Consider the following 55,300-nt stretch of genomic DNA (forward strand, 5'->3'; position numbering starts at 1 on the left):
GAACGACTACCACTGGCGACCTCGGTTGAAGATTACGAAGCGCTGTTGCCGTGGAACTGCTCGCCGGCATCGCCTAGCTAGGCGCGTTACCGATCTTGAAGTCGGTGGGGTTTATGGAGCGCTTACGTTTGTTCTTGTCCGGTAACGGATTTCGTCCAGATCCAGGATTGCATCTCTTTGAAGCGACGACCACCATCTCCCAAAACGCGAGGTAATGCAGTGCGTGTGATTGCAAAAGGGACATTGCGGGAGTTCTGGGAAAGTAGTCCGGCTTATGCTGACCCCGAAACACCACTGGTTGAAGGGTATCGGCACATGGAAAAAACCGAGGTCAAAGCGGAGCTTAGAACGACCAGCATCTTCAAGGGTGGCAGGGTTGTATTCAACATCGGTGGCAACTAGTACCGAGTGTTCATGGCAATTGATTACCAACGCCAACTTGGTTTCATACGATTCGTTAGCACTCACGCTCAGTACGATCAGATCAACACGGAGACCGTGTGATGAATATTAAACCTATTCGCAGCCAAGAAGACCTGACCGCTGCATTTGCTCGTGTTGAGCAATTGTGGGGCTCGGAAGGCGATGAGTTGGAAGTTCTTGCGCTGCTCATCGAAAAGTACGAAGACGAACATTACCCGATGCCCCCCTCGGATCCGATTGAGGCAATTAAATTTCGCATGGATCAACAAGGCCTGACGCCTCGTGATCTGGAACCCTTCATCGGCACCAGCGATTTCGTGTGAGCGTACCTGACGAAAAACCTCGAAATACACAAAACACGTAAACCAAGACTTGCACAAAGCCATTCCCGCAGCGCCCTCCTAGACTCGATTCCTATCGCTGCACCGCCGAACCCGTGAGATTCGGTGGTTATAGTGTTGATTACAAAAAATCAGTAGGTATAGTAACCACAAGCACACCACAGGGAGGTGATGTGAATAGCCGTTTTTTGATAAGCCAACTCATTGCGGACGGCTGGTATCTGGTACGAGTCAGAGGCAGCCATCATCACTTCAAGCACCCGACCAAGCCGGGGTTGGTGACAGTCCCTCACCCGAAGAAAGATCTGCTCAAGAAAACGGCCATCAGTATTTTGCAACAGGCGCTGCTCTGACGAGTGCTAGGCGCCAAGTCCTCGGAGGACAATGAACATGCTTTATCCAATTGCGATTTCGATGGGCGACGACGAGCACGCCTGGGGCGTTGAAGTCCCCGACATTCCGGGCTGCTTTTCCGCCGGGGAAGATCTGGATGACGCGATGGCGATGGCCCGGGAAGCCATCGAAGGCCATTTCGAGATTCTGGCCGAAGACGGCTCGCCCATTCCACCAGCCAACAAAGTGACCTTGCACGCAGCTGACCCGAAATATGCCGGGTGTGCGTGGGCGCTGGTGGACATCGACGTTACCAAGTATCTGGGTAAGGCCCAGAAGCTGAACATCACGCTTCCGGGTTACCTGCTCAACCGTATTGATGAGTACGTGCTGCACCATCCGGAAGAGAAAAGCCGTTCGGGCTTTTTGGCCTCGGCGGCACTCAAGGTGTTGCAGCAGGGCTGATGACAGTGCTTCAGCGAGAAATCAACCGGCCCCTGTGGCCGGTTTTATGCCTCGAGTTCACGAACACCCTAAAGTCCGCTGCTGATCGAAAAATATGAAAACGATCATTCCCGGATGCGGCCCTGTGAGCCGATGGGTTGAAACACCCGCCTAACTTTTCTCAGCCGAACCAGTTCAGTTCTTAAATCGAAGATCGTCTGTACCGGGAGACGATCACTCACGTTTTTTTAATGCGATGAAGGCCGGATTAGGGCTAAGGGACTATCAGTTCTGCTAGTACAGCGACTGGATCGTTTGCTGTAAAACAGCGTGATCACATCCTTGAACGCAAAGACACAATCCCATGGCCCAACCCACCAGCCGCACAGTTCTACTTGCAACCAGCCAGAACCAATCCGTGCTGGCCGAAGTGAACCGGTACGAAACAAGCCACATGACATATACCGTCTATGGCCACCTCTCAGGCACGTACCTGCCATCAACTGGCTTAGGATTCAATGGCCAATGTCGAGAGCGTCATACGGGTTGGTACATGCTGGGTAATGGCTATAGAGCCTATAACCCGATATTGATGCGCTTCCATAGCCCAGACAAACTGAGCCCGTTTGGTGCGGGTGGATTGAACTCATACACGTATTGCCTCGCAGACCCAATCAATCATCGAGATCCAACAGGACGCGTCGCTCTACCGATCATTTTGAGCAAACTTGCTGGATTCATGGGAGGGTCGTCTTCTATAGGCGGAATGGCTCTTGCGTTATCCAGCAGTGCTCGCTTCAGCGGACAAGGGGTTTTGGCGTTAGGTACCGGCGCGACTGGCATATTGCTTGGGGCAGTAGCATTCGCAAATCCTGCCTCCGTTATTGCACCGGTTTTGGCAAGCGCAGGGATGACCGCGGGTGTCGCCAGCGTAACGCTGGCTTACAGGGCGGCACGAGCAGCAACTGCTAGAGGCACTCAATGGTTTCAGTCGGCAGCCCGAGCCTTCGATAATCCCCCTCGGTATTCAACACTGTCGTTGCAAGAGGTTTCGCCTCCTTCATTCTCCAGCTTGAACCTGGATCCGCCACCACCGTACACCCCAGCGAGAGCGCAAAACCCTATTGCTCCCACACACTCAACCGCTCGCTCTGTACCATCTACTTCTGGCCGCTCGCTACAAAATACGCGTTTTTCGGCAGATCAAAGGGCACAACTAAATCGACCTGAACGAGTCGTCGCTCGAATGAGCGAATTACCTCAGGTGCAATTCGTTGATGAACTGAATTCCGCAGCCAGAAATGTTAGAGCCCCCAGACACTAAGCAACGAAGTTCTTTCGAAACAGCCAATCAAATAAACCAATTTCTTGGTTATTAATCATAAAAAGCAATGTCCTACACGACACTGGGAATTGTCCGTAGACTTGCGCATTGCTGCACCTTTGTCATGAGTCCTATAGTCCGAGCGCGCCCCAATGGCGTGTCGGGTTTGGCGACTCGACGATACGGTGCAGAAGCTTCCGAGCAGTTATCGGTGCGCTTTTGAACGCACTGTGCTGCCTGTTTTTTGGTAGCTGTGCGTGGGAGATCTTAGGATCTGCCGGTTTTGCCGTGTCCCGGTTCGCCAACCCGCGTACAGCTGCCACCCTTTGTTTGGCGACGATGGAGTGGTTAATTCAAAAAATTACACGGAAATCACTCATGCAGGAATTCATGGCTTTAACCAGCAACGCCGACGACCTCCCCTCCCTCTACGTCAACACGACCCAACCTCTGCACTCCCTCCTCAGCACCGCCAGCTACAGAATCCGAGCCGTTACTCAACTTCTGGAAAACCTCGCCATGCGCGGTGACCTGACCTCTGACACCGTCGTTTTGAGTGATTTTGCATTGCTGTGCTGCGTGCCATTGCGCGATGGTTGCGATGTGCTGGATGTGATCGCTCGACGGCTGGATGCAGAGCCGTCCTGATGCAATCCTGTGGCGAGGGAGCATGCTCCCTCGCCACAATGTCGGGGTGCTTTGCAGTCTCAGCGGGTCGCGACAATGAACAACCGTGGAAACGGCAACAGCACCGAACCATCAGCCAGCGCCGGATAAACCTGTTCAATCGCTGACAGATATTGTTTGAGGTACTGCACCCGCTCCGCCTCATCCAGCGGTTCAATAAACGGCCGCAACCCACTGCCCTTGAACCACTCGACGACACCGGCCGCACCCTCCGCGAGTGGATGATGGTAGGTGGTGCGCCACACATCGACGCGCGTGCAGCAGGCTTTGAGCATCGAATAATAAACGCCGGCATCGGCCATCTCGGTCCGCTGCCCGGCGACTTTCGAAAGCTTGCTGGCCCATGGTCCGTCAGCCGCGACTTCGCGCATCAAGCGATGCGAAGGTTGCTGGAGGTTGTCGGGCATCTGAATCGCCAGGCTGCCGCCGGGCGCAAGTTTGTTCACCAGTGCAGGCAACAACGTGGCGTGATCGGGCACCCACTGCAACACCGCGTTGGCGAAAATCACATCGAACGGACCTGCTTCGCTCCAGGTATCGATGTCCGCGATATCGAATTGCACTTGTGGCAGGCGCTGGCGTGCAGCCTCGATCATGTCGCTCGAACTGTCCAACCCGCGCACCGCAGCGCCGGCAAAACGTTCCACCAGCAACTCCGTCGAGTTACCGGGACCACAACCGATATCGACGGCCGAGCGCACATCACCGGCGGGGATCGCCGCCAGCAGGTCTCGGGCTGGGCGGGTGCGTTCATCTTCAAAAGCGACGTATTGTTTGGCGGACCAAGTCATTGCGTTCTCCTGTCGGTGCGTTGTCGGGACGTGGGCCGACAACCGGTTCGCCAAGATACCGCGTTGGTCACTGTGAATGGTTTCAGAGCTCCGCTTTTTCAGTTACACCTCAACCCCAGCCGAATTTTCCTCTCCCCTCTGATGTCTGAATTTCAGGTTCATCCCCAACAAGGAATACGGCCATGAAATTCGCAAAAGTCGCGCAGAAACTCGCCCTGTGGGCCGGCAGCCCCATGACGTTCATGGGAGCGATCATTCTGATTTTTTTGTGGGCGGTGAGCGGGCCGTTTTTCGGTTACAACGACACGTGGCAACTGGTCATCAATACCTCGACCACCATCATCACCTTCCTGATGGTGTTCCTGATCCAGAACACGCAGAACCGCGACACGGACATTTTGCATTTGAAGGTCGATGAGTTGCTGCGGGTGACCAAGGATGCGCAGAACGCGATGCTTGGGCTCGAAGCGCTGGACCTCAAGGAGTTGGAGGCGCTGAGAAAGAAGTATCGGACCCTCGGCGAAGGCCAGACCATTTCCCTGGACGGTACCGTTATCGAAGAAAAGGCTCAGTCCGGATTGAAAGACTGCTGATAAAACAGCCATTGCGCAGGCGTCTGTCATCGCCTGCGCAATTCAAAAATCAGCGACTGGCTTGCAGCGCCCTGGCCATTTCCAGATGGTTCTGTAGCTTCGGCAGAGTCTCCTCGGCAAACGCTTTGATTTGCGGCACGTCAGTGGTCTGCGCCGTCTGCTGCAATTGTTCGATGGCTTCCTGAGTGGTTTTCACCTGACTGGCGGTATAGGCCTCATCAAACGTCGCGCCTTCCATCACCTGCGGCATCAATGCCTTGGCTTTTTCCATCACCTCCTCGCGCGGTGCCACCGGCAGATCCAGTTGTTTGGCGATTTTTGCCAGGTGCTGGTTGGCGGTGGTGCGGTCGTTGATCACGACGATGGTGTAGTCCTTGACCTCTTTGGATTCGGACTTCTGGTGCGCCAGTCGGCTGGCTTCGATATCCGCCATGCCTTTGGCGGAGGCATCGTTGATGAATTCCGCAGGCGACTGGGCGAAGGCGCTGCTGGCGCACAGGCCCAACAACGTTACAAAACTGGCATTACGCAATCGGGTGGCCATCCGGTTCATGGTCGCGCCCTCCTCTTAAAATTCAAACGGGAGCTTTCGCTCCCGCTTCTCAATTAAAACGACCGTTATCCACTAGCGGGACTTTTGCCCGCCTTGTCCGCCTTTTCGACCCATGTCGGGCTTCTCTTTATCGACAGTCGTGGTGGTCGTTTTCCCACCTTTGCGACCGGCTTCAGATGCCTTCGTTCGATCGTTGGCGAAATTTCCCGAGTTCGAGTTTCTTGAGTTAGGCATGATTCTCTTCCTCTTGGTATTGATCGCGGCGAGCTGTAGCCCGCATAGAATCTGAATTTTCGCGTGCCAAAAGGTTTAGAAAACCTGAAATCGTCTCGACGAACGGTGATGACACTTTCAGACGAAGCGCAGGTGATGTGCGCGCTTGGCGGTGTACATCGCCTCGTCGGCATGGCGCAGCAACTGCTTATCTTCAGTGCCATGTTCAGGGTACTGGGCGACGCCGATACTGGGCTGGATGTTCAGACTGTGGCCGTCCAGGCGCAGGGGCTGGTCCAGCACCTGACGGATTTTTCCGACCACGATGTCGGTGTCTTCCGAAGCCTGAATGCTGTGCAGTAACACCACGAATTCATCGCCGCCAATGCGCGCCACCGTGTCGGTGTCCCGCACGCAGCCCCTGAGCCGGTTGGCCACCGCTTGCAGCAGCATGTCGCCGACCGCGTGGCCGTGGGTGTCGTTGACTTGTTTGAAGCGGTCGAGATCGACGTACAACAACGCCATTCGTCCGTTCGCCTCCCGGGCCACCTCCATTGACGCCTTGAGCCGGTCCCGCAGCAGCTCGCGATTGGGCAGTTGCGTCAGTTGGTCGTACTGAGCCATGTGTTGCAGACGGGCGTGCAATTGCTTGCGCTCGATGGCGGTAGCGACCTGAGCGCAGACATATTGCAGCAGCTCCTTGTCTTGCTCGGTATAGCGCTCCCCGCCGGGGATGCTCTTGACGATCAGCGCTCCGATGGTGCCCTTTTGCGAGTTCAGCGGTACGCCCAGCCAGCAAGGGGCGTCGTGCCCGGTCATCAGCGTCTCAAAACCCGGCGCAATCTGGTCCGGCGTCAGCAGTATCGGCTGCCCCGAGCGGATGACTTCGACGCACAAACGCCCGGTAATCGTCCCCGGCTGCCCGGGTTGCGGCTCGTGGTCATCGACGTGATAAGGGAAATTCAGTTGTGCGCAGTGCTCGTCATACAGCGCCACGGAGAAATTCAGCGCCGGCAGCCATTCGCCAATGATCATGTGGATGCGTTTGAACAACGCCAGCAAATCTTCTGCCGCATGGGCAGCTTCAGAGATGGCGTACAGCGCCGCTTGCCGGGATTCGGCCTGTTTGCGCTCAGTGATGTCACGCGCCACGGCGATACGCAGTTGGTCGACCTCGGACCAACGCGCCGACCACAGAATGTGCACGACCTGGCCATCCTTGCGCACGTAGCGGTTTTCGAAGTTGAGCTTGGGCTCGCCGCCCATGATCTCCCGTGCAGCGTCGAGGGTGCGCTGACGGTCGGCCGGGTGCACCAGATCAATCATCGGCAGGCCGATCATCTCATCGGGGCTGTAACCGAAAATACGCTCGCAGGCTGCACTGACAAAGACGAAGCGGCCCTGCTTATCCACCGCGCAAACGGCGTCCAGCAAGAGATCGATGTAGCTCGCCAGCGGCGCAGAATTTCTGGTTGCCATGGTACAGAGAGCGCTTCCGGACAATGCAGCAATCAAATCCATCCCTGACCGATCAAGCGCCCCTGCGCTGCCGGTGTGACTGATGCATCCCTGCGATCAACGTCAAGCCTTGTTCGCAACCAACCCCGGCAAGGCATGCGCCAGCGCGTTGATGGCGAAACCGATGAACATTACCCCGCACAGCCGGGTGATCGCCAGTTCATGGCGTTGGTACAGGGTGCGTACCCGCCGTGCCCCGACAATCCCGATGAGGATAGCGTAGGCGATAAGTCCGCCGACGAAGCTGAGGACGATCAACCACGGCAACATCGACCAGGTCAGCAACTCCGCGCGGCTCGACAACAATGCGGTAAACGTGGCCACTGCCACCGGATATGCCTTCGGGTTGGTCAGGCCAAACAGAATGCCATGCCAGAACGGCTGCCGCGCCGGCCCCTGCGGAGCTTCGGTGCCACTGCGACGGGCCCGCACGGCACGCCAGCCTAACCAGAACAGATAGAGCCCACTGAGGACGCCGAGTACATCAAACGCGGTACTGCCGATTTCCCGCGCGCCGACGATCGCCACCAGCGCGGTGCTGCACCAGACCACATCGCCCAGCAAATGCCCGCACAAAAAACCTGCACCGGCCCGCCGTCCATGCGCCGCGCCAATGCCGAAAACGGCCAGCACGCCAGGGCCCGGCGTAATGCCGTAGATAAATCCCGAGGCAAGCACGGCCATGAGTAGCGAGGGGGTCATTGGGGCTCCTTTTTATGCGCAGTGTTGAATGTTCGGCAGTCTATCTCAGGTCTGTAGCACTCGACTGAAACATCTCGATAGACGAACGGGCTGGCCGCGCCCTACTGATCGCGGTGTAGTATGTTGTATTACAAATCACTACATCGAGACCATCATGTCAGTTATGTCACTGCGCATACCGGACGAAATCGCCAATACCCTCGCCAGTCTTTCCAAAGCTACGGGCCGCAGCAAATCTTTTCTCGCCGTGAATGCCTTGCGCGAATACCTGGCACGTGAAGCGTGGCAAATCGAGGAAATTCAGAAAGCCTTGAAAGAAGCCGAGGATGGGGACTTCGCGACGCAGGAGGAAGTGAACGCAATCACAGAAAAGTGGACTGTCAATGCAGGTTGAGTGGTTGCGTACGGCGTTAAAGAATCTTGATGACGAAGCCACGTACATCGCCATCGAGAATCCAAAAGCTGCAGCCGAGTTCGTCCAGGCAATTCTCGCCAGTGTTGATCACCTCGCCCGGTTTCCAGCGACAGGCCGCGAGGGACGCCTACCCGGTACGCGGGAATGGGTCATGCCTGATCGTCCCTATTTGATTCCCTATCGGGTTCGCCAGGATCGGCTTCAAGTACTGCGAGTTTTTCATACGCGTCGACTTCCACCCTCCAGTTGGTAACGGTCATTCAGAAAAAGCCTTTAGCGTTTGATCACCTCCCCAATCCGCTGATTCAACCAATTCAATGCCTGATCCCCGCCTCGCCGCTTGTGCCACACCAACACAAAGGTGAACGACGGAATCTGAAACGGTGGCGGCACCACGATCAGCGTCTGCTCATCGATGTCGCGCAAGGCCCGTGAAGCGACGGTGAGGATCAGGTCGGTGCCGCTGATGAACTCCGGGGCGACGCGCCAGTGCGGCAGGCTGATGGCGACGCGGCGGCGCTCGCGCAGACAGGTCAGGGCGCGCTCGATTTCCGGCGTGCCGCTGCCGCGCATTTCCAGCAAGACATGGGGACGACTCAGGTAGGTGGGCAGGTCGAGCACGCCCTCGGCGGGCAGGCTGTTGCGGTCCACCAGGCAGGCGTAGTGCTCTTCGAACAGCGGCAGGCTGCGCAATTCGTTGGGTAACTCTGGAAAGACAGCGGCGGCGATATCGATATCACCGTTGACCACGCCTTCGAGCATGCCTTCGCGGCTGGCGTGGCTGATTTGCAGGTCGATGCCCGGCGCTTCTCGACGCAAGGTACGGATCAATCCCGGCAGGACGATGGCAGCGCCGTAGTCGGACATGGCCAGGCGAAAAGTGCGCTTGGCCGTCGCCGGATCGAAGGCATTGGGTGCCAACAAGGATTGCACCTGGGCCAACGTTTCGGACAGCGGCACCACCAATTCCAGTGCTCGCGGAGTGGGCACAAGACCCGCCCCCGCACGGACCAACAGCGGATCCCCCAGTAAATCGCGCAAGCGGGCCAAGGCATGGCTGACCGCCGGTTGGCTCAAATGCAGGCGCTCGGCGGCGCGGGTGACGTGTTGCTCGCTGAGCAAGGCATCGAGGATCACCAGCAAGTTGAGATCGATGCGGCGCAGATCATTCATCTGATGCATGTTCTGAATAGCAAAATGGAATTTAAATCTGCACGACGAATACCCTACAGTCCAGCAAAACTTGTTGGAGTAAGAACATGAGTACGTTGCATTGGGCTGGCCTGTTACTGCTTGCCGCGTTTGCCGGGGCGGTGGTGCCTTTCCAGAGCGCGATCAACGTCAATCTTGGGCGCGGCCTGGGTCATCCGTTGTGGGCAACGCTTGCCTCATTGATGGTGAGCATTCTGGTGCTGCTGCCGATCATCCTGGCATTGCGCTTGCCGTTGCCTTCACTCACGTTTATCAGCAAGGCGCCGCTGTGGATGTGGGCAGGTGGCGCGTTCGGGGTGTGCTTCATTTCGTTGGCGTTGGTGCTGCTGCCCAAGCTTGGGGCTTCGGGCTTTATGGCCCTGGCGCTCGCGGGGCAAGTGGTGGCGTCGATGTTGCTCGACCACTTTGGGTGGTTTGGGTTGGTGGAGCGGCACCTGACATTGCCCAAGGTGTTGGGGGCGCTGTTGTTGATTGCGGGGGTGGTGTTGATTCAGTTTGGCGATGCGGCGGGGAAAGCACTGACCGTGACGTCTTGAAGATCAAAAGATCGCAGGCTGCGCCAGCGCCTACAGGAATGCGTGGTCTTTGTAGGCGCTGGCGCACCTGCGATCTTTTAAAACTTGTCGAGGGTACGCAACTTCTGCGGCAGCCCCCACATCAGTAGCGCCACGGCGATCAGCGCACACACCCCAATCACATACAGCGCTGGCGTGGTGCTACCGGTCAGGTCTTTGATCCGCCCGACCATGACCGGGCTGACGATGCCGCCGAACTGGCCCAGGGTGTTGATCACCGCGATCCCGCCCGCCGCACCTGCGCCGGCACCGGCCAGCAGTTTTGGCGGCAAGGTCCAGAAGCTCGGGATGGACGCGATGATGCCGGCACCGAGCAAGCCCAGGGCGACGATCAGGAAGGTCGTGTGATTGGCAAAGATCCCGGCGCTGAAGAAACCGACTGCGCCCACCGCCACCAGACCTGCGACGAACTTGCGCCGTTCACCCGTCGCATCGGACAACCGCCCGATGACCACCATGCAGATCGCGCCACAGATGTACGGAATAGCCGTCAGCAGACCGATCATCACCGGGCTCTCGGTACCGGCGCTGCGGATCAATTGCGGTGCCCAGAAATTCAGGCCGTAGGACGCCACCTGGATCAGAAAGTAGATCAGCCCCAGTGTCAGGAATCCCGGAATCCGCAGCGCCGCGAGCAGCGAGCCGCCGCTCTTGTGCGGTTCGTGGTGAGCGATACGACTGGCCAGCATCGTCTTCTCCGACGGCGTCAGCCAATGGGCGTCTTCGATGCGATCCTTGAGCAGCGTCAGCACGAGCAAACCGAGGCCGATACACGGCACACCACCGAGCAGGAACAGCCAGTGCCAGCCGCGCATTTGCAACACGCCGTCGAGGTGCTGCAACACCAAACCGGAAAACGGCGCGCCCACCAGACCGGCAAACGCAGAGGACAGGAACAGCATCGACGTGATGCGACCGCGGTAGTGCTGCGGAAACCAGAGCGTCAGGTAATACAGCACGCCCGGCGCAAAACCCGCCTCCATCGCGCCAATCACGAAGCGCAGCGCGTAGAACTGCCATTCGCTGTTGACGAACACCATCAGTGCCGTGGCCAGGCCCCAAGACATCATGATCCGGGCGATCCAGCGGCGGGCGCCGACCTTGTACAACATCATGTTGCTCGGCACTTCGAAAATCACGTAGCCAACGACGAACAACCCGGCGCCGAGGCCATAAGCGGTGTCGCTCAGGCTCAGGTCGGTTTGCAATTGAAACTTGGCGAAGCTGATGTTGATGCGGTCGAAAAACGCGAACAGGTAGCAAACCATGATCAATGGCATCAGGCGCCAGGCGACTTTGCTGACCAGGGCTTTTTCTTCGTCGTGGCTAACGGACGGGCTCGCGCTCGCCTCCAGTGCATTCAGGCTCATAGTGGTTCTCCAGGCGGACTTCCCATGGGTGTCCGATTGTTTTTGTTGTCTGGTTGAGGTGCGTTTTCTGTAGGAGCCGGCTTGCTGGCGAAGCGGTGTACCCGTCGACATTAATGTTGAACGGGATGACCTCATCGCTGGCAAGCCAGCGCCTACAAGGGGTTGATGTCAGGTAGGGATCGGATGCAAATCGCAGTTGCGTCCGGCCTTGGCCAATTGACCGGGCACCTCGTGGCCCAGCAGCGCTGGCAACCCTCGGGACAGCTCGAGCAACAACGGCAAATCGATACCGGTTTGAATGCCGATTTCATCGCACAGGTTGACCAGGTCTTCCGTGCAGATATTGCCCGAGGCGCCCGGTGCGAACGGACAACCGCCAAGTCCGCCAAGTGCCGCATCAAAGCGCCGAGCACCGGCCTCGTAGGCGGCGAGAACGTTACACAAGCCAAGGCCCCGGGTATTGTGAAAATGCAGGGTCAGATCCGCAGGCGAAACCCGCTGCAACACCCGGCGCACGAGGCGATCGACCTGACGCGGATTGGCCATGCCGGTGGTGTCGGCCAGGGTGATGCCCTGAATGCCGAGCTCCTGATAGGCATCGACGATTTGCAGTACGCGGTCCTCGTCGATCTTGCCTTCGAACGGGCAACCGAAGGTGGTGGCGATGCTGCCGTTGAGTCGCACCGGACTGTCGCCAACGAACTGCACAATCTCGCCGAACGCGGCCAACGAGTTTTCACAACCCATGCGCATGTTCGCCCGGTTATGGGTCTGGCTGGCGGACATCACCAGGTTCAACTCATCGGCACTGCAGGCCAGCGCCCGTTGTGCACCTTTGAGGTTGGGGATCAGAGCGACATAGATCACTCCCGGTTTGCGGACAATGCCCCTGAACACCGACTCACCATCGCGCAATGCAGGAATCGCCTTGGGCGAGACAAATGAACCCCCTTCGATACGACTGAAACCGGCTTGCGACAGTTGATCGATCAAGGCGATCTTATCGACGGTTTTGACCCAGGTCGGCTCGATCTGCAAGCCGTCGCGCGGGGACACTTCCTGAACGATCAGGCGCTCGGAATAATCGGTGATCATTGCACCACTCCTTGTGTTTTCAGGCGTTCGATGTCGGCCAGTGTCAGGCCCAATTGTGCGAGGACACTGTCGGTATGCTGGCCCAGACCGGGGCCGGACCAATTCACGCCACCGGGGGTTTCGGAAAGCTTCGGCACGATGCCCGGCATCTTCACCGTGGCACCTCCGGGCAGCTCGGCGTTAAGCAGCATATCCCGCGCTTGATAGTGCGGATCGGCGACGATATCGGCCACGGAATAGATGCGCCCGGCGGGCACTTCGGCGGCTTCCAGCGCGGCCAGGACGTCGTCAATGGGCAGGCTGCTGGTCCAGTGGGTGATGGCCGCATCGAGCAAACCGCTCTTGGCTGCACGCCCGTCGTTATGGGCGAATTCTGCCGCCTCGGCCAGATCGGGGCGGCCGATGGTTTGCATCAGGCGCTTGTAGATCGGGTCGCTATTACCGGCGATGACTACGTAGGCGCCATTGGCGGTGAGGTACGTATTGGAAGGTGCAATCCCGGGCAAGGCGCCGCCGCTGCGCTCACGTACATGACCAAGCATGTCGTATTCGGGCACCAGGCTTTCCATGACGTTGAACACGCTTTCGGCCAGCGACACATCAACGATCTGCCCGCCGCCCTGCCCGGTCTTGACCCGCAGCAGCGACATCAGCGCGCCAATCACGGCGTGCAGCGACGCCAGGGAATCGCCAAGACTGACACCCACTCGCGCCGGTGGCGAACCGGGGGTGCCGGTGGTGTAGCGAATCCCGCCCATGGCCTCGCCAATCGCGCCGAAACCCGGACGGTCGCGGTAGGGACCGGTCTGGCCGTAACCGGAGATCCGCACCAGGGTCAGATTGGGGTTGAGGGCATGCAGCACGTCCCAGCCGAGGCCGAGTTTTTCCAGTGCACCGGGGCGCAGGTTTTCGATCAGCACATCGGCGCTGGTCGCCAGTTGCTTGACCAGTTCGATGCCTTCGGGGGATTTGAGGTTCAGCGCCAACGATTTCTTGTTGCGCGATTGCAGGTACCACCACAACGAAGTGCCTTCGTGCAGCTTGCGCCATTTGCGCAGGGGATCGCCCTGGCCCATGGCTTCGATCTTGATCACTTCGGCGCCGAACTCGGCGAGCATGCGGGCAGCGAATGGCGCGGCGATCAGCGTGCCGATCTCGATCACTTTGATTGCGCTCAACGGGGCAGTCATCGCGGGGTACCTCTAGTTGTTCTTGGAATTGATGCCAAGGCTAGAGGAACGGGCCCTGAGGAATCCAACCTTCAGTTGGCAACGGGCGTTCGCGAAATGCGAACGCTCCCGGAGATTTTCGTGACCTTCCTGGCGGGCTCCCACACTGGATCGGCACCGCACTGAAGATCCCTGTAGGAGCTGGCTTGCCAGCGAAGAGGACCGCCCATTCAGCCGAGTACTATCAGACTGCCCCCCTCAAATGCTCAAACAACATCCGGCTCACCGGCGACAGCAGCGCTTGATCGCGAACCACCAGAATCAACGCCCGATCCGACCATTCATCCGTCAACGGCACCGCATGCAATCCCAACGCCCGACCAAACAATTCATACGCCTTGTGCGGCAAAATGCCGATGCCCATGTTGGCCTGGACCATCCTGCACATCGCATCGAAACCCGGCACATGAATGCGCAGGCGCAACACCTTGCCGGCCTGACGTGCCGCCGCGTGGGTGCGCATATTGATAGAACTGGCCGCATGCAGACCGACGTAATCGCTGTCCAGGGTGTCGGCGAACGCCAGGCTCGTACGGCTCGCCAGCGGATGATCCGATGGCATCAACACCACCAGTTTGTCCTGGCGATACAACACGCTGTGCAAACCCTTGACGTCACTGTCGATGGAACAGATCCCGAGATCCGCCACGCCATCGAGCACCCCCTGGATCACCCCGGCGCTAGGCCTTTCCTCAAGGTCGGTCTTGACTTGCGGATGACGCTCGGAAAAGTCCCGCAGGTCTTCGGGCAGAAACTGAATGATCGCCGACAGATTGGCGAGCATCCGCACGTAACCGCGCACGCCGTGGCTGTGCTCGCCCAACTCCAGGCCCATCTTCTCGACGTTGAACAGCATCTGCCGCGCATGGTGCAGCAGGGTTTCACCGGCCGGCGTCAACGTCATGCCCTTGGCCTGACGCACAAACAGGCTGATGCCCAGCGCCTCTTCAAGCTCCATCAGACGCTTGCTCGCCGCCGACACCGCAATGGCTTCACGGGTCGCCGCACGGGTCAGCGTACCCTCTTCATGCACGGCGACGAACAGTTGCAGAGTGATCAGGTCGAGACGGCGGATCAGGCTTTTTTGCAGCATCTGGGACTCGGCGAAGTTGGCTCGAACGAACTCGCAGCATAACGTTCTTCGTTCAAGCTGTGCCCGGTTAGAACGCGCAGATGCGCAGGTCGCTCAGGGCAAACGCCCGGTCGTGATAAAGTCGCCGCCCATCAGCCCCCTTTTGCCGTGAGACTTTGATCGCAATGACCGATTTCCAGGATGTCGATGCCCAACTTGAAGACTGGAACGCCTTGCGCAGCACCGTTTCGTTCAGCGGTTTGCTGGTGGGTAACGGCGCCAGCCGGGTGGTGTGGGACGACTTTGGCTATGAGTCGCTGTTCGAAAACGCCCGCACCATTGAAGAAAAACCCCTGAGCCCTTCGGAACTGAGTGTGTTCGATGCGATGCAGACGCGCAGTTTCGAGCAGGTGCTCAGCGCGCTGAAAATCACCAGCCGGGTCAACAAGGCCTTGGCCGTCAGTTCTGCCGCACCGCGCAATCGTTATTACGCGATCAAGGAAGCGCTGATCAACACGGTGCATGCGGTGCACATCCCATGGCGGTTGGTAGTGCCTTCGACACTGGCAACGATCAATCAGGAAATGGCGAGCTACCGCACGGTGTTCACCACCAATTACGACCTGCTCAACTACTGGGCGCTGCAGCATCAGCCCGAGGCGATTACTGATCTGTTTCAGGGCGCCGAACCCGGTTTTGACCTCAGCGCCACAGCCACCGATAAAACCCGCTTGCTGTACCTGCACGGTGGTCTGCACCTGGTGCGCAATCAGGACGGCACGGCGCGCAAGCTGATGTCGACCGAGGGCACGTTGCTGGGCAGTTTCGCCATCAACAACACGATCAAGACCCTCGACGACGTGCCGTTGTTCGTCAACGAAGGCCCAAGTGCAGACAAGCTAAAGACCATCCGCAGTTCGGATTACCTGTCGTTCTGCTACGAGCAGCTACTCGGCCATGGCCAGGCGCTGTGCATTTTCGGTCACGCGCTGGGCGAGCAGGACAACCACATCATCCACGCCTTGCGGCTGGCGGAACCGCAGGTGATGGCGGTCTCGATTTATCCGCGCAGCAAGGCGTTCATCCAGCATCAGAAGCGGCATTACGCGAAGGTGTTTGAGGGGACGGGGATTGAGTTGCGGTTTTTTGATTCGAAGAGTCATGCGCTGGGCAACCCGAAGCTCGCGGTGCCTGTCGAGGTTTAGCGGGTTGCGGCTGACGCCTTCGCGAGCAGGTTCGCCCCCACAGTGGAATGCATTCCTGCGTGGGGGCGAGTCGGGTTTGACAACCGCTTTTAAAGCACCGGCAAGGTCTTGTCCTTGATCACCGTGGTCGGCCCGTTGGCCTTCACGCTGGCGATGCCTTTGTCCATGGCCGCGGGTGATGAATAGGCCTCGCTACTGCCGATAATTTCGTGGTTACCGGCCTTGAGATTGAAGTAGGGATGGCCATCCTTGGTGGTTTTTTTCTCGTAGCGTTCATCCAGCGGGCTGTTGGCCTGGACCGATGCAATGCCTTTGTCGGCCGCGGCGCGGGTGGTGTACAGCTCGCTGGACAGAATGGTTTCGGCGTTCGCTGCCTTCAGCACAAACCTGAACTGACCGCTGCTGCTTTTGCTGACTTCGTACCATCCGGACATGCTGTTTCTCCTGGGCGATTGAAGAGGTTGCGCGCTCCAGAGTAAAGACCAGCCCGGCAAATCTGTCGCGATGGGGCCGGCAAGTACGCCATAAACCTAACCCGTAGATCGTTTCACCACCGACAACTCCGGCGCCTGATTCCGCCGCTGACTCAAATACCGCGTACAACTCACCCGCAAGAAGGAGGCGAAATTGACCACCTCGCCACGATAGTCCATCACCTCTTCATACAGTTTGGTGATCAACTGATTGGTGGTCATGCCGTCGACCTCGGCAATTTCGCTGAGGATGTCCCAGAACTGATTCTCCAGGCGCAGGGTGGTGACCACCCCGCAGATGCGCAGCGAGCGGGAGCGCGATTCGTAGAGAATCGGATCGGCTTTGACGTACAACTCGCACATGGGTCAGTCCCTCGTTACAGCGTGATTTTGGTCCCCAGCAACCCGAGGAAACCAGCGAGCCAGTTCGGGTGCGCAGGCCAGGCCGGTGCCGTGGCCAGATTGCCTTGAACGTGGCCATCCGTCACCGGGATGTCGATGAATGTACCGCCCGCCAGGCGAACTTCCGGGGCGCAGGCCGGGTAAGCGCTGCACTCGCGACCTTCAAGAATACCCGCCGCCGCCAACAACTGCGCACCGTGGCACACGGCTGCAATCGGCTTGCCCGCCTTGTCGAAATCCCGTACCAGTTCCAGGACTTTTTCATTCAGACGCAGGTACTCCGGCGCACGACCACCGGGTATCAGCAGTGCGTCATAGTCAGCAGATTTGACCTTGGAAAAGTCGAAGTTGAGGGCAAACAGGTGACCGGGTTTTTCGCTGTAGGTCTGGTCGCCTTCGAAGTCATGGATCGCTGTGCGTACGGTCTGACCGGCAGCCTTGTCCGGACAAACGGCGTGCACCGTGTGGCCGACCATCAGCAGCGCCTGGAAAGGCACCATCACTTCGTAGTCTTCGACGTAATCGCCGACCAACATCAAAATTTTCTTCGCTGCCATGGGGAGGACTCCTCTGGAAAATACGTAGGAGTATTCAAGGTAGTCCTTATCCGGCGGGTCGGGTAACAACCGGCTACTACGAACGATGCGGATCGATCTTGTCTTGTGTGGCGAGGGAGCTTGCTCCCGTTCGACTGCGAAGCAGTCGTCAATTTCCCGCAATCATAGGGGCCGCTGCGCTGCCCAGCGGGAGCAAGCTCCCTCGCCATAAGGACCTGGAACTGTACGGATAATTCTGTCCCCAGCTGTAAGCGCCAAACACCAAGGGTTTATGGCTAGATGATGACACCTCTGTCACCTTGAATTCTGGTTGCCATCATGTCCTCCCGCGAAAACACCGGCATGGCCCTCGGCCTGCTCGGCGTTGTGATTTTCAGCCTTACCCTGCCCTTCACGCGGATCGTCGTGCAGGAACTCCATCCGCTGCTCAATGGCTTGGGCCGGGCGCTGTTCGCGGCGGTTCCGGCGGCGTTGCTGTTGCTGTGGCGACGGGAAAAGTGGCCAACCTGGAAACAGGTCAAAGGCCTGAGCCTGGTGATTGCGGGTGTGATCCTCGGTTTCCCGGTGCTGTCGGCGTGGGCCATGCAAACCTTGCCGGCGTCCCACGGCGCGCTGGTCAACGGTTTGCAGCCGCTGTGCGTGGCGCTGTATGCCGCGTGGCTGTCCCACGAGCGACCGTCGAAAGCCTTCTGGGCCTGCGCCGCGCTAGGCAGTGCGCTGGTGCTCGGTTATGCATTGATCAGCGGCGCGGGCAGCATTCAGGCTGGGGACCTGCTGATGCTCGGGGCGATTGCGGTTGGCGGCCTGGGGTATGCCGAAGGCGGTCGGCTGGCCAAGGAGATGGGCGGTTGGCAGGTGATCTGCTGGGCGCTGGTGTTGTCGACGCCCTTGCTGATCGGGCCGGTGATGTATCTGGCGCTGCAACACCAGGGAGACATTTCAGCCCGGACCTGGTGGGCCTTCGGTTACGTTTCACTGTTCTCGCAGTTCCTGGGGTTCTTCGCCTGGTACGCCGGGCTCGCCATGGGCGGCATTGCCCGGGTGAGTCAGATCCAGTTGTTACAGATCTTCTTCACCATCGCCTTTTCGGCGCTGTTCTTCGGTGAACACGTTGAGCCGATCACCTGGGTGTTTGCGGCCGGTGTGATCGTGACGGTGGTGCTGGGGCGCAAGACCGCAGTGCACCCGGCGCGAGCTGCCACAGCTTAACCCTGTAGGAGCCCGGCTTGCCGGCGAAGGCGTCCTCGAGATCGCTATCGCCGGCAAGCCGGGCTCCTACAGGATCAGAGGTAACCGTCAGCACGCAGCAGGGTTTCCAGGCAATGTTCGCTGATGTGGTAGAACGCCTTCAGCTCCTGGATTTTCGCCAACAGTTGCGCCGGATTCACCGGCTCGGCACGTTTGACCGCCAGAATCATCTTGTTCTTGTTGGTGTGGTCGAGCGAGATGAACTCGAACACCTTGGTCTCGTAGCCGCAGGCCTCCAGGAACAAGGCGCGCAAGCTGTCGGTGACCATTTCCGCCTGCTGCCCCAGGTGCAATCCATATTGCAGCATCGGCTTGAGCAACGCCGGGCTCTGGATTTGCAGGCGGATCTGTTTGTGGCAGCACGGCGAGCACATGATGATCGAGGCACCGGAACGAATGCCGGTGTGAATCGCATAATCGGTGGCGATGTCGCAGGCATGCAGGGCGATCATCACATCCAGCTCACTCGGCGCCACGCTGCGCACATCACCACATTTGAACACCAGCCCCGGATGCTCAAGCTTTGCCGCCGCGGTGTTGCACAGGGTGACCATGTCTTCACGCAGCTCGACGCCGGTCACTTCGCCTTCGGCCTTCAAGGTATTGCGCAGGTAATCGTGGATGGCGAAGGTCAGGTAGCCCTTGCCCGACCCGAAGTCCGCCACGCGCACCGGTTTGTCCAGCGCCAACGGCGACGAAGTCAGCGCATGGCTGAAGACTTCGATGAACTTGTTGATCTGCTTCCATTTGCGAGACATCGCCGGGATCAGTTCATGCTTGCTGTTTGTCACACCAAGGTCAGCGAGAAACGGCCGGTTCAGATCAAGAAAGCGGTTTTTTTCGCGGTTATGCTCGGCAGACGGCGCTTCACGCAATTGCTGGGGTTTGCTCCTGAACAGCGAAGATTTGCCCTTTTTACTGTATTCGAGCTGAGCTTCGTCAGTCAGCGACAACAAATGCGCATTTTTGAACGACGCCGGCAGCAGCTCGGCAATCGTCGCCACGCCTTCGGCCAAGGGCAGGTTCTTGGTGATATCGCGGGTCTTGTAGCGGTAAACGAAGGACAGGCAGGGCTGCGCCTTGACTGTCACGGGTTTGATGATGACCCGCTGCAGGTCTGCCTCAGTGCCTGCGTACTTGGCCAGCACCAGTTTGATGAAGGCGTTTTGATCGAGGCTGGTTTGCAGCAGCTCGAGGAACTGGGCGTGATGATCCGGCGCGAGGCTGGCAGGAGTGGCGGTGACGGACATGGAAAACGGCCTCGGGCGATGCAAATCGGAGAATGCCGGTATTTTAAGGGGGTCGAGGACTTTGGGCACGGGGTTATTTTGTTGCAGGTCCCAGTCATGCGATCCAGGACCTTGATGCGGCGGCTGATGCCTCAGGGTTCCACGAGGCGAAGCTTACGGTTGCTGGGCGAATTGATGATGTGTTTGAAGATCAACCCCACGGGCACCGCCCAGGTCAGGCCATTGACCGGATCAGTCACCACGGCGACCGTTTCGGAACTTGCATCGATATCCAGTCGCCGACGATCGTTGCAGGATTTGAGTAAGCCGTAGGCACGGCTGACCAACCTTTCCGCCAGGTGCATTGGCACCTCCATGTTCTGCAAATGTTTCACCGCACGACAGAACAGGACTTGATCGTCGACCCCCCCTTCACTTTCATGCCGCACCAGAAACGCCTGGGCAATCGCCAAAAGCTCTTCATTCAGATCTGCATTTTCATCAAGGATGCTCATGCTCACGTCTCCTGCGGTACATCGGTCGTTGCAGGGCTCACAACAGGCTTCGCGGCATGACGCAGGTCGGGCCCGGCGCAAGGCAGGCGCACGGCGGGGTTGGGCATGCCACTGGGTGAAAGCTCGTGGGTCATTTCAAACTCGGCCCGTACCGACCAGCCACAGGCCTCCGACGTGCATTGCAGGTACGCCACCCGCAGAAAAATATGCCGGCCCTCACTGGTGCGAATGCGCATCCTGTTCAAGCAGTGCGGGCATACCATTTTGTAAGTGCTCATGCTGGGTTCCCGACGGTCATTGGGTGGCAATCAACCTGATCAAACGCAATACTGCTTGAGGCCTTGATTGCGGCGCTCAGGTCTTGTGAACAATGTCTGCCAGACATAAGGAAGTGCATCTGGCAGACGCGTAGTGGGTTCGAGCCATGCTCGTAGGAAATCACCCTGATACCATTAGGAAGTTTCGACATCGTATTCTTCTGACTCATAGTCGATGATTGATTACTCACAAGAAAAAAAGTACTCATTACGCATAAATTAGGCACTCAAAAAGCATATGTCAAAAGGAAGAGGCTCAAATTGCGTAGCAAAAAATCACAAGCTGTCCTGGCTCGCCTGAAGCAGATTACCGGCACAAAAACCGATGCTTCTCTGTCTTCAGCGTTACAGATCAGCCCGCAAACCCTTAGCAGCTGGAAAGGCCGCGACAGCACACCGTACTCATTATGCGTAGATATCGCGCAAGCTCGTGGCATCTCACTCGACTGGTTGCTGCTGGGTGAAGGGCCGATCCTGAGACAAACCGTTACTGATTCCTCGGTAGCGAATCAGGAAAGTACAACCCGGGAAAACACCATTCTCGCGTTATGGCGGTTGCTTGATGAAAATGATCGTTGCGCCATACAAAACACGCTGGAAGAAAAACAACGGCTGCGGGAAATGGAGCTCAAACTTTCCGAGATGTCCATCACCCTGGCGGCACTTGAACTCTCGAACAAAACTTGAAGCCCAGTACGTCATTGCTTTAAGGCGTGCCACAAAACCATGAGGTTACCGCTGCTGCGAACAATCACTACGCATGCCAGGACGCTCACCCCAGCATGCCAAGGGCTGACCGGTAGAAATGCCAGCAACACGTCAATACCGGCAAGGCAGAACATTCCTCCACACAGGCTGATCAATACACTTTCACGCCAACAGTGGTGGTGTTCATCGCGTTGATAACACGCCAGCCTGAAGGCACTGATCAAGTGAGCCACACCCGTTACCCAAACCAGAGCAACCATTTCCTGGCCCATCATCCTCGCCCCCTGAAGTGCCGAATGATTTCACCGATACCCGCGCCATCAATCCACTGCATGAGCTTGATACTGATGGGAATGACGATCAACGCGCAGATAAACGCCGTCACGCCCGCAGTCAGAAAGGGTGCCAGCGGTTGGGCGACAGGCGAAAACAGGTAGCCCACACCCGCAGACAACAACCAGGAACCGATACGCTGCCAGGCCTTGAAGTTAGCGCGCGTGGTGGTCACCAGCCACGCGCCGAGCGATGCACCGAACAATACCTCGCCATCGATCACCGGCAATGTTGCGATCCCCATTCCCACCATCAGCGCGCTGATACTGTTGTAGGTCGAATCAGTCAGGCTCATGTGCACCTCGCACAACGCCCGAGTCAACGTTGATCGCTCCCGACTCGATCGCCTTGAAGATGGCGCAACTGCGAGAGCTGACGTCGAATTTTCGGCGAATATTGGCGAAGTGAAAATTGACGGTCGACTCCGCGCAATTTTCGATCCTGGAAATTTCCCAGGAAGTTTTGCCCTTGTAACACCACATCAGGATTTGTGTTTCTTTCGCCGTCAGTTTCACCGACGACGCACTTTTCTCTCCGCGGGGAGCGATCCGTACAAGAGAGTCAATTGATTGTTGGGTTGGCATAAGAATCCCTCTACGCTGGAGTGCCCTTCGCTGGGCATCCGCTGGTAGAGAGAAATATTGACGAGAAGGCTGAGTCGGGACAATTGACGGGACTTGTAGCGGCGAGCGCTACACAACGCCGTGATCAGACTTAGCCGAGCACCACTAAACGGTTCGGCAATTCATTGCGCGCATGGGTCACCGGCACATGTACTTTGAGCAGCTTGCCACAGGCTTCGATGCAGCTGACAAACCCTTGCAGGGTCTGCCCTGCCTTCACCTGCTGAGTAAACGTGGCGACGATCGCATCCCAATGCTTGTTGTCCAGACGACTGGAGATGCCCTCATCCACGAGAATTTCCACGTAGCGCTCGGCCTCTGAGACAAAAATCAGCATGCCGGTGCTGCCTTGCGTGTGGTGCAGGTTCTGCTCCAGAAACTGCCGACGGGCCAGGTTTGAGGCGCGCCAATGACGCACCGACCTCGGGATCAGGTGCGTGGTGACTTTCGGCAAGCGAAACACCAGGCACAACACGATGAAGGTGATCCACTGCACCAGCAGCAGGCTGTGCATGGTCAGCCAACCCGTGAGGTAATGCACGATACCCGGCGCCAGCAACGCCAGCAGGCTGGCCCACAGCAGCGGAATGTAGGCGTAATCATCGGCGCGGGCCGCGAGCACCGTCACCAGTTCCGCATCGGTATCGCGTTCGACCCGGGCAATCGCCTCGGCGACTTTGCGTTGTTCGTGTTCAGTCAGTAATGCCATGTCGTGAAATGCCTGCTCATTATTATTGTCACCAGCCGCCGGACGAACCGCCCCCGCCGAAACTGCCCCCACCGCCGCTGAACCCCCCGCCTCCACCGCCGCCGCCAAAACCACCACCACCAAAGCCGCCACCGGAACCTCCGGAGCCGCCACGGCCGGCCGGAAGAATACCGAGCATTTGGCCGACAAAAAAAATCAGGATGAACAACAGCAGCACAAACACGAAAACCCCCGGATGGCGCGAGACGAAATCGTCCCCCGGATCGCCTCGGGATTCATAGGCGGTCGACGGTTCGTCCAAGGGATTTCCGCCTAGCACCACCAGCATTGCCGCGACGCCATCGCTGATGCCTTTGTTGAAGTTCCCGGTCTTGAATGCCGGCGTGATGACCTGATTGATGATCACCGAACTCTGGGCGTCGGTGAGGCGATCCTCCAGGCCATAACCGACTTCGATACGCAGTTTTCGCTCGTCCCGGGCGACAATCAGCAAGGCACCGTTGTTCTTGTCCTTCTGCCCGATACCCCAGTGACGCCCCAACTGATAACCGAAATCGGCAATGTCGGTGCCCTGCAAATCCGGCAGGGTGACCACCACCAGCTGCTCGCCAGTGGCGGTTTCATGGGCCTGAAGTTGCTGGGTCAGTTGCTGGCGCACCGACGGCTCGATCATTTGGGCGTTGTCCACCACTCGCCCGGTCAGCGCCGGGAAAACCAGCTCGGCACGAGCCGTGACGGCCACCCCCCACAACAACAGCATCAGACCCACTTTCAAAACGCGCATTGGCAACCTCATCCATACATACACCGCTCTCTACGGGATTGATTCAGAATTTGACCTCAGGGGGCTTTTCCGCGCCCGGCGTGGCTTCGAAGGTTTCGCGAACCGGCAGGTCGCTGTACATCACCGTATGCCACAGGCGACCGGGGAAGGTACGGATCTCGGTGTTGTACTTCTGCACCGCAAGAATGAAGTCGCGCCGGGCTACGCTGATCCGGTTTTCGGTACCCTCTAGCTGCGATTGCAGGGCAAGGAAATTCTGGTTGGCCTTCAGGTCCGGATAACGCTCGGACACCACCATCAGTCGGCTCAAGGCACCACTGAGCTGATCCTGGGCTTGCTGGTACTGTTTGAGCTTTTCCGGGTTGTCCAGGGTCGATGCATCCACCTGGATCGACGTGGCCTTGGCCCGCGCTTCGATGACGGCGGTCAGGGTTTCCTTCTCGTGGGCCGCGTAGCCCTTGACGGTTTCCACCAGGTTGGGAATCAGGTCGGCGCGGCGCTGATACTGGTTTTGCACCTGCCCCCACGCGGCCTTGGCCTGCTCGTCGAGGGTCGGGATGTTGTTGATGCCGCAAGCGCTCAGTAACGACGTCAGCATCAGCAACATGGCGACTTGCAAGCGTGAACGATGGGTTGGACTGACATTCATCAGGATGATGCTCCCTTGTACATTTCATGAAAAAACCGACCGTGAAACCTTCTCGGCCGGCTGTTGGGGCATAATCGCCCGCGCCTCTGGATTGCCACGGGCCGATGGGCTAAAAAGAGGCCCCGCGTGAAAGCGCGTGCGGACTTCGGCTGGCGCTTTTTAAGTCAGCACCCGAACAACAATAGTCGTTCCCTAAATTTTGGCTGGCCGGCGTGTACATCGCCGTTTGGGCCCTTGAGAAAACTATTCATGAAGAAGCTGTGTTTGCTGGGCCTGTTCGTCGGCCTGGCCAGTCATAACGTATTGGCCGCCACGACGCCCGCCCCCCTGGAGAACAAGGACGCCTTCGTCAGCAACCTGATGAAGCAAATGACCCTCGATGAGAAAATCGGCCAACTGCGCCTGATCAGCATCGGCCCGGAAATGCCCCGCGAAATGATCCGCAAGGAAATCGCGGCCGGCAACATCGGCGGCACGTTCAACTCGATCACCCGCCCGGAAAACCGTCCGATGCAGGATGCTGCCATGCGCAGCCGCCTGAAGATCCCGATGTTCTTCGCCTACGACGTGATCCACGGTCACCGCACCATTTTCCCGATCCCGCTGGCCCTGGCCTCGAGCTGGGACATGGACGCCATCGGCCTGTCCGGGCGTATAGCCGCCAAGGAAGCCGCGGCTGACAGCCTCGACCTCACCTTCGCGCCGATGGTCGATATTTCCCGCGATCCGCGCTGGGGCCGCACGTCCGAAGGCTTTGGCGAGGACACCTATCTGGTGTCGCGCATTGCCGGGGTGATGGTCAAGGCGTTCCAGGGGGCGGGCGCCAACACGGCCGACAGCATCATGGCCAGCGTCAAGCACTTCGCCCTGTACGGCGCGGTCGAGGGTGGCCGCGACTACAACGTGGTCGACATGAGCCCGGTCAAGATGTACCAGGATTACCTGCCGCCGTACCGCGCCGCGATTGACGCCGGTGCTGGCGGGGTGATGGTTGCGCTGAACTCGATCAACGGCGTGCCTGCCACCGCCAATACCTGGCTGATGAACGACCTGTTGCGCAAGGAATGGGGCTTCAAGGGCCTGGCGGTCAGCGACCACGGGGCGATTTTCGAGCTGATCAAGCACGGCGTCGCTCGTGACGGCCGTGAAGCCGCGAAGCTGGCGATCAAGGCCGGTATCCACATGAGCATGAACGACACCCTGTACGGCAAAGAACTGCCGGGGCTGTTGAAGGCCGGCGAGATCCAGCAAAGCGACATCGACAACGCCGTTCGCGCAGTGCTGGATGCCAAGTACGACATGGGCCTGTTCAAGGACCCGTACCTGCGTATCGGCAAGGCTGAGGATGATCCGGTCGACACCTACGCCGACAGCCGCCTGCACCGCGCCGAGGCCCGCGATGTGGCGCGCCGCAGCCTGGTGTTGCTGAAAAACCAGAACGAAACCCTGCCACTGAAGAAAACCGCGAAAATCGCCTTGGTCGGTCCGCTGGCCAAGGCCCCGATCGACATGATGGGCAGCTGGGCCGCTGCCGGTCGCCCTGCGCAATCGGTGACCCTGTTCGATGGCATGAGCAGCGCGCTGGGCGATAAATCGACGCTGATCTACGCTCGCGGTGCCAACATCACCAGCGACCCGAAAATCCTCGGTTACCTGAACTTCCTCAACTTCGACGCCCCGGAAGTGGTGGATGACCCACGCCCGGCGAACGTGCTGATCGACGAAGCGGTGAAAGCAGCCAAGGAAGCTGACGTGGTCGTCGCTGCCGTGGGCGAGTCCCGTGGCATGTCCCACGAATCGTCGAGCCGCACCGACCTGAACATCCCGGAAAACCAGCGCGAGCTGATCCGAGCCCTGAAAGCCACCGGCAAACCGCTGGTGCTGGTGTTGATGAACGGCCGTCCGCTGTCGATTCTCGAAGAGAAGGAACAGGCTGACGCGATCCTCGAAACCTGGTTCAGCGGCACCGAGGGTGGCAACGCCATCGCCGACGTGCTGTTCGGCGACTACAACCCGTCGGGCAAACTGCCGATCACCATCCCGCGCTCGGTTGGGCAGATTCCGACCTACTACAACCACCTGACCATCGGCCGGCCGTTCACCCCGGGCAAACCGGGCAACTACACCTCGCAGTACTTCGATGACACCACCGGTCCCCTGTACCCGTTCGGTTACGGCCTGAGTTACACCGAGTTCAACCTGAGCGACATGGCGCTGTCATCGACCACGCTGAACAAGACCGGCAAGCTCGACGCCAGCGTAAAAGTGAAGAACACCGGCAAGCGTGACGGTGAAACCGTGGTCCAGCTGTACATCCAGGACGAGACCGGTTCGATGATTCGTCCGATCAAGGAACTGAAGAACTTCCAGAAAGTGATGATCAAGGCCGGCGAACAGAAAGTCGTGCACTTCACCATCACCGAGGACGACCTGAAGTTCTACAACACCCAGCTCAAGTACGCAGCGGAACCGGGCAAGTTCAACGTGCAGATCGGCCTGAACTCCGAGGACGTGACGCAGCAGAGTTTTGAGTTGTTGTAATTAATCAAACACCATAAAACCCTGTGGGAGCGGGCTTGCCCGCGATGAGGCCATAACATTCAACATTTATGTTGCCTGTTAGACCGCCATCGCGGGCAAGCCCGCTCCCACAGTGGTTTGTGGTGTTCAGAAATTCGGGATTATCCCCGCCGATCCAACAGATTCACCACCACCCGATCCACCCATCCCCAGACCCTCTGCTTGACCCGCTTCCACAGCGGTCGACGCTGCCAGGCCTCCAGGCTGACTTCCTGGCTCAGGGCAAAGTCTCTTTCGAAACTTGCCGTTACTGCACGAGTCAGCCCAGGGTCCAGCGCTTCGAGGTTGGCTTCGAGGTTGAAACGCAGATTCCAGTGATCAAAGTTGCACGACCCGATGCTCACCCAGTCGTCGACCAGCACCATTTTCAAGTGCAGGAAGCACGGCTGATATTCAAAGATCTGCACCCCGGCCTTGAGCAGTCGCGGGTAGTAGCGATGCCCGGCGTAACGCACGGACGGGTGATCGGTGCGCGGCCCGGTCAGCAGCAGGCGCACATCGACGCCTCGAGCAGCAGCCCGGCGCAGTGAGCGACGGACTTTCCAGGTCGGCAGAAAATACGGCGTGGCCAGCCAGATCCGGCGCTGGCCGCTGTTCAACGCGCGAATCAGCGATTGCAGAATATCGCGGTGCTGGCGGGCGTCGGCGTAGGCCACACGGCCCATGCCCTCACCCAAGGACGGTAACCGTGGCAAGCGCGGCAAGCCAAAATGCGAGGCCGGTCGCCAGGCACGTCGATGGCGGTTGGCAATCCACTGACGATCGAACAGCAGTTGCCAGTCGAGCACCAGCGGCCCGGTGATTTCCACCATCACTTCGTGCCACTCGCTAACATCTTCACCTGGCGTCCAGAATTCATCGGTGGCGCCGGTGCCGCCCACGACGGCCAGACTCTGATCGACCAACAACAGCTTGCGGTGATCGCGATAGAAATTACCGACCCAACGCCGCCAGTTCAGGCGATTATAGAACCGCAACTCGACCCCGGCGGACGTCAGGCGCTGGCGTAAAGCCAGAGTGAAGGCAAGGCTGCCGTAGTCATCGAACAGGCATCGCACCCGCACGCCGCGCTCGGCAGCCTGGACCAACGCCTGAACCATCGCTTCGGCGCAAGCGCCCGCCTCGACCAGGTACAACTCCAGCTCGACCTGTTCTTCGGCACGGGCAATCGCCACCAACATGCGCGGAAAAAACTGCGGGCCATCGATCAGTAGCTCGAAATGGTTGCCTTCACGCCAGGGAAAGATCGCGCCGGCCATGTCAGCGCGCCGTGAAAATCAGCACCGCACCCACCGGTACCGACAGGCTGATTGCCGATAAACCGGCCAGTTTGCGCAAGGTTTCCAGACCCGGCGCCAGATCAAAATCTTCGGCATTGATGACCACCGGTTCAAGTGTCACCACTTGAAAACGTCGGTCATCGAGTCGGGTCGCCAACAACTGCGCGTCGTAGGTGTGCTGCTTGCCGTGCAGGTCGACGGTCAACGGCAGACGCAACTCCAGCTGCGCGCCGGGGGCGAGATCGTTGATCGGACGCAAATCGATCTGCGTGGTGATCAGTGCTTCGGGAAACTTGTCGATCTCGAACAGTTCTTTGCGCATGCGCTCATCGCGCAGCGGAATGCCGCTGTTGATCGAGTCCAGTTCGACTTCCACCCGCGCCAGCCCTTTGGGATCGACCTGACCGTGCAACACCAGAAAGCGCTGCACTTCAGAAACATTGGCGTTTTTGGTGCTGACAAACGACAGCCGAGAGGACTCGCCGTCGAGGTACCAGTCGGCGCGGGCCGACAGCGTAGCGCCGGTCAACAGCAGGAAAGCGAGGGTTTTCAGGGTGAAACGCTTGAACATAAAAACTCGTGAGGGCAGATAAACCTGTGCTGAACCTTAACTGGCCCTCAGCGCATTGCAAGCCGTCTACGACACCAAACCCGCTTTTGTGGTGAGGGAGCTTGCTCCCTCACCACAAAAGCCCCCACCTGGACTTTCCGCTTCATTGTTGCAAGCGACAGCCCTGGCGTTCGCCGATCCATACTGCGCTGTTGCTTCGACCCATGCCGCTGACTGTTATTTGCTTGCTGGCAACATCATCGACGAAACCGCTGGTCGGCAGCCACTGTTTCACGTATCCGCGGCAGTACTCGGCATCGTTGTTCATCACATAACGGCACGAGCAATACTCCTTGGCGGTGTAGGCGCTGATGATGCCGGGGAACGCCCACAGCGCAACACGTTCGTGCCAGATCCAACCGAGCAAGGCCAGCAACAGGATCAGCAACAGTGAACTGATCGGTCGGCGTCGAAAAAAACCGCTCATGGCTGCACCTCGGCGGCGAAGGTTTTTAGCGCGAGCTTGAGCAATTCGTTATGTCGATAGCTACCGTCGCGGTCATCGCCGTAGCGCACGATCACCAGGTTTTCACTGGGGATCACGTACATCGCCTGCCCCCAATGGCCCAGCGCGGCGAAGGTGTCGGCCGGGGCATCAGGCCAGGGTTGGGCGGCCCCGTCGACTGCGCGATTGAGCCACCAGTGTCCGCCAGGCACGGCGGCGTCCTGATTCGCACGATAGTGGGCGAAGGGCTCGCGATTGAACGCGACCCAGTCTTTGGGCAGCAGTTGCCTATCACCCCAACGTCCATCACGGGCCATCAACAGGCCGACTCGCGCCAGATCCCGCGCAGTGAGATAGGCATAAGAGGACGCGACGAACGTGCCGGTGGCATCGGTTTCCCACACGGCACGGCGAATGCCCAGCGGTTCGAATAATGCAGCCCACGGATAGTCCGCATAGCGATTCGGCCCGACCATGGTTTTCAACGCGGCGGACAGCAGATTCGTGTCACCGCTGGAATAGCGAAATGCCTGGCCCGGTGCTGCGTAGCTGTCGTGATCGACAGTGAATGCGCCCATGTCTGCGCGGCCTCGGGTATAGAGCATGGCCACCACCGAGGATTTCAACGGTGCGTATTCGTAGTCTTCCTGCCAGTCGATGCCCGAGGCCCAGTGCAACAGGTCGGCCAAGGTCATGGTCGGGTATTTCTTCAGCGGGGGATAAAATTTTTGTACAGGATCCTGGAGCTTGAACAGCCCTTCGCCATAGGCCACACCCAGGACGGTTGCCATCAAGCTTTTACTGATGGACCAGGTCAGGTGTGGAGTCTCGGCGGTGGTCGGCCCGGCGTAGCGCTCGTAGATCAATTGGCCGTCGCGGATCACCAGCAAGGCATCGGTGCGGATGCCTTGGCGGGTGTTGTCGTTGCGGGGCGCGAAGGCGTATTGCTCCAGTGCCTGAAGTGCGGGTCCGGTCATGACCGGGCCGGACGGCCATTGCTCCGCGGGCCATTGTTCGGCGCGGGTGCCGAAGCTGAGCAACAGCAGGAAAATCAGGGGCAAGCCTTTCAACATGGCGGGGGCTCATGGGAAATAACCGGGTTAGCCTAGCCCAATTAAATGACACTCACGCGAGCCTTGCAGGAGCTGCAATTGTCAAAGGCCTGCCAGTGCCTTCACCAACCGTTTCCCCCGTGCCCCGGCAGCCAAATCCATCACGGCCTGATCCCTCTGCCACATTGCCGACCACTCTGGCGGTCCCTCCGCCAGCGCTTCATTGATGTCAGGCTTCAGAGCATCAAACTGCGCAAATAACCCGCCCAACAACACATGCCCGGCCGGACTGGTAGGCGGCTGTCGACTGACTTCCGCGCAGCCGGCGAGCAACGCCAGCAGGCGCAGTTGCAAGCCCTGAGACCAATCGCTGTCCTGTCCGACGCCATACAACCACGCCGTCATTGCGCTCAACACATAAACATCTTCCAGCGTTCGGAATGGTTTGACGTAGGCATCCCAGCCATCCCCCGCCAGCAATTCACACAAGGCGTTATCCAGAAACAAGCGGCCATGGCTGATGTCGGGCATCAACGGGATCGCTGGCAACTGCTCCACCCGCACACCGGGTTCTTCGCGATAGATCACCGCCAGGCTCAAACGCGGATCTTCGCCGGGCTCTTCACTGCGTGCCGCCACCAGCAACCAGTCGGCGGCGTCGCCAGCGGTGACGAAATCCTTGCGCCCGTTCAGGCGCAAACCGCTGAGCCGGGTCTGCATGTCCGCCGGGCGCAGGCTGCGCTGTTCGGTGGCACACAACGCGCCGAGGCTTGCGGGTGCACTCGGCCAGAGCATGCGCAACGCCGCCTGATAACCCACCAGAAACGCCAGCCCCGGCGTTGCCATCAAGCGTGCGCCCGACACCGCCAATTCAAATGGCGTGACGGTACCCAACTGCTGCAACAGAGTCGCGAAACCTTCGGCCAGATCAGGGTTGGCGGGCAGGCGCTCGCCACGGTTCAACAGGGTTTGCCAGGGCATAAGAGGCTCCTTGTGGGCTGTCATATAAGCATCACCAAAGCTTAATGGCGATGACACCGGGGCTACATAGCCTGACTTTGCACAACACGGCTAGACAAAGAAAGTCGATTTGCTGTAGCCCAAAGACGGGTGAGCAGCCCGAATGGAGATTCGCCATGACTCAGATCGCCCGCATCAGCGACACCGGCACCGAACGCCGACTGCAAGCCGAACGCCTGGTGGGCGCCGAGGCTTTGCAAGAAGCCCAGGCCTTGCGATTCAACGTGTTCAGCGGCGAATTCAACGCCAAGCTCAAAGGCGCGGAGCGGGGTCTGGACATGGATGACTACGACGTTCACTGCGCCCACATCGGTGTGCGTGACCTCAACACCGGTCGTCTGGTGGCGACCACCCGTTTGCTCGACCATACAGCCGCCAGCAGCCTGGGTAAATTCTACAGCGAAGAAGAATTCAGCCTGCACGGCCTGGTCCACTTGCAAGGCCCGATCCTGGAAATCGGCCGCACCTGCGTCGACCCGGCCTACCGCAACGGCGGCACCATCGCCGTGCTCTGGGGCGAGCTGGCCGAGGTCCTGAACCAGGGCGGCTACAGCTATTTGATGGGCTGCGCGAGCATTCCGATGCAGGACGGCGGCATTCAGGCCCACGCGATCATGCAGCGTCTGCGCGAGCGCTACCTGTGCACCGAACACCTGCGGGCGGAGCCGAAAAAACCGTTGCCGAGCCTCGACATTCCTTCGAACGTGATTGCCGAAATGCCACCGCTGCTCAAGGCCTACATGCGCCTGGGCGCGAAGATTTGCGGCGAGCCGTGCTGGGATGAAGATTTCCAGGTCGCCGACGTGTTCATCCTGCTCAAGCGCGACGAACTTTGCCCGCGCTATGCCAAACACTTCAAGGCGGCTGTGTGATGAGCCGGCTGCGCATTTACGCGCGAATCGCACGAGTATTGCTGGTAGTGGCGCTAGGCCTGGGCATGGCCAGTGTGTTCGGGTTGTTCGAGCGCCTGGGCATGGCCCATTCGATGGAACGTCGTCAACGCTGGTCGCGATTTTTCATGGCACGCCTGAGCAATGCCCTGCCCTTTGACGTGACGGTTCAGGGTGAACTGCCAAAGACACCGATGCTGTGGGTGAGCAATCACGTGTCCTGGACCGACATCCCGCTGCTGGGCATGCTCACGCCCATGTCGTTCCTGTCCAAGGCCGAAGTGCGCACCTGGCCGGTGGCCGGTTGGTTGGCGGCCAAGGCTGGCAGCCTGTTCATCCGTCGCGGTTCGGGCGACAGCCAGTTGATCCGCAAACAGATGACCCGTCATCTGGAAACGGCGCATCCGCTGCTGATGTTTCCGGAAGGCACCACCACCGATGGCCGTTCACTTCGCACCTTCCACGGTCGCTTGTTGTCCGCGGCCATCGATTCCGAAGTGGCGATGCAACCGGTGGCGATTCGTTATGTGCGCAACGGCGAGCTCGATGCGCTGGCGCCGTTCATTGGTGACGATGATTTGCTGTCGCACCTGATGCGTCTGTTTGCCAATGATCGTGGCGGCGTGGAGATTCATCTGCTCAAGCCGATTGCCTGCGAAGGCCGGGAACGCGCGGCACTCGCGTTCGAGGCGCAGCAGGCGGTGCAGAAGGCGTTGTTTGGTGCTGTTGTTGAATCGCAACGAGCTCCCCTGCGCCCCGCGATTGCCGCGTAAACACATTCCCCCTGTAGGAGCGAGCCTGCTCGCGATAGCGGATTTACATTCAACGATGATGCTGAATGACAAATCGAAATCGCGAGCAGGCTCGCTCCTACAGAGGTTCAGCGTGCTGGGTGGCTCTGCGCAAAATTCTGAAGCTGCGGATAGAACAACCGGAAGTCCTCGCTCAACGGCTCGTACAACCGCCGCAACTCCGGCATCGCCGCCGCCAACTCTTCCGGCCGGGTCAACCGCCGCGAAATCCCGCGCAACACCTGCTCCAGCACCTCGAACTCCCGGTAAGAACCCAACCAGTCATCAGCCACCATATAAGGCGCGATGCGAGCCAGGCGCTCCGGGAGTTGCGGTTCAGTGGACAACACTCGGTAAACGTCCGAGGTGAACAACGCCAGCGGCCGCTCGGCATACAGCGTCCAGTCCCGCGCCAGGCAATGATCGAAAAACACGTCGAGGACGATCCCGGCATACCGCCGGCGCGTCAGGGAAAACCGTGACAACGCCGTATCCACCAGTGGATGGCGGTCAGTGAACACGTCGATGCTGCGATGCAACTGGATGGCCGCTTCGATCTCTGGATCGTACTGCCCTTGCAGCCTGCCTTTGACGAAATCGCCATACAGGCTGCCGAGCCATTGACCGGGACGCTGGCCACCGAGGTGAAGATGTGCGAGATAGTTCATGGGCGCAGCTTAGCACCGCGGCCTTGCCTTGTTACACTCAACGTATCGTTATAACTCGATATACCGATTTTCTCAGTCATAAGAGCAAAATCATATTGGTATATCGCGAAATACCGATTTAAAGTTCGCTTCATCGCGATATAGCGTTTTACTGATCACGAGCCCACTGCCATGAACCTAGACCTCGACGAAATAATAAAAGCCCTGGCGCACCCGGTACGGCGAGAAATCCTGCACTGGCTCAAAGACCCGACCGTCGAATTTCCCGACCAGTCCCACAGTAACGAGCACGGCGTTTGCGCCGGGCAGATCGATCAACGTTGCGGCTTGTCGCAATCCACGGTGTCCGCACACCTGGCGACCCTGCAACGCGCCGGCCTGATCAGCAGCCGAAAAGTCGGCCAGTGGCATTTTTTCAAGCGCAACGAGGAAACCATTCAGGAGTTCCTCCGCATCTTCAGCAACGAGCTCTGACCCTGTGGGGGCGTTCTCAATTGGTTTTCACACAGCCCCGGGAAAGCCAATTGAGAACGCCCCCCACGTCAGCCAGCCATAAGGAATTAGACATGCCCCTCTCGCTACTCATCCTCGCCTTGAGCGCCTTTGCCATCGGCACCACCGAGTTCGTCATCATGGGCTTGCTGCCCAACGTGGCGGCCGACCTCGGTGTGTCGATCCCCGGCGCCGGCTGGCTGGTGACCGGTTACGCCCTGGGCGTGGCCATCGGCGCGCCGTTCATGGCGCTGGCCACCGCCAAGCTGCCGCGCAAGGCCGCCCTGGTGGCGTTGATGGGCATCTTCATTATCGGCAACCTGCTCTGCGCAGTGGCTGGCGACTACAACGTGCTGATGTTCGCCCGTGTGGTCACCGCCCTGTGCCATGGCGCCTTCTTTGGTATCGGTTCAGTGGTGGCAGCGGGCCTGGTGCCTGCGAACAAACGTGCTTCAGCCGTCGCATTGATGTTCACCGGCCTGACCCTGGCCAACGTCCTCGGCGTACCGCTGGGCACCGCGCTCGGCCAGGAAGCCGGGTGGCGCTCGACCTTCTGGGCGGTGACCGTGATCGGCGTGATCGCACTGATCGGCCTGATCCGCTTCCTGCCGGCCAAGCGCGATGAAGAGAAGCTCGACATGCGCGCCGAACTGTCCGCGCTGAAAGGTGCCGGGATCTGGCTGTCGTTGAGCATGACCGCGCTGTTCGCCGCCTCGGTGTTCACGCTGTTCACTTACGTCGCACCGCTGTTGGGTGAAGTCACCGGCGTCTCGCCCCGCGGCGTGACCTGGAGCCTGATGTTGATCGGCCTGGGCCTGACGGTCGGCAACATCATCGGCGGCAAGATGGCCGACAAAGGCCTGGCGGCAACGCTGATCGGTGTCTTCATCGCCATGGCCGTGATTTCCACCGTCCTGACCTGGACCAGCGTCGCGCTGATCCCGACCGAAATCACCCTGTTCCTCTGGGCCACCGCGTGTTTCGCCGCCGTGCCGGCCTTGCAGGTGAACGTGGTGACCTTTGGCAAAGCCGCTCCGAACCTGGTGTCGACCCTGAACATTGGCGCTTTCAACGTCGGTAACGCCTTGGGTGCCTGGGTCGGCGGCAGTGTGATTGCCCACGGTTTCGGCCTGACCAGCGTGCCGCTTGCTGCAGCTGTATTGGCGGTTCTCGCCCTGCTGGTGACCCTGATTACGTTTCGTCAGAGCGGCAATCCCGATCTGGCACCTGCTACCAACTGATCATCCATTACCTCACGAGGGTTGCATTAAATGACGACTATTTTCGATCCGATCAAACTGGGCGACCTCGAGTTGGCCAACCGCATCATCATGGCCCCGCTGACCCGCTGCCGCGCAGACGAAGGTCGCGTGCCCAACGCGCTGATGGCCGAGTACTACGTGCAACGCGCTTCCGCTGGCCTGATTCTCAGCGAAGCCACGTCGGTCACGCCGATGGGCGTCGGCTACCCGGACACCCCGGGTATCTGGTCCAACGACCAGGTGCGTGGCTGGTCCAACGTGACCAAAGCCATCCACGGCGCCGGTGGCAAAATTTTCCTGCAACTGTGGCACGTGGGCCGGGTTTCGCATCCGTCGTATCTGAATGGCGAAGCTCCGGTTGCACCAAGCGCCATCCAGCCAAAAGGCCACGTCAGCCTGGTGCGTCCGCTGGCGGACTACCCTACCCCACGCGCACTGGAAACCGCTGAAATCGCCGACATCGTCGACGCTTATCGTGTGGGTGCTGAAAATGCCAAGGCAGCGGGATTTGATGGCGTGGAGATCCACGGCGCCAACGGATACCTGCTTGACCAGTTCCTGCAAAGCAGCACCAACCAGCGCACCGACCATTACGGCGGTTCCCTGGAAAACCGTGCACGCCTGCTGCTGGAAGTGACCGACGCAGCGATCGAAATCTGGGGCGCCGGCCGCGTGGGCGTGCATTTGGCTCCACGTGCCGACTCCCATGACATGGGCGACGACAACCTGGCTGAAACGTTCACCTACGTCGCTCGTGAACTCGGCAAGCGTGGCATCGCCTTCATTTGCTCACGAGAAAAAGAAGGCGCCGACAGCCTCGGCCCACAATTGAAAGAAGCTTTCGGCGGCCCTTACATTGCCAACGAACGCTTCACCAAGGACAGCGCCAACGAATGGCTGGCCAGTGGCAAGGCCGATGCCGTCGCGTTCGGCGTGCCGTTCATTGCCAACCCGGATCTGCCGGCGCGCTTGAAGGCTGATGCGCCGCTCAACGAAGTGCGTCCTGAACTGTTCTATGCCAAGGGCCCGGTTGGTTATATCGACTACCCGACGCTGTAATCAGTCATCCTGGAAATGCAAAAGCCCCGACTCGAAAGAGCCGGGGCTTTTTGTTATCTGAAAACAATATTGTGGTTTTGACACCGCGAAAAGGACTTGCTCACAGTCTCGACACAAAACTCCTACAAATTACTGAGCTCGCAACCTGTCAACGGGCCGAGTGTAAGTATATAAAAGCAGCCCATTGTCGAAGGGCACGTGAAGAACCGTTCATTTACGGTCTCGACGGTTGACACACATGACGTCGATTTCGCATTTTGCTTCATTTACGCAGGCTGGGGCTCAAGCGCAGCATGTCCAGCCCCGTATCGGCCCAACGCTCGGCTTCGGTGTGCAGTTCAAAGCTGTCGGGGGCCAGCAACCACTGGTACAGGATGCCGTCGATGTAGGCATGCAGGCTGATGGCCGCACGGACAGTGTCGAGGTTTTCCGGCAGTTGCCCGCGGTTGACTGCATTACTCAGGGCCACGCCGATGCGCACGTTGCAGTCGAGGCTGGCTGCCACACGCTGTTGACGCAGGTCGCACATTTCATCGGTGAATTCGCACTTATGAAACAGAATTTCGTTGATGCGCCGGGTTTTCGGGTCCAGCGCAACTTGATGAAACAAATGAACCAACAACTTGCGCATGCAACCCAGGGGATCGAGTTCATCTTCGCTCTCGCTGGCCTTGGCCATTTCTTCCAGCGGCTCATGCAGTGTGTCGAGCATGGCCTGCACCAGATCCGCCTTGTTGCTGAAATGCCAGTAAATGGCCCCGCGCGTCACGCCCGCGAGGGTCGCGATGTCCGCCAGCGTGGTGCGCGCCACGCCCCGCTCGAAAAAGGCCTTCTCCGCCGCCACGAGAATCTGGGCACGGGTTTCCTGAGCTTCTTCTTTGGTGCGACGGACCATGGCAGTACAACCTCAATCAGGGTGCTTCAGCGATGTCTGAATATCAGCTGAATAAAAGTGGGGCGAACGTTCTTGGGTATCGTCCCCGGCCTACAATTCGAACCTGCGAACGGCTTCTGTAACGGTATGAGTACACAGTCTAGGTATTTACAAACAGCCATGTACGTAAGTATATTCCTTAGCAAGCTACTTATCCACTCGGCACACATTTTTAAACCTTCCACCTTTCTTGTGCGCACCTTGCGCGCCTGACCCGAGGATTTTCATGCAATTCAAGCCAGCTGTTACCGCTCTGGTCGCCGCCGTCGCCCTGGCATCGCTACTCAGCGGATGCAAAAAGGAAGAGGCAGCACCAGCCGCACCGCCCCCTCAGGTCGGCGTCGTAACCCTGCAACCGCAACTTTTCACCCTGACGTCTGATCTTCCGGGACGCACCAGTGCATTCCGCATGGCCGAGGTTCGCCCTCAGGTCAACGGCATCATTCTGAAGCGCCTGTTCAAGGAAGGCAGCGACGTCAAGGCCGGCCAGCAGCTGTATCAGATCGATCCGTCGGTCTATGACGCAACACTGAAAAGCGCTGAAGCCAACCTGCGTTCGACCAAGTCGGTCTCCGACCGCTACAAGCAATTGGTCGATGAGCAAGCCGTCAGCCGTCAGGAATACGACACCGCCGTGGCCAACCGCCTGCAATCGGAAGCCGCCCTGCAAACCGCCCAGATCAACGTGCGCTACACCAAGGTCTACGCACCGCTGACCGGCCGCATCGGTCGTTCTTCGGTGACTGAAGGCGCGCTGGTCAGCAATGCCCAGGTCGATGCGATGGCAGTCATTCAGCAGCTCGACCCGATCTACGTCGACGTGACGCAGTCCTCGGTCGAGATGCTGCAACTGCGTCGCGAACTGGAAAGCGGTCGCCTGCAGAAGGCCGGTGCCAACGCGGCAACGGTCAAGCTGACCCTTGAAGACGGCAGCCAGTACAAGCTGGACGGCAAGCTGGAGTTCTCCGAAGTCTCGGTTGACCAGACCACCGGTTCCGTCACCCTGCGCGCCGTGTTCCCGAACCCTGAGCACACCCTGCTGCCAGGCATGTTCGTACACGCCAAATTGCAGGCCGGTGTAAACAGCGCCGCAATCCTGGCCCCGCAGCAAGGCGTGACACGCGACCTCAAGGGCACGCCGACCGCTTTGGTCGTGGGTCCGGATAACAAGGTTGAACTGCGTCAGCTCAAGGCCAACCGCACCGTCGGCAACCAATGGCTGATCGAAGATGGCCTGAAGGCTGGCGATCGCCTGATCACCGAAGGTCTGCAATTCGTCAAACCGGGCATCGAAGTCAACGCTCGGGAAGCGACCAACGTAGCCGCAAAGAACCCGGTCCCCGCACAGGCAGCTGACAAGGCTTCCAGCGGCAAAGGGGAGTAAACCATGTCGAAATTTTTTATCGACCGTCCGATTTTCGCCTGGGTAATTGCCCTGGTGATCATGCTGGTCGGGGCACTATCGATCCTCAGACTGCCGATCAACCAATACCCGAGCATTGCGCCTCCGGCCATTGCGATCTCCGTGTCCTACCCGGGTGCTTCGGCACAAACGGTTCAGGACACCGTGGTCCAGGTGATCGAGCAACAGCTCAACGGTATCGACAACCTGCGTTATGTCTCGTCGGAAAGTAACTCCGACGGCACCATGACCATTACCGCGACCTTCGAGCAAGGCACCAACTCCGACACCGCACAGGTTCAGGTGCAGAACAAACTGAACCTGGCCACCCCGCTGCTGCCGCAAGAAGTGCAGCAACAGGGTATCCGCGTGACCAAGGCAGTGAAGAACTTCCTGCTGGTGATCGGCGTGGTGTCGCGTGACGGCAGCATGACCAAGGACGACCTGTCCAACTACATCGTGTCCAACATGCAGGACCCGATCTCGCGGACCGCTGGTGTGGGTGACTTCCAGGTGTTCGGTTCCCAGTACGCCATGCGTATCTGGCTCGACCCGGCCAAGTTGAACAACTTCAACCTGACCCCGATCGACGTCAAGAACGCCATCGCCGCACAGAACGTGCAGGTGTCCTCCGGCCAGCTCGGCGGTTTGCCTGCTCTGCCCGGCACACAGCTGAACGCGACAATCATCGGCAAGACCCGTCTGCAGACCGCCGAGCAATTCGACAAGATCCTGCTCAAGGTCAACAAGGACGGTTCGCAAGTTCGTTTGAAAGATGTCGCCGAAGTCGGCCTGGGTGGTGAAAACTACAGCATCAACGCCCAGTTCAACGGCGCTCCGGCATCCGGTCTGGCGGTGAAACTGGCCACCGGCGCCAACGCCCTCGACACCGCAAAAGCCCTGCGCACGACCATCGACAGCCTCAAGCCGTTCTTCCCTGAAGGGATGGAAGTGGTGTTCCCGTACGACACCACTCCGGTGGTGACTGAGTCGATCAAAGGCGTGGTTAATACCTTGGTCGAAGCGGTTGCGCTGGTGTTCCTGGTGATGTTCCTGTTCCTGCAGAACTTCCGCGCCACCATCATCACCACGATGACCGTGCCGGTGGTATTGCTCGGTACGTTCGGCATCCTCGCGGCCGCCGGTTTCAGCATCAACACCCTGACCATGTTCGGTATGGTCCTGGCCATTGGCTTGCTGGTGGACGACGCCATCGTCGTGGTGGAAAACGTCGAACGGGTAATGAGCGAAGAAGGCCTGTCACCCAAGGAGGCCACCAAGAAATCCATGGGGCAGATCCAGGGTGCCCTGGTCGGTATCGCCCTGGTGCTGTCGGCGGTTCTGCTGCCAATGGCGTTCTTCAGCGGCTCTACCGGTGTGATCTACAAGCAGTTCTCGATCACCATCGTCTCGGCCATGGCCCTGTCGGTACTGGTTGCACTGATCTTCACCCCGGCGCTCTGCGCCACCATGCTCAAGCCGATTGCGAAAGGCGATCACGGCACCCCGAAACGCGGCTTCTTCGGCTGGTTCAACCGCAACTTCGATCGCGGTGTCAGAAGCTACGAGCGCGGCGTGGGCAGCATGCTCAAGCACAAAGCACCGTACCTGCTGGCGTACCTGTTGATTGTCGTCGGCATGATCTGGCTGTTCACCCGCATTCCAACCGCGTTCCTGCCGGAAGAAGACCAGGGCGTACTGTTTGCCCAGGTGCAAACACCTGCCGGTTCGACGGCGCAGCGTACCCAAGTGGTCGTGGACGAAATGCGCGAATTCCTGCTGCGTCCGGGCAAGGACGGCGGTGAAGGCGATGCAGTGAACTCGGTGTTCACCGTGACCGGCTTCAACTTCGCCGGCCGTGGCCAGAGCTCGGGCATGGCATTCATCATGCTTCGCCCGTGGGACGAACGTAACGCTGACAACAACGTGTTCAAGGTTGCGGCCCGTGCCCAGCAGCACTTCTTCACGTTCCGTGACGCCATGGTGTTCGCCTTCGCGCCACCCGCGGTACTCGAGTTGGGTAACGCCACCGGTTTCGACGTGTTCCTTCAGGACCGCGCCGGTATCGGTCACGACAAGTTGATGGAAGCGCGCAACCAGTTCCTCGGCATGGCGGCACAAAGCAAGATCCTGTCCCAGGTCCGTCCGAACGGCCTGAACGACGAACCGCAATTCCAGCTGGAAATCGATGACGAGAAGGCCAGCGCCCTGGGCGTGACCATCGCCGACATCAACAACACCTTGTCGATTGCCCTGGGTAGTAGCTACGTCAACGACTTCATCGACCGCGGTCGTGTGAAGAAGGTTTACGTGCAAGGTCAGCCCGGCGCTCGCATGAGCCCTGAAGATCTGCAGAAGTGGTACGTGCGCAACAGCGCCGGAACCATGGTGCCGTTCACGGCGTTCGCCAAGGGTGAGTGGATCTACGGTTCGCCGAAACTGGCCCGTTACAACGGTGTGGAAGCGATGGAAATCCTCGGTTCCCCGGCGCCGGGTTATTCCACCGGTGAAGCCATGGCCGAAGTCGAAGCCATCGCCAAGAAACTGCCGGCCGGTGTCGGTATTTCCTGGACCGGTCTGTCATACGAAGAACGTCTGTCCGGTTCGCAAGCGCCAGCGTTGTATGCCCTGTCGCTGCTGATGGTGTTCCTGTGCCTGGCGGCATTGTATGAAAGCTGGTCGATTCCGATCGCGGTGATGTTGGTGGTACCGCTAGGGATCATCGGTGCGCTCATGGCTACCAGCCTGCGCGGCTTGTCCAACGACGTGTACTTCCAGGTGGGCTTGTTGACGACCATCGGGCTGGCGGCGAAAAACGCCATTCTGATTGTCGAATTTGCCAAGGAGCTGCACGAACAGGGCCGCAGTTTGCATGATGCGGCGATCGAAGCCTGCCGGATGCGTCTGCGGCCGATCATCATGACCTCGCTGGCGTTCGTCCTCGGTGTGGTTCCGCTGGCGATCTCCTCGGGCGCAGGTTCGGGTAGCCAGCACGCAATCGGTACCGGTGTGATTGGCGGTATGATCACGGCAACCGTGCTGGCGATTTACTGGGTCCCACTGTTCTTCGTCACTGTGTCTGCCATGGGTCAGCGTAAAAACGTCGACCAGCAAGACGCTACTGAAACTCCTAAAGAGGCTGGCTAATGAGCAAGTCGCTACTTTCCCTGGCAGTTGCCGCCTTCGTGCTCAGTGGCTGCTCGTTGATACCTGATTATCAGCAGCCGGACGCTCCGGTGGCGGGCCAATACCCTGAAGGGCCGGCGTATTCGTCGGCCCAGGCACCGGCTCAGGCCGCTGCCGAACAGGGCTGGAAGCAGTTTTTCCATGACCCGGCGTTGCAACAGTTGATTCAGGTTGCCCTGGAAAACAACCGTGACCTGCGTGTCGCGGCCCTGAACATCGACGCCTTTGCAGCTCAATACCGCATCTCGCGCGCCGACCTGTTCCCGGCGATTTCGGCCAACGGCACCGGCAATCGTCAGCGGTTACCGGCCGACGCGTCGCAGACCGGTGAGTCCAGCATCACCAGTTCCTACTCGGCAACCGTGGGTGTCAGTGCCTACGAACTCGACCTGTTTGGTCGCGTTCGCAGCCTGAACGAAGAAGCACTGCAAAAGTACTTCGCCACTGAAGAAGGCCGCCGCAGCACGCAAATCAGCCTGGTGGCCAGCGTGGCCAATGCCTACCTGACCTGGCAGGCCGACAAGGAACTGCTGAAGCTGACCCAGGACACTCTTGCCGCGTTTGAGGAGAGCTACAAGCTCACCGCCCGCAGCAACGAAGTCGGTGTCGCCTCGGCCCTGGACCTGGCGCAGTCGCGCACCTCGGTGGAAAACGCCCGCGCACAACTGGCCAAGTACACCCGTCAGGTCGCGCAGGACGAGAACAGCCTGGTGCTGCTGCTCGGTACCGGCGTCCCGGCGAACCTGCAAGCGGCCAAACCGCTGAACGACGACCTGCTGAGCGAAGTACCGCCGGGCTTGCCATCGGATCTGCTGCAACGTCGCCCGGACATCCTCCAGGCCGAGCACAACCTGAAGGCCGCCAACGCCAACATCGGCGCGGCACGGGCTGCGTTCTTCCCGAGCATCAGCCTGACGGCCAATGCGGGCACCTTGAGCCCGGACCTGTCCGGTCTGTTCAACGGTGGTTCGGGTACCTGGCTGTTCCAGCCGCAGATCAACCTGCCGATCTTCAACGCCGGCAGCCTGCGTGCCAGCCTGGATTACTCGAAAATCCAGAAAGACATCGGCGTGGCGACCTACGAGAAGTCCATTCAAACGGCCTTCCAGGAAGTCGCCGACGGCCTGGCCGCCCGCCAGACCTACGTCCAGCAGTTGCAGGCGCAGAAAGATTTCGTCAGCGCCAACCAGGACTACTACCGTCTGGCCGAGCGTCGTTACCGCATCGGTGTCGACAGCAACCTGACCTTCCTCGATGCCCAGCGTCAGCTGTTCAGTGCGCAACAAGTGCTGATCACCGACCGTCTGGCGCAACTGGTCAGCCAGGTCAACCTGTACAAGGCACTGGGTGGTGGCTGGAACGAGCAAACGGCGAAGAACGAGCCGTTGAAAAAAGAAGCACCGGAGTTGAAGTTGTTCTGATAGCGCTGTGAAAACACGAAGCCCACCGATTGGTGGGCTTTTTGTTGGCCGTCTGAAAATCTGTGTTGTTCGTTATGACCCCATCGCCAGCAGGCTAGCTCCCACAGGTGACCGAGTTCCTCCCGAAGAAATGCGGTCGAATGTGGGAGCGAGCCTGCTCGCGATAGGGCCGGCCAATACACCACAAAACTCCGCTCAATGTTTCGTTCGATAATCGCCCAAAACCAATTTTAGATTATTGAACCATTCAGTACATTTCCCACACCATCCGAACCACAAAACCAAAAACAACAGGTTCGACACCATGCCCCCGCGCCCCGCCCTCTCCGGCTGATCCGCTTCGCTTGTCCTGACCGAATGTTCGTCTGCAACCCCAAGTTGCGGCATCACCCCGTTTCATCCCCAAGAATTAGAGAGACCCACGCCCATGACGCCTTTTCCTGCGCAGTATTTCGTTCCCGGCCTGATCGCCATTGCCGTGACCAGCGCGGCCCTGCCCGCTCACGCCGAGGAGTCGGGCTTTGTCGAAGGAGCCAAGGTCAACCTGAACCTGCGTAACTTCTACCTCAACCGCAACTTCACCAACCCGACCAAGGCTCAGGGCAAGGCTGAAGAGTGGACGCAAAGTTTCATCCTCGACGCCAAGTCCGGTTTCACCCAAGGCATCGTCGGATTCGGCGTGGATGTGCTGGGGTTGTACTCGGTAAAACTCGATGGTGGTAAAGGCACGGGCGGTACGCAATTGCTGCCGCTGGACAGCGACGGTCGCCCGGCGGATAACTTCGGGCGCACCAACGTCGCGTTCAAGGCCAAGCTGTCGCAGACTGAAGCGAAGGTCGGCGAATGGATGCCGGTGCTGCCGATCCTGCGTTCGGACGACGGGCGCTCGCTGCCGCAAACCTTCCGTGGCGGCCAGATCACCTCGAAGGAAATCAATGGCCTGACGCTCTACGGCGGCCAGTTCCGGCAGAACAGCCCGCGCGACGACAGCAGCATGGGCGACATGTCGATGACCGGAAAAGCCGCGTTCACCTCCGACCGTTTCAACTTCCAGGGCGGCGAGTACGTGTTCAACGACAAACGCACCCAGATCGGTCTGTGGAACGCCGAACTCAAAGACATCTACAGCCAGCAATACGTCAATCTGATCCACAGCCAACCGCTGGGCGACTGGACCCTGGGCGCCAACCTCGGCTACTTCTACGGCAAGGAAGACGGCAGCGCCCGGGCCGGCGACCTGGACAACAAGACCTGGTCCGCAATGCTCTCGGCCAAATACGGCGGCAACACCTTTTATGTCGGCCTGCAAAAACTCACGGGCGACAACGCCTGGATGCGGGTCAACGGCACCAGCGGCGGGACGTTGGCCAACGACAGCTACAACTCCAGCTATGACAATGCCCAGGAGAAATCCTGGCAAGTGCGTCACGACTACAACTTCGCCACCCTCGGCGTTCCGGGCCTGACGCTGATGAACCGCTACATCAGCGGCGACAACGTGCACACCGGTACGATTACTGATGGCAAGGAATGGGGACGTGAATCGGAACTGGGCTACACCGTGCAGAGCGGTGCGCTGAAGGACTTGAACGTGAAGTGGCGCAACTCGACCATGCGCCGGGATTACAGCAACAACGAGTTCGATGAAAACCGCGTGATCGTCAGCTATCCGATCAGCTTGCTTTAACTACCAGCACTGCCATTTCTGTAGGAGCTGGCTTGCCAGCGAAGTCGGCCTCAGCAGCGACGCACAATTCCAGGGCCTCTTCGCCGGCAAGCCGGCTCCTACAGGGATCAGATCACTTACTCCCGCGATTCAACCCCCAACTCATCCCACACCGATTCCGCCAGGTGGAACGTCGCATTGGCAGCCGGAATGCCGCAGTAGATCGCGCTCTGCATGATCACTTCCTTGATCTCGCCACGGCTGACGCCGTTGTTGGCGGCGGCGCGCAGGTGCAGTTTGAGTTCGCCCTCGCGGTTCATACCGATCAGCATGGCGATGGTGATCAGGCTGCGGGTATGGCGCGGCAGGCCTGGACGGGTCCAGATGTCACCCCAGGCGTGGCGGGTGATCATTTCCTGAAACTCCGAGTTGAACTCGGTCAGGGTGGTCAGGCTGCGGTCGACGTGGGCATCGCCCAGTACCGCACGACGGAGTTCCATTCCTTCGTCGTAACGTTGTTTCTCATCCACAAAATAATCCTCAATGTGCCGTCAAAAACGTCAGCACGCGCTCGCTGAAAGCGTCGCCTGCCTGGACGTTGGACAAGTGCGCGGCATAGAACTCGGCGTACTCGGCGCCTGGCACATGCTCCTGAATGAAGTGCCCGCCAGACGGCGGCGTCACCGCATCCTGAGCGCCGGCAATCACCAGCAGTGGCGCTTTGATCAAGGACAACTGATCACGAAAATCAGCATCACGCACCGCTGCACAGTTGGCCGCGTAACCTTCTGGCGACGTGGCCGCGAGCATGTCGGTGATCTGCTTGGCCGCTGCCGGGTTGGCCTCGGAAAAGTCCGGGGTGAACCAGCGGGCAATCGACGCATCGCGCAGGGCAATCATGGCTGCCTGACCATCGCGCAAGACCATTTCAATGCGCGGGTCCCAGATCGATGGATCGCCGATTTTCGCTGCGGTGTTGCACACGATCAGTTTGTTCAGGCGCTCGCCGGCATTGATGCCCAGCCACTGGCCGATCAACCCGCCCATGGACAGACCGCAGAAATGCGCGCGCTCGATGTGCAAGGCATCCAGCAAGGCGAGCACGTCGTGCCCCAGTTGCTCAATGCTGTACGGCCCCGGTGTCACCAAGGACTGGCCGTGACCGCGCGTGTCGAAGCGCAACACGCGAAAATGCTTGGTGAACGCCGGGATTTGCGCGTCCCACATGTGCAGGTCGGTGCCTAGCGAGTTGGACAGCACCAACACCGGTGCATCGACCGGTCCGTCGTGCGGCCCTTGAATCTGGTAGTGCAGTTCGCCCTCGGCGAGTTGTACGAAAGCCACAGCAATCTCCTTCAGGCAGTCAATGCAGAATGTTCAGCCACCGCTCGCTCGACCCAGGTTTTGGCCTGGCCGAGGTAGTGGGCGGGGTCCAGCAGATGATCGAGTTCGGCGGCCGACAACTCGGCCGTCACTTGCGGCTCGTCGCCGAGCACCGCACGCAGATGACGCTGTTCGGCCACGGCACGTTTGCAGCATTGTTCCAGCAGATGATGCGCGGTATCGCGCCCCACCCGTTGCGCGAGGACGATGCTCACCGCTTCGGCGAGTACCAGGCCCTGGGTCAAATCGAGGTTGCGGGTCATGCGTGCGGCGTCCACTTCCAGCCCCTGCGCGATCAACAGTGCTTGTTGCAGACTGCCGGACACCAGGCAGCAAATCTCCGGCAGGGTTTCCCATTCGGCATGCCACAGGCCGAGACTGCGCTCGTGTTCCTGAGGCATGGCGCTGAACAGGGTCGAGAGCAAACCGGGAACACGGGTCGCCGCGCCGATCAGCACCGCCGCGCCCACCGGGTTGCGTTTGTGCGGCATGGTCGAAGAGCCGCCCTTGCCCGGCGCCGAAGGTTCGAACACTTCGGCGGCTTCGGTTTGCATCAACAGGCTGATGTCGCGGCCCATTTTGCCGAGGCTGCCGGCGATCAGGCCAAGTACCGCGCCGAATTCCACCACGCGATCGCGCTGGGTGTGCCACGGCTGGTCGGGCAAGGTCAGTTGCAGTTCTTCGGATAGCGCCTGGGCAATTGGCATCGCTTGCTCGCCAAGTGCCGCGAGGGTTCCGGAAGCACCGCCGAATTGCAGCACCAGCAGACGCGGTTTGAGTTCGGCCAAACGTTGGCGGCTGCGTGTCACGGCGCCCAGCCAACCGGCGATTTTCATGCCGAGGGTGACCGGTGTCGCATGCTGCAACCAGGTGCGCCCCGCCAGCGGAGTGGCGGCATATCGCTGGGCCTGAGTCGCAAGGGATTGGCCCAGGTCCGCGAGATCTTTTTCAATCAATTCCAACGCTCGGCGCAATTGCAGCACCAGGCCGCTGTCCATCACGTCCTGGCTGGTCGCACCCAGATGCACGTATCGCTCAGCCTCGGCATTTTGCGCGGCGATCTGTTTGCCCAGTGCCTTGACCAACGGAATCGCCGAGTTCCCCGCCGTGGCAATCGCCTCGGCGAGGGTGGCAAAGTCGTAATGCCCGGCGCTGCACGCCGCCTCAATCGGCGCGACCGCACTCACCGGAATCAAGCCAACCCGCGCTTCAGCACGGGCCAGTGCCGCTTCGAAATCGAGCATGGCCTGGACCCGGCCCTGATCGCAGAACACTTCACGCATATCACGCGCCGTGAAATAGGCATCGAACAATTGATTGCCCGGTCGCTGGTTCATAAACAGTTCCTGAAGGCGCGGGCCTTGGCGACCCGCGCGTGAAGATCAAAGATCGTGGTGCAGATACTTCGCCTGTTTCGGCAAACGCAGGCTGAACAGGAAGGCGATCGCCATCATCACCGTCACGTACCAATAAAAGGAGTTTTCCATCCCAACGGCCTTGAGGCTCAGAGCCACGTATTCCGCCGAGCCACCGAAGATCGCATTCGCCACCGCATACGCCAGGCCAACGCCCAGTGCGCGCACTTGCGGGGGGAACATCTCGGCTTTCACCAGACCGCTGATCGAGGTGTAAAAACTCACGATCGCCAGCGCCAGGGTAATCAGCACAAAAGCCATGAACGGGCTGCTGACGCTTTTGAGGCTAAGCAGGATCGGCACGGTGCACAAGGTACCCAGCGCGCCGAACCAGAGCATCGAATTACGTCGGCCAATCTTGTCCGCGAGCATGCCGAAGATCGGCTGCATGCACATATAAAGAAACAGCGCGCCAGTCATGATGTAACTGGCCGTCTTGGCGTGCATGCCGGCGGTGTTCACCAGGTACTTCTGCATGTACGTGGTGAAGGTGTAGAAAATCAGCGAGCCACCGGCGGTGTAACCGAGCACGGTGATGAACGCGGCTTTGTGGTCGCGGAACAGTGCCTTGATACTGCCGGCGTCCTTGTTTTCGCGCATTTCCTTGCTGGTGGTTTCTTTCAGCGAACGACGCAGGAACAGCGAAATCAGCGCCGCCACTGCACCGACCACGAACGGAATCCGCCAGCCGTAGGCACGCAGGTCTTCTTCAGTGAGGATTTGTTGCAGGACCACCACCAGCGACACCGCCAGCAATTGCCCGCCAATCAATGTCACGTACTGGAACGACGCGTAGAACCCGCGCTGGCCCTTGAGTGCCACTTCGCTCATGTAGGTCGCGGTGGTGCCGTACTCGCCGCCCACCGACAAGCCTTGCAGCAAACGCGCGAACAGCAACAGGATCGGCGCCCAGACACCGATGTCCTTGTACGTTGGCAGGCAGGCGATCAGCAATGAGCCGAAGCACATCATCAGAATCGAGATCAGCATCGAGTTCTTGCGCCCGTGCTTGTCCGCGACACGGCCGAAAATCCAGCCGCCAATCGGCCGCATCAGGAACCCGGCGGCAAACACGCCAGCGGTGTTGACCAACTGCACCGTGGGGTTGTCGGACGGGAAAAACGCAGGCGCGAAGTAGATTGCGCAGAAGGCGTAGACGTAGAAGTCGAACCATTCGACGAGGTTGCCGGACGAGGCACCGACAATGGCGAAGATCCGCTTGCTACGCTCTTCGCCGGTATAAAGAGCTGTAGGCGCTGTGGGTGTTGTCATCGTTTTTTCACTCAATGGGGACGGTGAGAGTCTAGACACACTTTGCAACAGTCCCGTTCCGCAGATGCATCAGCCTCTGTAGGAGCCGGCTTGCTGGCGATTGCGTTGTGTCATTCAACATTGATGAAACTGACACCGTAATCGCCAGCAAGCCGGCTCCTACAGGGGGGTACGGTGCTCACTCAATAATCGAAGAACACCGTCTCGGCATCGGTGCCCTGCAGAATCACATTCCACTGGTAAACACCTGATGCATCCTGCTTCGCCATCAGCGTGCTGCGGCGTTCGGCCGGTACGCATTCGAGCAGCGGATCGTCGACGTTGGCCGGTTCGCCATCAAAGTAGATCCGCGTCAGCAGGTGCTTCACCAAACCACGGGCGAACACCAGCACCACCAGGTGCGGGGCCTGGGTCGTGCCTTTCAGGCCTTCGACGGTACCCGGTTTGATCGTGGTGAAACGGAAACGCCCTTCGGCATCCACCGGCACCCGACCAAAGCCTTCAAAGTTCGGGTCCAGGGGTTTGTCCTGGTCGTCTTCCGGGTGGTCGTACTTGCCGGCCGCGTTGGCCTGCCAGACTTCCAGCATGGCGTCGTTGACGACGTCGCCGTTGCCATCGACCACTTGCCCGGTGATCGCCACGCGTTCGCCCAGGGTTTGCTCGACAGCCAGATTTTCACGATTCAGCCAGGTCAGGCCGATGTGGTAGTACGGCCCGACGGTGTGGGACGTGGTCGCATTCAGCGTCATCTTATTTCTCCATCGGCGTGGCGTCGCGGCCGCGCAAAACGATGTCCCAGCGATAACCGAGGGCATAGGAAGGGATGGTTTTTTCCAGATCGAACGTGGCGATCAAACGCTCTTTGGCGCGGGTATCCGGCACACAGTTGTAGATCGGGTCGTAGGCCAGCAGCGGATCGCCCGGGAAATACATTTGGGTGACCAGACGCGTGAGGATGCTCGGCCCGAACAGCGAAAAATGGATGTGCGCCGGGCGCCAGGCATTGTGATGGTTGCCCCACGGATAGGCGCCAGGCTTGATGGTCTGGAACTGATACCAGCCATCGGCGTCGGTCACGGTGCGGCCAGTGCCGGTGAAGTTCGGGTCCAGCGGCGCGTCGTGCAAATCACGGGCATGGGCGTAGCGACCGGCGGCGTTGGCCTGCCAGATCTCCACCAGAATCCCCGGCACCGGCAGACCGTTTTCGTCCAGCACGCGGCCGTGGATGATGATGCGCTCACCCTGAGGTTCCGCGTCATGCTGGGCGGTCAGGTCGTTGTCCTTCTCGTTGATGCGTTCGGCACCTACGGTCGGACCGGTAATTTCCGACAACGAATGCGGCAGGAACACCAACGGCTTGGACGGCGAGCGCAGGTTGGTGGATTGGTAGGTCGGATGCAGATAAGGCGGCTGGGTGCCTTCCTGCGGGCGACGGTAACCAGGCTTGTCAGTCATTACACTTTCCTCAATTCTTATAAGTCGACGGCGCGTGTCAGACGCGCTCGATCGCCAGTGCCAGACCTTGGCCAACGCCGACGCACATAGTCGCCAGACCTTTCTTGCCGCCGGTTTTTTCCAGCTGATGCAAAGCGGTCAACACCAACCGCGCGCCACTCATGCCCAACGGATGCCCCAAGGCAATGGCGCCGCCGTTCGGGTTGACCTGCGCCGCATCATCCGCGATCCCCAGTTCACGCAACACTGCCAAACCCTGGCTGGCGAAGGCTTCGTTGAGTTCGATCACGTCGAAATCGCTGACCGCCACGCCGAGGCGCTCGATCAGTTTACGCACTGCCGGTACCGGACCGATGCCCATTACACGCGGGGCAACACCGGCGCTGGCCATGCCCAGCACTTTGGCACGGGCCGTCAGGCCGTGTTTCTTCACCGCTTCGGCCGAGGCCAGGATCAACGCGGCAGCACCGTCGTTCACGCCCGAGGCATTGCCGGCCGTGACGGTTTTGTCGGGGCCGTTGACCGGTTTCAGTTTGGTCAGGGCTTCGAGCGTGGTGTCGGCGCGAGGATGTTCGTCCTGGCTGACCACGGTTTCACCCTTCTTGTGGGCAATGCGCACTTCGACGATTTCTTCGGCGAAAAAGCCTGCGGCTTGCGCGGCGGCGGTGCGTTGCTGACTGCGTAGGGCGAACGCGTCCTGATCGGCGCGAGATACCTTGTAGTCATCCGCAACGTTGTCAGCAGTCTGCGGCATCGCGTCCACACCGTACTGGGCTTTCATCAACGGGTTGATGAAGCGCCAGCCGATGGTGGTGTCTTCCAGTTTCATGTTGCGCGAAAACGCCGCGTCGGCCTTGCCCATCACGAACGGCGCACGGGACATCGACTCGACGCCACCGGCAATCGCCAGCTCCATCTCGCCACTGGCGATAGCGCGGAACGCGGTGCCGATGGCATCCATGCCCGAAGCGCAGAGGCGGTTGAGGGTCACACCCGGAATGGTTTCCGGCAGGCCGGCCAGCAGCAGCGCCATGCGCGCCACGTTACGGTTGTCTTCACCGGCCTGGTTGGCGCAGCCGAGGAACACCTCGTCCACGGCGTTCCAGTCCACCGACGGGTTGCGCTCCATCAAGGCCTTGATCGGCACGGCGGCGAGGTCGTCGGCGCGAACCGTCGACAAGCCGCCGCCGAAACGGCCGATGGGAGTGCGGATCGCGTCGCAGATATAAACGTCACGCATCACGCTTCTCCGGGAGCTTGGCCGTGGGCGGCCGCGGTACGGGCTTCGAGATCGCGCAGCGCGGTCAGCTCGACTTCAGTCGGCTCGGCGGTGTGCTCAATCGTGTCGGCAAAGCGAATCGCCCAACCGGTGGCCGCTACCACTTGTTCGCGGGTCACGCCCGGGTGCAGTGCGGTGACCACGAACTCGTGGGTGCCCTCCTCCGGTTCCATGATGCACAGGTCGGTAATGATGCCGACCGGACCGGCGCCTGGCAGGCCGAGACGCTTGCGCGAATCGCCGCCCTCACCATGGCCGACCGAGGTAATGAAGTCGAGCTTGTCGACAAACGAACGCGCCGACTGCTTGAGGATGATCAGCACGCTCTTGGCGGAACCGGCGATCTCCGGCGCGCCACCGGCACCTGGCAGGCGCACTTTCGGCGAGTGGTAATCACCGACCACGGTGGTGTTGATGTTGCCGAAACGGTCGACCTGCGCCGCGCCGAGGAAGCCGACGTCAATGCGACCGCCCTGCAACCAATAGCGAAAAATCTCACCGGTCGGTACGACGGTGTCAGCGGTTTCCGCCAGTTCACCGTCACCGATCGACAGTGGCAATACGCTCGGCTTGGCCCCAATCGGACCCGATTCGTAGATCAAGACGACATCAGGCGAGGAAGTCAGGCGCGCCAGGTTGGCCGCTTTCGACGGCAGGCCGATACCGACGAAGCACACCGAACCGTTCTTCAAGCGACGGGCAGCGGCGACGGTCATCATTTCATTGGTGGTGTAAGTCATTACTTCGCCTCCGAAGCGGCGGCCAGTTTGGCCTGGAACTCGCTGAAGTCAGCGCTGCCATGGATGTACTCGTTGATCCACGCGGTAAAGGTTTCACGGTCGCGGGCAATCGGGTCCCAGGCTTGATAGAAGCGGTTGTCGCGCTCGTTGTAACCGTGGGCGTAGGAAGGATGCGCACCGCCAGGTACGTGGCAAACCGCGCTCAAGGCCCAAGTCGGCAAGACACAGGAGTTCATCGGTGCATTGAGGTCATCGACGATTTCTTCAACGGTGACGATGCAGCGCTTGGCCGCCAGTGCGGCTTCTTTTTGCACGCCGAGGATGCCCCAGAGCAGCACGTTGCCCTTGCGGTCGGCTTTCTGCGCGTGAATCACGGTGATGTCCGGACGCACAGAAGGCACGGCGGCCAACACTTCACCGGTGAACGGGCAGGTCACGGATTTGATCAGCGGGTTGACCTTCGGCAGGTCAGAACCGGCGTAGGCACGCAGCACTGCGAACGGTAGGCCGGAAGCACCGGCGACGTAGGCATTGGCCAGGTCGGCGTGGCTGTGTTCTTCGATTTCCAGCGCGTGGGGCCACTGCTTCTCGACGGCGTCACGCAGTCGATGCAGCGAACCAACACCCGGGTTACCGCCCCAGGAGAAAATCAGCTTGCGAGCACAACCGGCACCGATCAACTGGTCGTAGATCAGGTCAGGGGTCATCCGCACCAGCGTCAGGTCTTTCTTGCCCTGGCGAATGATTTCGTGACCCGCCGCCGTAGGGATCAAGTGAGTGAAGCCTTCGAGCGCAACGGTATCGCCGTCGTTTACGAATTGCTTCACCGCGTCGTGCAGCGAAAGGATTTCAGCCATTGGGGCAGGCTCCCGTTTATTGTTAACCGACAGTGGAAGAAGGCGCCGATGCGCAGCGCCGGAATGACTGAAGATTAAGCCCGTGCAAAACGCCAAACAATCCGATAATCGACTGAGTGTTCGTTTATCGAACACATTGTTGCCTGGCTATCTTTATGCGCAGCCCCCAAAAGATCGCAGCCTGCGGCAGCTCCTACAGATTTATACATTCCCCTGTAGGAGCTGCCGCAGGCTGCGATCTTTTACTGCTACACCACTATTTCAAACCGGAATCAGGTCGCATCCGCATGACTGACCATGCCCTTGATCACCACCGCCACGGTCGCCAGCGCGGCCGGAATCACCAGCGCCGTCAGCACTTGCTCGAAGTTCCAGCCGAGGCCCAACAGCGTGGCGCCCATCCAGGCACCGAGGATGGCACCGAAACGACCGATGCCGAGCATCCACGACACACCGGTCGCACGCCCCTGCGTCGGATAGAACCGCGCCGCCAGCGATGGCATCGCCGATTGCGCACCGTTGACGCACATCCCGGCCACCAGCACCAGCGTCGCCAGGAGGGTGATATTGCCCAGGCTCTGTCCCACCGCGTAGGCAAACACCCCGGCCAACAGGTAGAAAGTGCCGATGACCTTGTGCGGATTGAACCGATCCATCGCCCAGCCCACGCCCACTGCGCTGAGCACGCCGCCAAACTGGAACAGCGCGCCGATGAACGCTGCTTGCTCCATGCTCGCGCCGCTGTCGCGCATCAGGGTCGGCAACCAACTGGTCAGCAGATAAACAATGACCAGGCCCATGAAGTAGGTCAGCCACAACAACAAGGTACCGACGCTGTAGGTGCCGGAGAAAATCACCGCGAACACATTGCGCGCCTTCACGGTTTTCTGTTCGGGCACGCTGAAGCTGGAGGCCTGCGCCACCACGCTTGGGTCAATCGGTGCCAGCGCTTTGCGCACCTTGTCGGTGCCGCGGTTGCGAACCACGAGATAGCGCGCCGACTCCGGCAACCAGAACAGCAAAACCACCGCCAGGATCAACGGCAGGACCCCGCCGATCAGCAACAGGCTGTGCCAGCCGAACGCAGGAATCAGCTTGGCCGAAATGAATCCGCCACCGGCCATGCCGAGGTTGAAGCCGCAGAACATGCTGGTCACCAGCAGGGACTTTTTGCGCTCGGGGGTGTATTCCGACAGCAGCGTGGTGGCGTTCGGCATGCCGGCGCCCAGACCCAGACCGGTCAGGAAGCGCAGCACCAGCAACTGCTCGACATTGGTGCTGTACGCAGAGGCCAGGCTGAAGGCGCCGAACAACAGCACCGCGCCGACCAGTACGACTTTTCGCCCGAAGCGGTCAGCCAGCGGTCCGGAGCCCAGGGCGCCGAAGACCATGCCGATCAACGCTGCACTCATCACCGGGCCGAGACTGGCGCGATCGATGCCCCAGTCTTGAGAAAGCGCAGGCGCAATGAACCCCATGGCCGCCGTATCGAGGCCATC

General features: G+C 59.5%; 59 protein-coding genes and 2 pseudogenes (1 of these 61 cut by a window edge). 23 read left to right on the forward strand and 38 right to left on the reverse strand.

Annotation, left to right across the window (positions count from 1 at the left end):
- The first annotated feature begins 219 nt into the window (after window positions 1-219).
- The 6 genes and pseudogenes from CKW15_RS29140 to CKW15_RS19260 all read left to right on the forward strand — a co-directional run bounded on the left by CKW15_RS29140 (window position 220) and on the right by CKW15_RS19260 (window position 3,513).
- Window positions 220-504: pseudogene (locus CKW15_RS29140) on the forward strand (type II toxin-antitoxin system HigB family toxin).
- Window positions 504-734, forward strand: a pseudogene (locus CKW15_RS19240) (type II toxin-antitoxin system HigA family antitoxin); the annotation flags it as partial. The pseudogenes CKW15_RS29140 and CKW15_RS19240, both read left to right, overlap by 1 nt.
- Window positions 735-937: 203 nt before the next feature.
- Complete coding sequence (locus CKW15_RS19245; protein ID WP_095060219.1) at window positions 938-1,117, forward strand: type II toxin-antitoxin system HicA family toxin; 180 nt, start codon at window positions 938-940, stop codon at window positions 1,115-1,117.
- A gap of 37 nt (window positions 1,118-1,154) precedes the next feature.
- Window positions 1,155-1,562 (forward strand): type II toxin-antitoxin system HicB family antitoxin, encoded by a 408-nt coding sequence (locus CKW15_RS19250; protein WP_034150108.1) that lies wholly within the window; start codon window positions 1,155-1,157, stop codon window positions 1,560-1,562.
- Between the two features lie 433 nt (window positions 1,563-1,995).
- Complete coding sequence (locus tag CKW15_RS19255) at window positions 1,996-2,865, forward strand: RHS repeat-associated core domain-containing protein (protein WP_256580372.1); 870 nt, start codon at window positions 1,996-1,998, stop codon at window positions 2,863-2,865.
- Between the two features lie 378 nt (window positions 2,866-3,243).
- Complete coding sequence (locus CKW15_RS19260) at window positions 3,244-3,513, forward strand: short-chain dehydrogenase (RefSeq protein WP_095060215.1); 270 nt, start codon at window positions 3,244-3,246, stop codon at window positions 3,511-3,513.
- Between the two features lie 59 nt (window positions 3,514-3,572).
- Here CKW15_RS19260 and tam read toward each other — a convergent pair whose 3' ends face one another.
- The gene (tam, locus tag CKW15_RS19265) at window positions 3,573-4,343 is read right to left on the reverse strand and encodes a trans-aconitate 2-methyltransferase (protein ID WP_095060213.1); all 771 of its coding nucleotides are present in this window, start codon (window positions 4,341-4,343) and stop codon (window positions 3,573-3,575) included.
- Between the two features lie 182 nt (window positions 4,344-4,525).
- On the opposite strand from tam, the gene CKW15_RS19270 reads away from it, so the two are divergent.
- Window positions 4,526-4,936, forward strand: coding sequence for a low affinity iron permease family protein (locus CKW15_RS19270; protein WP_095060211.1), 411 nt, complete (start codon window positions 4,526-4,528; stop codon window positions 4,934-4,936).
- Window positions 4,937-4,985: 49 nt separating this feature from the next.
- Here CKW15_RS19270 and CKW15_RS19275 read toward each other — a convergent pair whose 3' ends face one another.
- The 4 genes from CKW15_RS19275 to CKW15_RS19290 form a co-directional block, all read right to left on the reverse strand.
- Window positions 4,986-5,489, reverse strand: a complete 504-nt coding sequence (locus CKW15_RS19275; RefSeq protein ID WP_095060209.1) for a DUF4142 domain-containing protein — start codon at window positions 5,487-5,489, stop codon at window positions 4,986-4,988.
- Window positions 5,490-5,561: 72 nt separating this feature from the next.
- Window positions 5,562-5,723 (reverse strand): KGG domain-containing protein, encoded by a 162-nt coding sequence (locus CKW15_RS19280; protein WP_082344429.1) that lies wholly within the window; start codon window positions 5,721-5,723, stop codon window positions 5,562-5,564.
- A 117-nt stretch (window positions 5,724-5,840) separates the two neighbouring features.
- Window positions 5,841-7,181 (reverse strand): sensor domain-containing diguanylate cyclase, encoded by a 1,341-nt coding sequence (locus CKW15_RS19285; RefSeq protein ID WP_095060207.1) that lies wholly within the window; start codon window positions 7,179-7,181, stop codon window positions 5,841-5,843.
- Between the two features lie 102 nt (window positions 7,182-7,283).
- On the reverse strand, window positions 7,284-7,922 hold the full coding sequence (locus CKW15_RS19290) for a LysE family translocator (RefSeq protein WP_095060205.1): 639 nt from the start codon (window positions 7,920-7,922) through the stop codon (window positions 7,284-7,286).
- A gap of 154 nt (window positions 7,923-8,076) precedes the next feature.
- On the opposite strand from CKW15_RS19290, the gene CKW15_RS19295 reads away from it, so the two are divergent.
- Both CKW15_RS19295 and CKW15_RS19300 read left to right on the forward strand, forming a co-directional pair.
- Window positions 8,077-8,316: a CopG family ribbon-helix-helix protein gene (locus tag CKW15_RS19295; RefSeq protein ID WP_095060203.1), complete on the forward strand. Its 240-nt coding sequence runs from the start codon at window positions 8,077-8,079 to the stop codon at window positions 8,314-8,316.
- Window positions 8,306-8,590 carry a type II toxin-antitoxin system RelE/ParE family toxin gene (locus CKW15_RS19300; RefSeq protein ID WP_095060200.1) on the forward strand — a complete coding sequence of 95 codons (285 nt, stop codon included), beginning with the start codon at window positions 8,306-8,308 and terminating at the stop codon, window positions 8,588-8,590. The genes CKW15_RS19295 and CKW15_RS19300 overlap by 11 nt, the downstream gene beginning before the upstream one ends.
- Before the next feature lie 20 nt (window positions 8,591-8,610).
- Here CKW15_RS19300 and CKW15_RS19305 read toward each other — a convergent pair whose 3' ends face one another.
- Window positions 8,611-9,519: a LysR family transcriptional regulator gene (locus CKW15_RS19305; protein ID WP_095060198.1), complete on the reverse strand. Its 909-nt coding sequence runs from the start codon at window positions 9,517-9,519 to the stop codon at window positions 8,611-8,613.
- 77 nt (window positions 9,520-9,596) lie between these two features.
- Between CKW15_RS19305 and CKW15_RS19310 the strand changes: the two genes are divergently transcribed.
- The gene (locus CKW15_RS19310; RefSeq protein ID WP_095060196.1) at window positions 9,597-10,085 is read left to right on the forward strand and encodes a DMT family transporter; all 489 of its coding nucleotides are present in this window, start codon (window positions 9,597-9,599) and stop codon (window positions 10,083-10,085) included.
- A gap of 77 nt (window positions 10,086-10,162) precedes the next feature.
- Here the strand turns inward: CKW15_RS19310 and CKW15_RS19315 are convergent, their stop codons facing one another.
- From CKW15_RS19315 to CKW15_RS19330, 4 genes are all read right to left on the reverse strand, one after another.
- Window positions 10,163-11,494 (reverse strand): MFS transporter, encoded by a 1,332-nt coding sequence (locus tag CKW15_RS19315; RefSeq protein ID WP_095060194.1) that lies wholly within the window; start codon window positions 11,492-11,494, stop codon window positions 10,163-10,165.
- A gap of 168 nt (window positions 11,495-11,662) precedes the next feature.
- Window positions 11,663-12,589: a hydroxymethylglutaryl-CoA lyase gene (locus CKW15_RS19320; RefSeq protein WP_095060192.1), complete on the reverse strand. Its 927-nt coding sequence runs from the start codon at window positions 12,587-12,589 to the stop codon at window positions 11,663-11,665.
- Window positions 12,586-13,779, reverse strand: a complete 1,194-nt coding sequence (locus tag CKW15_RS19325) for a CaiB/BaiF CoA-transferase family protein (protein WP_095060190.1) — start codon at window positions 13,777-13,779, stop codon at window positions 12,586-12,588. Before CKW15_RS19325 ends, CKW15_RS19320 begins: the two co-directional genes overlap by 4 nt.
- 223 nt (window positions 13,780-14,002) lie before the next feature.
- On the reverse strand, window positions 14,003-14,911 hold the full coding sequence (locus CKW15_RS19330; protein ID WP_095060188.1) for a LysR family transcriptional regulator: 909 nt from the start codon (window positions 14,909-14,911) through the stop codon (window positions 14,003-14,005).
- 164 nt (window positions 14,912-15,075) lie between these two features.
- On the opposite strand from CKW15_RS19330, the gene CKW15_RS19335 reads away from it, so the two are divergent.
- A complete protein-coding gene (locus CKW15_RS19335; RefSeq protein ID WP_095060186.1) occupies window positions 15,076-16,095 on the forward strand; it encodes a DUF4917 family protein in 1,020 nt (339 codons plus the stop codon).
- 89 nt (window positions 16,096-16,184) lie between these two features.
- On the opposite strand, the gene CKW15_RS19340 is transcribed toward CKW15_RS19335, so the two are convergent.
- The 3 genes from CKW15_RS19340 to CKW15_RS19350 form a co-directional block, all read right to left on the reverse strand.
- Window positions 16,185-16,529, reverse strand: a complete 345-nt coding sequence (locus CKW15_RS19340; RefSeq protein WP_095060184.1) for a YegP family protein — start codon at window positions 16,527-16,529, stop codon at window positions 16,185-16,187.
- 96 nt (window positions 16,530-16,625) lie between these two features.
- Entirely contained in the window at window positions 16,626-16,931 is a 306-nt protein-coding gene (locus tag CKW15_RS19345; RefSeq protein WP_095060182.1) for a ribbon-helix-helix domain-containing protein, read from the reverse strand.
- Window positions 16,932-16,945: 14 nt separating this feature from the next.
- Window positions 16,946-17,527: a DJ-1/PfpI family protein gene (locus tag CKW15_RS19350; RefSeq protein ID WP_095060180.1), complete on the reverse strand. Its 582-nt coding sequence runs from the start codon at window positions 17,525-17,527 to the stop codon at window positions 16,946-16,948.
- Between the two features lie 318 nt (window positions 17,528-17,845).
- Here CKW15_RS19350 and CKW15_RS19355 point away from each other — a divergent pair, with 318 nt between their 5' ends.
- Window positions 17,846-18,736: a DMT family transporter gene (locus tag CKW15_RS19355; protein ID WP_095060178.1), complete on the forward strand. Its 891-nt coding sequence runs from the start codon at window positions 17,846-17,848 to the stop codon at window positions 18,734-18,736.
- A gap of 74 nt (window positions 18,737-18,810) precedes the next feature.
- Here the strand turns inward: CKW15_RS19355 and CKW15_RS19360 are convergent, their stop codons facing one another.
- From CKW15_RS19360 to CKW15_RS19370, 3 genes are all read right to left on the reverse strand, one after another.
- The gene (locus CKW15_RS19360; RefSeq protein WP_095060177.1) at window positions 18,811-20,025 is read right to left on the reverse strand and encodes an SAM-dependent methyltransferase; all 1,215 of its coding nucleotides are present in this window, start codon (window positions 20,023-20,025) and stop codon (window positions 18,811-18,813) included.
- Between the two features lie 131 nt (window positions 20,026-20,156).
- Window positions 20,157-20,519: a hypothetical protein gene (locus CKW15_RS19365; RefSeq protein ID WP_095060176.1), complete on the reverse strand. Its 363-nt coding sequence runs from the start codon at window positions 20,517-20,519 to the stop codon at window positions 20,157-20,159.
- Between the two features lie 2 nt (window positions 20,520-20,521).
- On the reverse strand, window positions 20,522-20,797 hold the full coding sequence (locus tag CKW15_RS19370) for an ogr/Delta-like zinc finger family protein (protein WP_095060174.1): 276 nt from the start codon (window positions 20,795-20,797) through the stop codon (window positions 20,522-20,524).
- A 300-nt stretch (window positions 20,798-21,097) separates the two neighbouring features.
- On the opposite strand from CKW15_RS19370, the gene CKW15_RS19375 reads away from it, so the two are divergent.
- Entirely contained in the window at window positions 21,098-21,523 is a 426-nt protein-coding gene (locus tag CKW15_RS19375; RefSeq protein WP_177408847.1) for a helix-turn-helix domain-containing protein, read from the forward strand.
- 292 nt (window positions 21,524-21,815) lie between these two features.
- On the opposite strand, the gene CKW15_RS19385 is transcribed toward CKW15_RS19375, so the two are convergent.
- The 5 genes from CKW15_RS19385 to CKW15_RS19405 all read right to left on the reverse strand — a co-directional run bounded on the left by CKW15_RS19385 (window position 21,816) and on the right by CKW15_RS19405 (window position 24,642).
- A complete protein-coding gene (locus CKW15_RS19385; RefSeq protein WP_095060172.1) occupies window positions 21,816-22,172 on the reverse strand; it encodes a putative holin in 357 nt (118 codons plus the stop codon).
- On the reverse strand, window positions 22,159-22,461 hold the full coding sequence (locus tag CKW15_RS19390; protein ID WP_095060170.1) for a helix-turn-helix domain-containing protein: 303 nt from the start codon (window positions 22,459-22,461) through the stop codon (window positions 22,159-22,161). Before CKW15_RS19390 ends, CKW15_RS19385 begins: the two co-directional genes overlap by 14 nt.
- Before the next feature lie 130 nt (window positions 22,462-22,591).
- Entirely contained in the window at window positions 22,592-23,209 is a 618-nt protein-coding gene (locus CKW15_RS19395) for a TPM domain-containing protein (protein ID WP_095060168.1), read from the reverse strand.
- A 28-nt stretch (window positions 23,210-23,237) separates the two neighbouring features.
- The gene (locus tag CKW15_RS19400; protein ID WP_095060166.1) at window positions 23,238-23,993 is read right to left on the reverse strand and encodes a YgcG family protein; all 756 of its coding nucleotides are present in this window, start codon (window positions 23,991-23,993) and stop codon (window positions 23,238-23,240) included.
- Window positions 23,994-24,036: 43 nt separating this feature from the next.
- Entirely contained in the window at window positions 24,037-24,642 is a 606-nt protein-coding gene (locus CKW15_RS19405; protein WP_095060164.1) for a LemA family protein, read from the reverse strand.
- A gap of 249 nt (window positions 24,643-24,891) precedes the next feature.
- Here CKW15_RS19405 and bglX point away from each other — a divergent pair, with 249 nt between their 5' ends.
- Complete coding sequence (gene bglX, locus CKW15_RS19410; protein ID WP_095060162.1) at window positions 24,892-27,183, forward strand: beta-glucosidase BglX; 2,292 nt, start codon at window positions 24,892-24,894, stop codon at window positions 27,181-27,183.
- A 140-nt stretch (window positions 27,184-27,323) separates the two neighbouring features.
- Here bglX and CKW15_RS19415 read toward each other — a convergent pair whose 3' ends face one another.
- The 5 genes from CKW15_RS19415 to CKW15_RS19435 all read right to left on the reverse strand — a co-directional run bounded on the left by CKW15_RS19415 (window position 27,324) and on the right by CKW15_RS19435 (window position 31,590).
- Window positions 27,324-28,481: a phosphatidylserine/phosphatidylglycerophosphate/cardiolipin synthase family protein gene (locus CKW15_RS19415; RefSeq protein WP_095058700.1), complete on the reverse strand. Its 1,158-nt coding sequence runs from the start codon at window positions 28,479-28,481 to the stop codon at window positions 27,324-27,326.
- A gap of 1 nt (window position 28,482) precedes the next feature.
- Entirely contained in the window at window positions 28,483-29,073 is a 591-nt protein-coding gene (locus CKW15_RS19420) for a YceI family protein (RefSeq protein ID WP_095058701.1), read from the reverse strand.
- A gap of 142 nt (window positions 29,074-29,215) precedes the next feature.
- On the reverse strand, window positions 29,216-29,539 hold the full coding sequence (locus CKW15_RS19425; protein WP_095058702.1) for an amidase: 324 nt from the start codon (window positions 29,537-29,539) through the stop codon (window positions 29,216-29,218).
- Complete coding sequence (locus tag CKW15_RS19430; protein ID WP_095058703.1) at window positions 29,536-30,630, reverse strand: serine hydrolase; 1,095 nt, start codon at window positions 30,628-30,630, stop codon at window positions 29,536-29,538. Before CKW15_RS19430 ends, CKW15_RS19425 begins: the two co-directional genes overlap by 4 nt.
- Window positions 30,631-30,711: 81 nt before the next feature.
- Complete coding sequence (locus tag CKW15_RS19435; RefSeq protein WP_095058704.1) at window positions 30,712-31,590, reverse strand: acyl-CoA dehydrogenase family protein; 879 nt, start codon at window positions 31,588-31,590, stop codon at window positions 30,712-30,714.
- A gap of 155 nt (window positions 31,591-31,745) precedes the next feature.
- On the opposite strand from CKW15_RS19435, the gene olsB reads away from it, so the two are divergent.
- Together olsB and CKW15_RS19445 are read left to right on the forward strand one after the other, a co-directional pair.
- A complete protein-coding gene (gene olsB, locus CKW15_RS19440) occupies window positions 31,746-32,501 on the forward strand; it encodes an L-ornithine N(alpha)-acyltransferase (protein ID WP_095058705.1) in 756 nt (251 codons plus the stop codon).
- Window positions 32,501-33,292, forward strand: a complete 792-nt coding sequence (locus tag CKW15_RS19445; protein WP_095058706.1) for a 1-acyl-sn-glycerol-3-phosphate acyltransferase — start codon at window positions 32,501-32,503, stop codon at window positions 33,290-33,292. Before olsB ends, CKW15_RS19445 begins: the two co-directional genes overlap by 1 nt.
- A 107-nt stretch (window positions 33,293-33,399) precedes the next feature.
- On the opposite strand, the gene CKW15_RS19450 is transcribed toward CKW15_RS19445, so the two are convergent.
- Entirely contained in the window at window positions 33,400-33,978 is a 579-nt protein-coding gene (locus tag CKW15_RS19450; protein ID WP_095058707.1) for an ACP phosphodiesterase, read from the reverse strand.
- A 171-nt stretch (window positions 33,979-34,149) separates the two neighbouring features.
- Between CKW15_RS19450 and CKW15_RS19455 the strand changes: the two genes are divergently transcribed.
- From CKW15_RS19455 to CKW15_RS19465, 3 genes are all read left to right on the forward strand, one after another.
- Window positions 34,150-34,452, forward strand: coding sequence for a helix-turn-helix transcriptional regulator (locus tag CKW15_RS19455; RefSeq protein ID WP_095058708.1), 303 nt, complete (start codon window positions 34,150-34,152; stop codon window positions 34,450-34,452).
- A 92-nt stretch (window positions 34,453-34,544) separates the two neighbouring features.
- On the forward strand, window positions 34,545-35,711 hold the full coding sequence (locus CKW15_RS19460) for an MFS transporter (protein ID WP_095058709.1): 1,167 nt from the start codon (window positions 34,545-34,547) through the stop codon (window positions 35,709-35,711).
- A 30-nt stretch (window positions 35,712-35,741) separates the two neighbouring features.
- Window positions 35,742-36,791 (forward strand): alkene reductase, encoded by a 1,050-nt coding sequence (locus CKW15_RS19465; protein WP_095058710.1) that lies wholly within the window; start codon window positions 35,742-35,744, stop codon window positions 36,789-36,791.
- Window positions 36,792-37,053: 262 nt separating this feature from the next.
- On the opposite strand, the gene emhR is transcribed toward CKW15_RS19465, so the two are convergent.
- Window positions 37,054-37,686, reverse strand: a complete 633-nt coding sequence (emhR, locus tag CKW15_RS19470; protein ID WP_095058711.1) for an efflux system transcriptional repressor EmhR — start codon at window positions 37,684-37,686, stop codon at window positions 37,054-37,056.
- Window positions 37,687-37,951: 265 nt separating this feature from the next.
- Between emhR and CKW15_RS19475 the strand changes: the two genes are divergently transcribed.
- The 4 genes from CKW15_RS19475 to CKW15_RS19490 all read left to right on the forward strand — a co-directional run bounded on the left by CKW15_RS19475 (window position 37,952) and on the right by CKW15_RS19490 (window position 45,421).
- Window positions 37,952-39,109, forward strand: a complete 1,158-nt coding sequence (locus CKW15_RS19475; RefSeq protein ID WP_095058712.1) for an efflux RND transporter periplasmic adaptor subunit — start codon at window positions 37,952-37,954, stop codon at window positions 39,107-39,109.
- A gap of 3 nt (window positions 39,110-39,112) precedes the next feature.
- On the forward strand, window positions 39,113-42,274 hold the full coding sequence (gene emhB / locus CKW15_RS19480; RefSeq protein ID WP_095058713.1) for an efflux RND transporter permease subunit EmhB: 3,162 nt from the start codon (window positions 39,113-39,115) through the stop codon (window positions 42,272-42,274).
- The gene (gene emhC, locus CKW15_RS19485) at window positions 42,274-43,734 is read left to right on the forward strand and encodes an efflux RND transporter outer membrane subunit EmhC (protein WP_095058714.1); all 1,461 of its coding nucleotides are present in this window, start codon (window positions 42,274-42,276) and stop codon (window positions 43,732-43,734) included. The genes emhB and emhC overlap by 1 nt, the downstream gene beginning before the upstream one ends.
- A gap of 427 nt (window positions 43,735-44,161) precedes the next feature.
- Window positions 44,162-45,421, forward strand: coding sequence for an OprD family porin (locus CKW15_RS19490; RefSeq protein WP_095058715.1), 1,260 nt, complete (start codon window positions 44,162-44,164; stop codon window positions 45,419-45,421).
- Window positions 45,422-45,537: 116 nt separating this feature from the next.
- Here CKW15_RS19490 and pcaC read toward each other — a convergent pair whose 3' ends face one another.
- The 10 genes from pcaC to CKW15_RS19540 all read right to left on the reverse strand — a co-directional run.
- Window positions 45,538-45,930 (reverse strand): 4-carboxymuconolactone decarboxylase, encoded by a 393-nt coding sequence (gene pcaC / locus CKW15_RS19495; protein WP_095058716.1) that lies wholly within the window; start codon window positions 45,928-45,930, stop codon window positions 45,538-45,540.
- A 10-nt stretch (window positions 45,931-45,940) separates the two neighbouring features.
- Window positions 45,941-46,744: a 3-oxoadipate enol-lactonase gene (gene pcaD / locus CKW15_RS19500; protein WP_095058717.1), complete on the reverse strand. Its 804-nt coding sequence runs from the start codon at window positions 46,742-46,744 to the stop codon at window positions 45,941-45,943.
- 11 nt (window positions 46,745-46,755) lie between these two features.
- Window positions 46,756-48,120, reverse strand: coding sequence for a 3-carboxy-cis,cis-muconate cycloisomerase (locus CKW15_RS19505; RefSeq protein ID WP_095058718.1), 1,365 nt, complete (start codon window positions 48,118-48,120; stop codon window positions 46,756-46,758).
- A gap of 45 nt (window positions 48,121-48,165) precedes the next feature.
- Window positions 48,166-49,470, reverse strand: coding sequence for an MFS family transporter (locus tag CKW15_RS19510; RefSeq protein WP_095058719.1), 1,305 nt, complete (start codon window positions 49,468-49,470; stop codon window positions 48,166-48,168).
- 182 nt (window positions 49,471-49,652) lie between these two features.
- A complete protein-coding gene (gene pcaG, locus CKW15_RS19515; RefSeq protein ID WP_095058720.1) occupies window positions 49,653-50,219 on the reverse strand; it encodes a protocatechuate 3,4-dioxygenase subunit alpha in 567 nt (188 codons plus the stop codon).
- A 1-nt stretch (window position 50,220) separates the two neighbouring features.
- A complete protein-coding gene (gene pcaH / locus CKW15_RS19520; protein WP_095058721.1) occupies window positions 50,221-50,925 on the reverse strand; it encodes a protocatechuate 3,4-dioxygenase subunit beta in 705 nt (234 codons plus the stop codon).
- A 37-nt stretch (window positions 50,926-50,962) separates the two neighbouring features.
- Complete coding sequence (gene pcaF, locus CKW15_RS19525) at window positions 50,963-52,168, reverse strand: 3-oxoadipyl-CoA thiolase (protein ID WP_174245503.1); 1,206 nt, start codon at window positions 52,166-52,168, stop codon at window positions 50,963-50,965.
- Window positions 52,165-52,944 carry a CoA-transferase subunit beta gene (locus tag CKW15_RS19530; protein ID WP_095058722.1) on the reverse strand — a complete coding sequence of 260 codons (780 nt, stop codon included), beginning with the start codon at window positions 52,942-52,944 and terminating at the stop codon, window positions 52,165-52,167. The genes pcaF and CKW15_RS19530 overlap by 4 nt, the downstream gene beginning before the upstream one ends.
- Window positions 52,944-53,801 (reverse strand): CoA transferase subunit A, encoded by an 858-nt coding sequence (locus CKW15_RS19535; RefSeq protein WP_008054173.1) that lies wholly within the window; start codon window positions 53,799-53,801, stop codon window positions 52,944-52,946. Before CKW15_RS19535 ends, CKW15_RS19530 begins: the two co-directional genes overlap by 1 nt.
- A 272-nt stretch (window positions 53,802-54,073) precedes the next feature.
- Window positions 54,074-55,300: the 3' portion of an MFS transporter gene (locus CKW15_RS19540; protein ID WP_095058723.1), read on the reverse strand. The gene runs 120 nt beyond the window's last position; the window shows 1,227 of its 1,347 coding nt (coding positions 121-1,347); its start codon lies off the right edge, out of view; the stop codon is at window positions 54,074-54,076.

Origin of the sequence: Pseudomonas sp. Irchel s3b5 (genome assembly GCF_900187435.1) — a bacterium.
Lineage (GTDB): Bacteria > Pseudomonadota > Gammaproteobacteria > Pseudomonadales > Pseudomonadaceae > Aquipseudomonas.

Bases quoted from the DNA above. Each gene is read 5' to 3' on its own strand.
- olsB (WP_095058705.1), top strand. From the start codon at position 31,746: ATGACTCAGATCGCCCGCATCAGCGACACCGGCACCGAACGCCGACTG.
- CKW15_RS19415 (WP_095058700.1), bottom strand. From the start codon at position 28,481: ATGGCCGGCGCGATCTTTCCCTGGCGTGAAGGCAACCATTTCGAGCTA.
- CKW15_RS19455 (WP_095058708.1), top strand. From the start codon at position 34,150: ATGAACCTAGACCTCGACGAAATAATAAAAGCCCTGGCGCACCCGGTA.
- CKW15_RS19325 (WP_095060190.1), bottom strand. From the start codon at position 13,779: ATGACTGCCCCGTTGAGCGCAATCAAAGTGATCGAGATCGGCACGCTG.
- CKW15_RS19280 (WP_082344429.1), bottom strand. From the start codon at position 5,723: ATGCCTAACTCAAGAAACTCGAACTCGGGAAATTTCGCCAACGATCGA.
- CKW15_RS19335 (WP_095060186.1), top strand. From the start codon at position 15,076: ATGACCGATTTCCAGGATGTCGATGCCCAACTTGAAGACTGGAACGCC.
- CKW15_RS19350 (WP_095060180.1), bottom strand. From the start codon at position 17,527: ATGGCAGCGAAGAAAATTTTGATGTTGGTCGGCGATTACGTCGAAGAC.
- CKW15_RS19535 (WP_008054173.1), bottom strand. From the start codon at position 53,801: ATGGCTGAAATCCTTTCGCTGCACGACGCGGTGAAGCAATTCGTAAAC.
- emhR (WP_095058711.1), bottom strand. From the start codon at position 37,686: ATGGTCCGTCGCACCAAAGAAGAAGCTCAGGAAACCCGTGCCCAGATT.
- CKW15_RS19370 (WP_095060174.1), bottom strand. From the start codon at position 20,797: ATGAGCACTTACAAAATGGTATGCCCGCACTGCTTGAACAGGATGCGC.
- CKW15_RS19430 (WP_095058703.1), bottom strand. From the start codon at position 30,630: ATGTTGAAAGGCTTGCCCCTGATTTTCCTGCTGTTGCTCAGCTTCGGC.
- CKW15_RS19445 (WP_095058706.1), top strand. From the start codon at position 32,501: ATGAGCCGGCTGCGCATTTACGCGCGAATCGCACGAGTATTGCTGGTA.
- CKW15_RS19255 (WP_256580372.1), top strand. From the start codon at position 1,996: ATGACATATACCGTCTATGGCCACCTCTCAGGCACGTACCTGCCATCA.
- emhB (WP_095058713.1), top strand. From the start codon at position 39,113: ATGTCGAAATTTTTTATCGACCGTCCGATTTTCGCCTGGGTAATTGCC.
- tam (WP_095060213.1), bottom strand. From the start codon at position 4,343: ATGACTTGGTCCGCCAAACAATACGTCGCTTTTGAAGATGAACGCACC.
- CKW15_RS19300 (WP_095060200.1), top strand. From the start codon at position 8,306: ATGCAGGTTGAGTGGTTGCGTACGGCGTTAAAGAATCTTGATGACGAA.
- CKW15_RS19465 (WP_095058710.1), top strand. From the start codon at position 35,742: ATGACGACTATTTTCGATCCGATCAAACTGGGCGACCTCGAGTTGGCC.
- CKW15_RS19530 (WP_095058722.1), bottom strand. From the start codon at position 52,944: ATGACTTACACCACCAATGAAATGATGACCGTCGCCGCTGCCCGTCGC.
- CKW15_RS19505 (WP_095058718.1), bottom strand. From the start codon at position 48,120: ATGAACCAGCGACCGGGCAATCAATTGTTCGATGCCTATTTCACGGCG.
- CKW15_RS19490 (WP_095058715.1), top strand. From the start codon at position 44,162: ATGACGCCTTTTCCTGCGCAGTATTTCGTTCCCGGCCTGATCGCCATT.
- CKW15_RS19315 (WP_095060194.1), bottom strand. From the start codon at position 11,494: ATGAGCCTGAATGCACTGGAGGCGAGCGCGAGCCCGTCCGTTAGCCAC.
- CKW15_RS19260 (WP_095060215.1), top strand. From the start codon at position 3,244: ATGCAGGAATTCATGGCTTTAACCAGCAACGCCGACGACCTCCCCTCC.
- CKW15_RS19345 (WP_095060182.1), bottom strand. From the start codon at position 16,931: ATGTGCGAGTTGTACGTCAAAGCCGATCCGATTCTCTACGAATCGCGC.
- CKW15_RS19435 (WP_095058704.1), bottom strand. From the start codon at position 31,590: ATGCCCTGGCAAACCCTGTTGAACCGTGGCGAGCGCCTGCCCGCCAAC.
- CKW15_RS19340 (WP_095060184.1), bottom strand. From the start codon at position 16,529: ATGTCCGGATGGTACGAAGTCAGCAAAAGCAGCAGCGGTCAGTTCAGG.
- CKW15_RS19355 (WP_095060178.1), top strand. From the start codon at position 17,846: ATGTCCTCCCGCGAAAACACCGGCATGGCCCTCGGCCTGCTCGGCGTT.
- CKW15_RS19395 (WP_095060168.1), bottom strand. From the start codon at position 23,209: ATGGCATTACTGACTGAACACGAACAACGCAAAGTCGCCGAGGCGATT.
- CKW15_RS19305 (WP_095060198.1), bottom strand. From the start codon at position 9,519: ATGCATCAGATGAATGATCTGCGCCGCATCGATCTCAACTTGCTGGTG.
- CKW15_RS19250 (WP_034150108.1), top strand. From the start codon at position 1,155: ATGCTTTATCCAATTGCGATTTCGATGGGCGACGACGAGCACGCCTGG.
- bglX (WP_095060162.1), top strand. From the start codon at position 24,892: ATGAAGAAGCTGTGTTTGCTGGGCCTGTTCGTCGGCCTGGCCAGTCAT.
- CKW15_RS19360 (WP_095060177.1), bottom strand. From the start codon at position 20,025: ATGTCCGTCACCGCCACTCCTGCCAGCCTCGCGCCGGATCATCACGCC.
- CKW15_RS19385 (WP_095060172.1), bottom strand. From the start codon at position 22,172: ATGAGCCTGACTGATTCGACCTACAACAGTATCAGCGCGCTGATGGTG.
- emhC (WP_095058714.1), top strand. From the start codon at position 42,274: ATGAGCAAGTCGCTACTTTCCCTGGCAGTTGCCGCCTTCGTGCTCAGT.
- CKW15_RS19425 (WP_095058702.1), bottom strand. From the start codon at position 29,539: ATGAGCGGTTTTTTTCGACGCCGACCGATCAGTTCACTGTTGCTGATC.
- CKW15_RS19320 (WP_095060192.1), bottom strand. From the start codon at position 12,589: ATGATCACCGATTATTCCGAGCGCCTGATCGTTCAGGAAGTGTCCCCG.
- pcaG (WP_095058720.1), bottom strand. From the start codon at position 50,219: ATGACGCTGAATGCGACCACGTCCCACACCGTCGGGCCGTACTACCAC.
- pcaH (WP_095058721.1), bottom strand. From the start codon at position 50,925: ATGACTGACAAGCCTGGTTACCGTCGCCCGCAGGAAGGCACCCAGCCG.
- CKW15_RS19460 (WP_095058709.1), top strand. From the start codon at position 34,545: ATGCCCCTCTCGCTACTCATCCTCGCCTTGAGCGCCTTTGCCATCGGC.
- CKW15_RS19400 (WP_095060166.1), bottom strand. From the start codon at position 23,993: ATGCGCGTTTTGAAAGTGGGTCTGATGCTGTTGTTGTGGGGGGTGGCC.
- CKW15_RS19420 (WP_095058701.1), bottom strand. From the start codon at position 29,073: ATGTTCAAGCGTTTCACCCTGAAAACCCTCGCTTTCCTGCTGTTGACC.
- CKW15_RS19510 (WP_095058719.1), bottom strand. From the start codon at position 49,470: ATGACAACACCCACAGCGCCTACAGCTCTTTATACCGGCGAAGAGCGT.
- CKW15_RS19330 (WP_095060188.1), bottom strand. From the start codon at position 14,911: ATGCTGCAAAAAAGCCTGATCCGCCGTCTCGACCTGATCACTCTGCAA.
- CKW15_RS19275 (WP_095060209.1), bottom strand. From the start codon at position 5,489: ATGAACCGGATGGCCACCCGATTGCGTAATGCCAGTTTTGTAACGTTG.
- CKW15_RS19310 (WP_095060196.1), top strand. From the start codon at position 9,597: ATGAGTACGTTGCATTGGGCTGGCCTGTTACTGCTTGCCGCGTTTGCC.
- CKW15_RS19270 (WP_095060211.1), top strand. From the start codon at position 4,526: ATGAAATTCGCAAAAGTCGCGCAGAAACTCGCCCTGTGGGCCGGCAGC.
- CKW15_RS19295 (WP_095060203.1), top strand. From the start codon at position 8,077: ATGTCAGTTATGTCACTGCGCATACCGGACGAAATCGCCAATACCCTC.
- CKW15_RS19365 (WP_095060176.1), bottom strand. From the start codon at position 20,519: ATGAGCATCCTTGATGAAAATGCAGATCTGAATGAAGAGCTTTTGGCG.
- CKW15_RS19290 (WP_095060205.1), bottom strand. From the start codon at position 7,922: ATGACCCCCTCGCTACTCATGGCCGTGCTTGCCTCGGGATTTATCTAC.
- CKW15_RS19390 (WP_095060170.1), bottom strand. From the start codon at position 22,461: ATGCCAACCCAACAATCAATTGACTCTCTTGTACGGATCGCTCCCCGC.
- CKW15_RS19285 (WP_095060207.1), bottom strand. From the start codon at position 7,181: ATGGCAACCAGAAATTCTGCGCCGCTGGCGAGCTACATCGATCTCTTG.
- CKW15_RS19475 (WP_095058712.1), top strand. From the start codon at position 37,952: ATGCAATTCAAGCCAGCTGTTACCGCTCTGGTCGCCGCCGTCGCCCTG.
- CKW15_RS19405 (WP_095060164.1), bottom strand. From the start codon at position 24,642: ATGAATGTCAGTCCAACCCATCGTTCACGCTTGCAAGTCGCCATGTTG.
- CKW15_RS19450 (WP_095058707.1), bottom strand. From the start codon at position 33,978: ATGAACTATCTCGCACATCTTCACCTCGGTGGCCAGCGTCCCGGTCAA.